The following is a 57,671-nucleotide window of genomic DNA, read 5'->3' on the forward strand; positions in this document are numbered from 1 at the left end:
GATAATCAGCAACCCGTTAATCCACTTACTGCAAAACTGCCTCGTTCGGGCGGATTAAGTGGTAAAGAACGTGCGGAATATATTGCGATGGTTAAAGAGGTTAAACCGAAACTGTCGTTGAATTGAAAAGTTCAGGTTACTAACACATAAAGCGGATGATTGGTATCATCCGCTTTATGTTATTTTTGCTGAAAAAGAACATACTTGAGAACGAATATATTAGGAAAAAATACATTGAAAGCGGGTATTGGAAGTCTATGTTGGAACCATCAGAGTTAGCTCATGAATAAAGAGAAAGATACAGATAGTAAATTGGGTTACATCCCAACGTTTCATTTATCTTATTTGCATCCTCGTTATTGGGGGCTTTGGGCTGGTGTAGGGATATTAGCGGGGTTGGCTTATATCCCGGTTAAATGGCGTGATCCCTTTCTGGCCAGAATGGGTATCTGGGCAGGAAGAAAGGCAAGAAATGCCCGGCGAAGAGCGAAAATTAATCTCCTGTATTGTTTTCCTGAACTGTCGGAACGGCAGCGAGAAATATTAATCGATAAGATGTTTGCTACCGCACCACAATCTTTTGTCATGCTGGCAGAACTTTATTTGAGAGGTGCAGTGCCTACGCTTAAGCGAACTCAGTGGCATGGTGAGGAGATCATTCACGCGTTAAAAGAGCAGGGTAAAAATGTGATTTTTATGGTTCCACATGGTTGGGCGGTGGATATTCCTGCTATGTTATTGGCCGCTCGTGGTCAGACAGTATCAGCAATGTTTCATCATCAGAGCAATTCGGTAGCAGATTATCTGTGGAACAAGGCTCGCTACCATTTTGGAGGACGTCTTCATTCTCGTGATGCGGGAATAAAGCCCTTTATTGCATCAGTACGTCAAGGATTCTGGGGGTATTATCTGCCTGACCAAGATCATGGCGAAGAACACAGTGAGTTCGTTGATTTTTTCGCGACTTATAAAGCAACGTTGCCTGCTGTCGGTCGTTTGATGAAAGTTTGTAAGGCTGCCATTGTTCCTCTGTTTCCGGTTTATAATTGTGAAACTCACCAGTTGGATATTTATATTCGCCCACCTATGGATGATATCGCAGAACAGGATGATGCTTATATTGCCCGTCGCATGAATCAGGAGTTGGAAGAGTTGGTAAAGCCTAACCCTGAACAATATACCTGGATATTGAAACTACTCAAGACACGGAAAGAAGGGGATATCGAGCCTTATAAAAGGAATGATCTCTGATCTGGTCATTGAAAGGGGCAGTATATTGCCCCTGAATTTTTACATCTTCTTCAAGTACATGCACTTTTTAGTTTATTCCCGCATAGCGTAGTAGTGCCGTTATGAGCGCGGCTGCCAGAATCACTACAATCAGTGGTACTTTTCTCCAGGCAAGAAATACGGCAATAGCAACACCTAATACGCGTGCCATACCAGCAAAATATTCACCTTCGTAGAAAGTGGCAGCAAGTGCTACAGAGAACAACAACGTGGTTGCAGCATCGGAAAGAAGGGCCTGAGAACGTTCAGATAATGCAAGTCTGTTCCCCAATTTTGCTCCACCGAAGCGCATTAAATAAGTGCCTAGCGACAAAATCGCAATGCCAATAATAATCAGGGTATAGTTTGCCATTATTTTTTCCTCGTCAGTAAGCCCAGTAGTGACAGTAATATCGGTAAGCCCACTGGTGCAAAAGGTATGGCAGAGAGCGAAATTGCCGCGCCGCTAGAAGCGCGAATAAGCGAGGTTTTATTTTTGAATGAAGGGATTACCATTGCTAGCAAAATTGTCGGAAAAACAGCGTCCAGGCCGATAGTTTCTGGCGCAGGAATAAATTTGCCAACCGTACTGCCAATTAGAGTACCGAGTGGCCAGAATATGGCGACACCGATACCACATAGCCAATATGCGGCCTTACGTTGTTCGGGAGTTGCTTGTGACATTCCAAATACCACGCTTTCATCGTTCATAATATGGCAGCCTAAGAACTTTGCCATGCGATTTCCGACTAATTCGCGCACAGCCACCCCAAAGGGTAAATGGCGGGCATTCACCAGTAAACCCGCTGCTGCCGCTGCGAGTGGATTACCACCGCTGGCAACAATACCAATAAACATAAATTCGGATGCTCCTGCCAACACTAATATAGATAAGGCAATAGGAACCCATAACGGAAAACCATAAGCAGTAGCCAGTGAACCGTAAGAAACACCAACCACACCTACCGCCAAGCAAACTAGAAATATCGCTTTTTTAATGTCTCCTTTCAGACAGGAGAAGAAATGGTGAGTAAACATCTATTTTTCCCATATCGAACTAAATTTCATTATAATGAACAAAATGAAAATGCAAATCAAGACGAACATTTTGTTCGTTTTAATGAACATTGGAGCCATAATATGACACAGCCAATCAGCATAATAGCGAAGAGTTTAGCTCGAGAGCGTGCACGCATTGGCCTTTCTCTGGCAGAGGTTGCCCGGCGTGCAGATATTGCAAAATCTACGTTGTCACAATTGGAAGCGGGTAACGGGAACCCCAGTCTTGAAACACTCTGGGCATTGTGTGTAGCGTTGAATATTCCTTTTGCCCGTTTGCTGGAGCCACAAAGTAACAAAACGCAGGTGATTAGACGTGGTGAGGGCACTAAAATAACAGCAGAGCAGGCAAACTATCAGGTAGTTTTACTGGCAACTTGTCCACCGGGCGCACGTCGTGACATTTATCTGTTGATGACTCAACCGGGAGCAGATCGTATTTCTAAACCACATCCACCGGGTTCGGTGGAGCATATTATCATTACTAAAGGCCGGGCATTCGTCGGGCCAACAGCAGCACCAGAAGAATTAAATGAAGGTGATTACATCTGCTATCCAGCAGATCAAGAACATGTGTTCGAAGCGTTGGAGCCAGATACACAGGCGATTCTGGTAGCTGAACAAAATTAATACATTCTGCGCGCTACTTTTAGAAGCGCGCAGAATAATTTTCTTAACTATTTAATTCACTTTTTTATTCTACTTCAAGCACCCGGCAGGTATTGGTACTGCCAATAGTACCCATTTGATCCCCTTGAGTAACCAGCACCAAATCTCCGGAAGTTAAATAACCTCTATCACGCAGGCGGCTGACAGCTTCACTTGCTGCGGCGATACCATCAATGTGGTCGCTACAATAAACCGGAGTAACACCACGGTATAATGCAGTGCGATTCAGGGTGGATTCATGGCGTGACATGGAGAAAATAGGTAAGCCGGAACTGATACGAGACATCATGCGTGCTGTACGGCCTGATTCGGTCATGGCGATAATCGCTTTGACGCCTTTTAGATGATTAGCTGCATACATGGCAGACATCGAAATAGCTTCTTCAATGCTGTCGAATGTGATATCTATACGGTGTTTGGATACATTGATACCTGGCATTTTTTCTGCTCCCAGGCAGACTTGAGCCATTGCTGCGACAGTCTCAGCCGGATATTGACCTGAAGCAGTTTCCGCAGACAGCATCACCGCATCAGTACCATCAAGTACAGCGTTGGCGACGTCCATAACTTCTGCGCGGGTTGGCATCGGGTTGGTGATCAGATTCCATCATCTGGGTCGCTGTGATTACGACACGATTCAGTTGACGGGCACGACGAATCAGCTTCTTCTGAACACCGACCAATTCAGGATCACCAATTTCAACACCTAAATCGCCACGAGCTACCATGACAACATCTGATGCCAGAATGATTTCGTCAATAATTTCATCGTTGCTGACAGCTTCAGCGCGCTCAACTTTGGCAACAATTTGTGTTTCGCAACCGGCATCACGTGCCAGACGTCGGGCATAATTCAGATCTTCAGCAGAACGAGGGAAAGAAACAGCAAGATAATCAACCCCAATTTTCGCGGCAGTGATGATATCTGCTTTGTCTTTTTCTGTCAGTGCTTCGGCGGATAAACCACCACCCTGTTTATTGATGCCTTTGTTATTGGAAAGAGGGCCACCCACAGTAACTTCTGTAAAGACTTTCATGCCCTGAACATTCAGGACTTTTAACTGAACCCGGCCATCATCCAGTAACAGGATATTACCGGGCGTCACATCGGATGGTAATCCTTTATAATCAATTCCGACTTTTTCTTTATCGCCTTCGCCTTTGCTTAAATTAGCATCAAGCAGGAACTTATCTCCGACATTCAGAAATATTTTTCCTTCTTTAAAGGTAGAAATACGTATTTTGGGACCCTGGAGATCACCAAGGATAGCTACGTGGCAACCCAAACGAGCTGCAATTTCCCGCACTCTATTTGCGCGCTGGATATGATCTTCTGCTGTGCCATGAGAAAAATTAAGGCGGACAACATTGGCTCCCGCATTGATCACTTTCTCTAAGTTGTTGTCACGATCTGTAGCAGGGCCAAGTGTAGTAACGATTTTAGTTCTTCTGAGCCGTCTGGACATGTATTAACTCCGTTGACCTGTGAAGTATGGATTTTTGGTTACCGTAAGATAACCATGCAACTTTTTTGATCATCAACCCCACAATATAAATGATACTGACGGGGATAAACTTTCCATTATGCTATCAGGCTGGAGAGTTGATAAATAGTGAACAAAAACACAGTCTATTTTTCTGCCTTAGTCATGCTTATCAAATCGCGAATCTCGTAATGCTTCTTTGACTTTCTTCAAATTATCTCGGAATTTTGAGCCCCGGCGTAATGTAAAACCCGTTGCCAGCACATCAATGATGGTAAGTTGAGCAATTCGGGAAACCATGGGCATATAAATATCAGTATCTTCGGGAACATCTAACAGAATAGAGAGGCTGGCTTCTTGTGCCAGCAGTGAGCCTGTTGAAGTGATGGCGATGACAGTTGCGTCATTATTACGAGCCAGTCTGGCAAGGTCTACCAAATTTTTAGTACGGCCTGTATGGGAAATCAGTACAACAACGTCACCTTCAGTACTGTTGATACAGCTCATCCGCTGCATAACGATATCATCAAAATAGCTGACGGGGATGTTAAAGCGAAAAAATTTGTTCATGGCGTCATGTGCTACGGCAGCAGATGCCCCTAAACCAAAAAAAGAGAGTTTCCTTGCCTGTGTCAGTAAATCAACGGCTCGGTTAATGGTTGTGATATCTAGATTACTTTTAACTGTTTCCAGATTAGCCATTACCGATTCAAAAATTTTATTGGTATAAGATGTGACGCTGTCACTTTCTTCTACATTGCGATTTACATAAGGCGTGCCATTCGCCAGACTTTGTGCCAGATGTAATTTGAAATCAGGAAAGCCTTTGGTATTCAGGCGATGACAAAAGCGATTAACTGTAGGTTCACTGACATTCGCTATTTTTGCCAGAGTGGCAATGCTTGAGTGGATGGCAGTATGTGGTGAATCAAGAATGACCTGCGCAACCTTTTTTTCAGACTTACTCAAAATATCAAGACTATTTTGGAGCTGTTCTAGTGTATTCATAAGACGCAGTTCAACCTCGGTTTTAACGATTTCATTAACAGGAGAAATCTATGTAATTTTCGTGAAAATATACTACTTGTTACTGAAAGCTGGCAGAGGGAAAAATGAATAACTTGATATTTTTCATGAAAATATGACAAACATCTAACTTTCAACTTGGTAAGATTACTTCTTATGCGTTGTAAATTTTCAATTAATTGCCGCTTTCCGATACAAATATCATTCATAATACAATATGAAATATAAAAATTTTTGCACAGAAAGTAGGGAAATGAGATCTATGCAAGCCAGCATAATCGAAGAATGAGGTGTTTACTGCATATAATCAAAAGAGTACATTACCTGCGAGTTTTGTAAAAAAATTACAATATCCCGTAATTGAGGAGATGCAACATGGCGGTGACGTCTACAGCTCAGGCTTGTGATTTGGTGATTTTTGGGGCGAAAGGAGACTTAGCACGCCGGAAATTGATGCCTTCCCTTTACCAGTTGGAAAAAGCGGGTTATATCCATCCGGATACCCGAATTATCGGGGTCGGTCGCGCTGACTGGGATAAAAAAGCTTATATAAAGGTAGTTGAGGAAGCATTAACAACATTTATGTCTGAAAAAATGGATGCGGAATTGTGGAAGAAACTCAGTTCACGTCTGGAATTTTGCAATTTGGATGTTAATGAAACAGAACATTTCACCCGGCTGGCGAAAATTCTCAATCAGGATAAATTGCCAGCTATTCATTACTTTGCTATGCCGCCCAGTACATTTGGTGCAGTATGTCATGGATTGGGGGTTGCGGGATTGAATCAAGAACCCAATCGTGTTGTGATGGAAAAACCACTGGGTACAGATCTCGCCTCTTCCTGTGCCATTAATGATGAAGTAGCAAAGTATTTTAATGAAAATCAGATCTACCGGATTGACCACTACTTGGGTAAAGAAACGGTATTGAACTTGCTGGCGTTACGTTTTGCCAATTCTCTGTTTGTTAATAATTGGGATCATCGCACGATAGACCATGTGCAAATCACCGTTGCCGAAGAGGTAGGTATCGAAGGACGCTGGGGTTATTTTGATCAGGCCGGTCAGATGCGCGACATGATCCAGAATCATTTGCTGCAAATCTTAACTATGATTGCTATGTCACCTCCGTCTGATTTGTCCGCAGATCGTATTCGTGATGAAAAAGTTAAGGTACTGCGTTCATTACGCCGGATTGATCAAACCAACGTGCGGGAAAAAACCGTTCGCGGGCAATATACCGCTGGTTTCGTGCATGGCAAGAAAGTGCCGGGTTATTTGGAAGAAGAGGGCGCCAATAAGGCCAGTAAAACAGAAACATTTGTCTCAGTTCGTGTTGATATTGATGACTGGCGTTGGTCAGGGGTTCCTTTCTATCTGAGAACAGGTAAGCGTTTACCGGCAAAATGCTCTGAAGTTGTGGTTTATTTCAAAGAGCCGCCATTGAATCTGTTTGCTGAATCCTACCAACAATTACCGCAGAATAAACTAACGATCCGTTTGCAGCCAGATGAAGGTATTGATATTGAAGTACTGAATAAAGCGCCTGGGCTGGAGCACAAACATCGTTTGCAGACAACAAAACTTGATTTGAGTTTCTCTGAAACATTCAATCAAACCCATCTTGCCGATGCTTATGAACGCTTGCTATTGGAAGCAATGCGCGGTATTCAGGCGCTATTCGTCCGTAGGGATGAAGTGGAAGAAGCCTGGAAATGGGTTGATTCCATCATGGATGCTTGGGCAGCGGATAATGAACCACCAAAACCTTATCAAGCAGGAACCTGGGGACCAGTTGCTTCAATTGCCATGATCACGCGCGATGGGCGTTCATGGAACGAATTTGAATAATACATTGTGTTTTTACTATCTATATTATCTGACCGTATTCACGGTCAGATCCTATCTTGGTCTACTCTTCTTCAATCTCTCGAAACTAATTATTTTAAAATAATAATATAATGTTATTAATTGCTTGATTATTAGCTGAAGAGATTTTTTTCACTGAGGGTGTATTAACCAAGTGGAATAATCGGAGTGGGCATTATCGTCCAAGAAAGTCTCCTGTATTAGAGTTTTGTGCTATAGATCATATCTTGCCTCGCAAACTGTTTCAGCCAACTGAAACGGGTTAGCTGTTAGCTTAAAAAAACTTGCCTGCCAATTGCGTTTATTGTTTGAATATGTTAGATATATAGGACAACTAATTACACCAACATTATGAGGGTTCGTAGTATATCACACAGTGATTATCGTGTGATGAAAGAATAAAATATCATGAATAACGCCAAAAGCGTCAAAATTCAACGTAGCACTAAAATCCAAAGTAATACTCACGTCTTATTTCTCTCTGCAATCTTATCCAGTGAACACTATTGGTGCGGCGCACTTTAGGGTGTTTCTCCTGCTATCCGGTTTCCTCCGGAAAATTCTAATTTCTGACTATATATCAGTTAACTATTAGTCAATTAATTTCTTGCCAAGACATCAAACTATCAAGCGCTGTTTGATATCGCGTTCTTAGATGATTTTATTGGCATTAATGGTTTGATGTCTTGGCATACTTATATAAGGTATGTTCAGGAGAAAAAATGATTTATTGGATATTTCTTGCATTGGCGATTGTGACAGAAGTCATTGGTACGTTGTCCATGAAGCAAGCCAGTGTTTCGGGTGGTTTTACCGGTATGATCGTGATGTACACCATGATCACAACGTCTTATATTCTATTGGCAATTGCGGTTAAAAAGGTCGCTTTAGGTGTGGCTTATGCCTTATGGGAAGGGATCGGTATTCTTTTCATTACGGCCTTTAGTGTAATGTGGTTCGACGAATCACTCTCCCCCATGAAAGTGGGAGGATTATCGCTATTGATAGTCGGAATAGCACTGATTAAAGCCGGGGCTAAAAAGGCACCAAAACCACAAATGAAAGAAAAGGAGGCATAATATGTCGGCACATTTTGAATGGTGGCATGCTGCTTTCTTAATCTTGGCTGTTTTTCTGGAAATTGTGGCAAATATTTTATTGAAACTTTCCAATGGCTTTCAACGCTTCTGGATTGGGGTTTTATCGCTGGTGGCAGTTTTAGGCGCATTTAGTGCATTGGCACAAGCAGTAAAAGGTATTGAACTTTCCATCGCGTATGCACTTTGGGGAGCATTCGGAATTATTGCCACAGTTGCAGCAGGCTGGATCATGTTTAATCAACGTCTGAATTTTAAAGGTTGGGGAGGAATTGTATTACTGTTGATCGGTATGATTATGATCAAAATGGCATAAATTCAATCCATCAAATCTACAAAATGGCATTGAATAAGCAGATCTTTTTCAATGCCATGAATCAAATATGGCGGCTTAAAGGGCTGCGATGATTTTGATTTCCACTTTGTATTTTGGATTCATTAGTTCAGCCTGAACAGTACAGCGTACAGGGGCACTTCCTGCAACAACCCAGGCATCCCAGGCTGCATTCATGCCATTAAAATCGGCTTTATCTGCCAGAAAAATCGTCGCATCAATGATTTTACTCTTATCAGAACCCAGCCGCTGCAACATCATATCAATTGCAGCGAGTGTGTCGGCAGTTTGCTCAATAATATCTCCATCCAGATTTTCTGGCACACTGGTATAATAAATGGTGTCATTGTGGATAACAGCTTCTGACCAGCGGGTATCCGGATCTATGCGTTCGATAGTCATTAAATCTCCTGTTAATTTATACAGTTTTAATGCTGAATTGGCTGGTTATTGCTATTCAGTCTTGGCATAATTCTGCCTTATTTTATTGAAAGAGACGATTTGTGTCAGACGATTTTGCGAAAAATGGCGTACTTGCTAAAGCCATACAAGGCTTCAAACCCCGTGATGCCCAGCGGAAAATGTCTTCTGCCATTACAGCAGCAATTCAAAAGCAACAGCAATTAGTGGTAGAAGCGGGTACTGGAACGGGAAAAACTTTTGCTTATCTGGTGCCTGCATTGCGTTCGGGCAAGAAAGTGATTATTTCCACAGGCTCCAAGGCATTACAGGATCAGCTCTATAATCGTGATTTACCCACTATCGTTGATGCGTTGAAATTTTCTGGTCGTTCGGCGTTATTAAAAGGACGTTCGAATTACTTATGTCTTGAGCGTCTTGAACAACAGTCAATTGGTGGATCTCAGCTTGAGCCTGAAATGCTATCAGAAGTGATTAAGCTGAAAAGCTGGTCATCTCAAACTGAAGATGGAGATACCAGCAGTTGTCATCAGATTGCCGAAGACAGCGCTGTCTGGGCGTTGGTAACAAGTACTAACGACAATTGTCTTGGCCGGGATTGTCCGAGTTATCAGGCGTGTTTCGTTCTGAAAGCCCGCCGCAGAGCGATGGAGGCAGATATTGTTATCGTCAACCACCATCTGTTTATGGCGGATGTGGTCGTCAAAGATACCGGGTTTGGTGAGTTAATTCCACGGGCAGAAGTGATGATTTTTGATGAAGCTCATCAAGTCCCTGATATTGCCAGTCAATACTTTGGTCAGCAACTGAGTAGTCGCCAATTGCTGGACTTATCACGGGATATCATTATAGCTTACCGTACTGAAGTCAGGGATCAGGCCCAATTACAAAAAAGTGCGGATCGCCTAAGTCAAAGTACGCAGGATTTTCGTTTATCACTTGGAGAAAATAGTTATCGGGGTAATTTCCGTGAAGCGTTGCAACAACAGAATATAAAGCGTGCATTGGTGCGATTGGATGATGCACTGGAGCTCTGTTATGACGTAATGAAACTCTCTTTGGGACGTTCAACGATGCTGGATGCCGCCTTTGAACGGGCAACAATCTACCGTAATCGTTTCAAAAGGCTGGTTAATGTTGATGAACCCAATTATAGTTATTGGTTTGAAAGCTATGGCCGGCATTTTTTATTAGCATTAACGCCTTTGTCTGTATCCGACAAATTCAATGAAATGATCCGTGAACAATCTGGTTGTTGGGTTTTCACATCGGCAACGTTATCAGTTAATGAGCAGCTTGAACACTTTATCTCACGTTTGGGACTAGAACAGGCTCAGACATTACTCCTGCCCAGTCCGTTTGATTATCAACGCCAAATGTTATTATGCGTTCCTCGCTATTTGCCACCACCTAATCAGCATGGCGGAGCAAAATTGTTGGCTCGTATGTTAAAGCCGTTAATCGAAAGCAATAAAGGACGTTGTTTTTTCCTGTGCACTTCCCACCAAATGATGCGTTGCCTGGCAGAAGAATTTCGGGCAAACATGACCTTACCAGTATTAGTACAAGGTGAAACCAGTAAGGGGCAATTATTATCTCAGTTTCTTGCTGCGGGTAATGCTTTGCTCGTGGCAACCGGCAGTTTCTGGGAGGGGGTAGATGTGCGGGGTGATGCTTTATCTTGTGTCATTATCGATAAATTACCCTTTACAGCACCGGATGATCCACTCCTTAAAGCGCGGATTGAAGATTGTCAACTTAAGGGCGGTGATGCTTTTAATGAAATTCAGATCCCTGATGCAGTACTCAGCCTGAAGCAGGGTGTTGGTCGTTTGATCCGTGATATTGATGATTATGGTGTGGTGATCATTTGCGATAACCGATTGGTAATGCGCCCGTATGGTGAAGTTTTTCTCAACAGTCTGCCTTTATCTCCCCGTACACGAGATTTGTCGAAAGCCGTGGCATTTCTTAAGTCCCGCCAATCAGAGTCAGAGTAAAATCTTTGGGGGTGTGATAGTATAACCCCTTATCTCGAATTCTATTCTTGCCGGAGTTAAGGCATGTCCATACGGATTTTAGCTATTGATACAGCAACTGAAGCTTGTTCTGTTGCACTTTGGAATGATGGCCGCATTGAGGCACAGTTTGAAATTTCTCCACGGGAACACACTCAACGTATTCTGCCTATGGTAGAGGCAATATTGTCCAAGAACGATATAAAATTACAACAACTGGATGCTCTGGCATTTGGTCAGGGGCCGGGGAGTTTTACTGGTGTACGCATTGGTGTCGGGATTGCTCAGGGCCTGGCATTAGGAGCTGACTTACCAATGATCGGTATTTCTTCTCTGAAAACGATGGCTCAGGGGGCATTTCGTCTGAAAAATGCAACAAATGTTTTGGTTGCTATTGACGCTCGTATGGGAGAAGTTTACTGGGCACAATATACCCGTAATGAACAAGGCGAATGGTTGGGGAATGAAACAGAGGCAATTTTGAAGCCTGAGCAGGTGCAGTTCATTATGAACTCTTTAACAGGAGAGTGGGCAATAGCAGGAACGGGCTGGGAGGCTCATCCACAATTATTGGATAGTCACTTAACCCTGGTATCAAGTGGCATAACCTTACCTCATGCAGAAGATATGCTGCCGTTGGCGGTTCAGATGTGGGAGGCGGAGGAAACGATAGCCGTTGAGTTGGCAGAACCTGTTTATTTGCGTAATGAGGTAACGTGGAAAAAATTACCAGGTCGTTAACTTTTTCAAATAATACATTTTTAAGTAATTTGAGAAAGACGATATTGTGAAAGTTACAAAAGTTAATGCAACTTGTGGTAAAAAATGATGTCCATGAAATATTGATGTCCATAAGATGAAGATATAAAACAGGCTGATTGTCTGTATTGGAGGGGTTTATGCTCAATGGAACACACTACCGATTAATACTGCGATTAATTGCATTTATAGGAGCAGTGATTCTTACAGGTTGTGTATCAGTTCCTGACTCAATAAAAGGAACGACTAAAAATCCTGTAGAAAACTTACTTGATGTCAAAAAAATGCCGGATTCATACATAGGGCATGAAGGACGATTTGGTGGGAAAGTATTGAGCGTCTTAAATGAGAAGGGACGCACACGATTGGAAATCTCTACACTGCCATTGGCAAGTGATGCATCTCCACGTATTGATAACCCTTCTCTTGGGCGGCTTTATGCTTACGTGAATTCTTTTTTAGAACCGAGTGATTTTCAGGATCATTATGTTACAGTTGTGGGATTGATTACGGGGCTGGAAAAAGGAAAAGTCGGGGATAGCCCGTATGACTATGTTTTGATGAATGTTAATGGGTTTAAACTTTGGAATGAGGTTCAGCGTATTTCTTTGGCTCCCTCCACAGGTAATATCTGGGGTTATTATGGTAACCCCTATTTTATGGGTTGGGGTGGAAATACTCCAATTTTGCCATCTCATATGAAAGATTTTGACTGAATAATATCTTAAATTGAGTCATTGAAGAAAAAATGGTCTCGTGCCTGAAAGTGGCATGAGACCATTTTTGTAATATACTTAAAGAGTAACTTATTCTCGCTGGAGAGCGAATACTAAGGAAAGATATATTGTAAATAATAATATGGTAAAAATCATGAAAATATCAATTAGCTGAAGGAATGATGTAATATGAAATAAATCAAAGAACATCATAATTTTTTCTAGTATAACCAGAAACTTATCAATGTAAGGTAAATAAAACTGAATAAATTTTTAATAAAGCAAGTTTAATGAAAATAGTCGATAATTTGAAATAAAATCTGGTGTGATTTTTGCGTATTGAATAATCTCCAAATTAATATAATTTACCAATAATTAATATAATTCACCAATTGAATTAAGTTACATGGCTCATAACACCTGTCTCTTGTAATAAAAGTTGTCATATTTTAATTGATTAGATAATGCTCTTCTTTGTAACTCGGTGTAATCATTTTTGATCATGAAAACATGATATCAATTTGTCGTATTGTGCAAATATTCTTCGTAGTATGTAAATACCCCTTAATAGTTATCATTCATTGGATTATTTTTATTATAACTATTTGGAATAATGAAATGAGTTTTAGTCAAAAATGGCTAAATCAGTGTATAATTAAAGGGTTAGACATCTAAATATTAATTTTATTAGTAACTCATTGATAAATAATAAAAATATATGGCGGCATGGGCTGCCTTATTTTTTAGCAGCGACAAAGAAGTATTAAATTAGTGATGTGCATCGCCAACCTGAACAATGTTCCTTTTCAAACTGGTAAGCTGAGTTAATAATTTGTTAAATATACAAGTCTGGTTTTTGTTTCATGGTCAATGGTTGCACAGCAATTAGATTTCAGGAGTATTCAACTTGGAAAAAGTCTGGCTAAAACATTATCCGGCAGATGTTCCGGCAGAAATCGATCCCGATCGTTATTCATCATTGGTTGAAATGTTTGAAAATGCCGTGGCACGCTATGCCGATCAGGTCGCATTTATTAATATGGGCGAAGTAGTCACTTTTCGTAAACTGGAAGAACGTAGCCGCGCGTTTGCTGCTTACTTGCAGAATGGATTGGGATTGAAAAAAGGGGATCGTGTGGCCTTAATGATGCCAAACTTGCTTCAATATCCCATCGCTCTTTTTGGTGTCTTACGTGCCGGAATGGTGGTTGTTAATGTTAACCCTCTATATACCCCGCGTGAATTGGAACATCAGCTCACTGATAGTGGTACATCCGCTATAGTTCTTGTCTCTAATTTTGCACATACCTTAGAAAAGATAGTTTTCAATACTCCGGTTAAGCATGTCATTTTGACACGCATGGGAGACCAATTATCTCGTCCAAAAGGGACTCTTGTAGATTTCGTCGTAAAATATATTAAGCGGCTGGTTCCGAAGTATCATTTACCGGATGCCATTTCATTTCGCAGCGTCATCCACAAGGGTTATCGCATGCAGTATGTTAAGCCGGATTTAACCAACGAAGATTTGGCATTTCTGCAATATACTGGTGGTACAACAGGCGTGGCAAAAGGTGCCATGTTGACCCACCGCAATATGCTGGCGAACCTTGAACAGATAAAAGCGAATTTTGCCCCTTTATTACGCCCCAGACAGGAGTTAGTCGTTACGGCATTACCGCTGTACCATATCTTTGCACTTACGATAAATTGTCTGTTATTTATTGAGCTAGGCGGACAAAACTTGCTGATTACCAATCCACGAGATGTGAATGGAACGATCAAAGAGTTATCACGCTATAAATTTACAGCATTATCTGGTGTTAACACGCTATTTAATGCATGGCTCAATAATCCTGAATTCCAAAAAATAGACTTTTCTGCATTACGTATGGCTGTGGGTGGTGGTATGGCTGTGCAGAGTGCCGTCGCTGATAAATGGGAAAAGCTGACAGGTTGCCATCTGCTTGAAGGTTATGGCCTGACTGAATGTGCACCTGTGGTTGCAAGTAATCCTTATAATTTGATTCACTATAGTGGCAGTATTGGTTTCCCTATTCCTTCGACGGAAATTAAGCTGGTGGATGATGAAGGGAATGAAGTCTTTCAGGGAGAGTCGGGGGAGATGTGGGTGCGTGGGCCACAGGTGATGAAAGGTTACTGGAATCGTCTTGATGCAACAGATGAGGTGTTAAAAGACGGCTGGCTGGCAACAGGGGATATTGCCAATATTGATGAAAAAGGTTTTTTACATATTGTTGATCGGAAAAAAGATATGATCCTGGTTTCAGGTTTTAATGTCTATCCGAATGAAGTGGAAGATATTGTTTCTTCCCATCCTAAAGTGTTAGAGTCGGCAGCAATAGGTGTTCCAAGTGAAAACTCAGGTGAATCTGTCAAGGTATTCGTAGTGCGTAAGGATCCCAGTTTGACTGAGGATGAACTTAAGACATATTGCCGTCGTTATCTGACCGGATATAAAGTACCAAAAATTGTCGAATTCCGCGATGAGTTGCCGAAGTCGAATGTTGGTAAGATCCTTCGTAAAGAATTGCGCGACGAAGAATTAAGAAAAGCAAGCAACGCAAAGTGAATAGCTTGAAGAGTGATTTTTAAAAGGTAAATATTTTAAATTGCCTGTCACATCAACAACGCCGGTTCTTGCCGGCGTTGTTGTGCATATACTATGAATGGCTAAGAGAATGATGTTTTGAATTATCAGTTGATTACCTCCGATGCTCAGTTGCAGTCCATCTGTAATCGGGCAAAACAACATGCAAGAATTGCACTGGACACAGAATTTGTACGCACAAGGACGTATTATCCCCACTTAGGTTTAATACAACTGTTTGATGGTGAACAACTTTCTCTGATTGATCCCCTTGGTATTTCTCAATGGCAACCTTTGCGAGAATTATTGACTGATCCGGATGTATTAAAATTTATTCATGCTGGCAGTGAAGACTTAGAGGCTTTCTGGAATAGTTTCCAATGTATGCCTGCACCTATTATTGATACTCAGGTATTGGCAGCGTTTATTGGTCATCCATTATCGTGTGGGTTTGCAACACTGGTTGCAGAATATCTGAATGTGGAATTGGATAAAAGTGAATCCCGTACTGATTGGTTGGCTCGTCCGTTGAGTAAAAAACAGTGTGAATATGCGGCAGCAGATGTTTACTACTTATTACCGCTGGCTGATATTTTGATGGCGAAAACAGAACAGCTAGGATATTTGGGGGCGGCAAAAGATGAAAGTGCTCTGATTGCCCAACGTCGTAAAGAAGTATTAATGCCAGAATATGCTTACAAAGATATCAGTAACGCATGGCAATTGCGTCCAAGACAGTTGGCTTGCTTAAAAAAATTGGCTGCATGGCGTTTGAATCAGGCTCGTGAACGGGATTTGGCTGTAAATTTTGTTATTCGTGAAGAAAATTTATGGCAGGTCGCCCGTTATATGCCGACTTCACTAGGAGAGCTGGATGCCTTAGGTTTAAGCGGGCAAGAAATCCGTTGTCATGGGCGTCGGTTACTGGCTATGGTCGCAGAAAGCAGAGATCTTCCAGAAGAAAAATGTCCGGCTCAAATGATGAATTTGGTAGATTATCCGGGTTATCGCAAAGCGTTTAAAGAAATTAAGTCATTGATTGCTCAGGTGAGTGAATCTCATTCTTTTAATGCTGAATTGTTAGCTTCTCGTCGGCAAATTAATCAACTGCTCTGTTGGCACTGGAAATTGAAATCAACGGAGCAGCAACCTGAATTAATTAGGGGCTGGCGTGGTAAATGGCTGGCTGAGCCTATTGCTGGAATATTGGAAAATTATTCAGCGTCATAGCTTATGAGAGATATATCTTTTAAGAGGTAAAGGCGCTAATCCCCTGCCTGATAAACAGGCAGGGGAAGTAAACTTATTACTGTACTATTTTTATTGGGCTGTTATTTCCGCAACAATGTCGTTTTCATCTTCACTGATAGTAAATAATATGAAAAAGAGAAGACAATAAGCAGGGTAATAAGAGAAAAATTGGATAGGAAGATTTTGGTAGGATGTTTAATGTATTTAAATCGGGATGAGACGACATCCCGATTTTTTGTATATAGAAAACCCCCAGCTAGGCGTAATACCGCTCGCTTAAGCAAATCGAGCGGTATTACGGCTATGCCGGGGGATACTTTTTACTTCCATACAGGGATAGGTAAAATCAAGTTTAATCAGCAAATTCACCTCCTTAATCCCACCCTCTGTGTTATTATCCCCGCTTCGTACTTGATATCACTTGGTAGGAATCATTAGATAGATGGTGCTCTTGTTTCCCACCCAACAAAACAGGTAAAAAAACAATGGCTGAAGCCGCCAGTGAAATGACAAAACGCTATGATCTGCATAGCCATACGACTGCTTCAGATGGCGTTTTATCACCTGAACAGCTCGTGGACAGAGCGATTTCCATGGGTATTGATGTATTGGCAATCACTGATCATGATACGACGGAAGGTATTTCACCTGCCTTAAACTACATCCAGCAAAATAATTTGTCATTGATGTTAATATCCGGCGTTGAAATTTCGACGTTATGGCAAAATCTGGAAATTCATATTGTTGGTTTAGGCATTGATATCAACTCTGTTTCCTTAAGAAAATTTCTGGTTAATCAGGTTGGTTTAAGGAAACAGCGTGGTATTGAAATCGGGCGTCGGTTAGCTAAAGCGGGTATTCCCGATGCCTGGAATGGCGCATCCCGATTAGCCAATGGCGGGCAGGTCACTCGCGGGCATTTTGCCCGTTATCTGATTGAGGCAGGAGTTGAACCGACGATCCAAAGAGTTTTCAAAAAATATCTGGCAAAGGGAAAAATCGGTTATGTTCCGCCTCAATGGCATTCAATCGAGCGGGCTATTGAAATTATTCACCAGGCAGGAGGACAGGCTGTCATTGCTCATCCCGGCAGATATGGTTTGTCAATGAAATGGTTAAAACGCTTAATAGCCTGGTTTCAACAACATGGCGGTGATGCAATGGAAGTTGCACAATGTCAGCAAGCACCTAATGAAAGACAACAACTTGGTCAACTGGCGAGAGAATATGGACTGAAAGTATCATTAGGATCGGATTTTCACCAACCTTGTTCATGGATAGAACTCGGTCGTAATTTGTGGTTACCCGGTGATGTTGTACCGATATGGCACGACTGGTCACAGCTTGGGGCTGCATAGAACTTAAAGCTGCTAGAACTTAAAGCTGCATAGAAGTAGAGGTTATCATTATGAGCCAGTTTTTTTATATCCACCCTGATAATCCACAAGCCCGTCTTATTGAGCAAAGTGTAGAGGTGCTGAAAAAGGGTGGAGTTATTATTTATCCTACTGATTCAGGCTATGCCATTGGTTGCTGCCTTGAAAATAAGGATGCCATGACCCGTATATGCCGTATCCGCCAATTGGATGGACGGCACAACTTTACATTGATGTGTCGTGATCTGTCAGAGATCTCAACGTATGCCCATGTGGACAATCAGGCGTTCCGGTTAATCAAGAATAATACTCCCGGTAATTACACCTTTATTTTACAAGCAACAAAAGAAGTCCCTCGTCGTTTAATGAACGAGAAACGTAAAACTATCGGTTTGCGCGTCCCGTCCAATCCTATTGCTCTGGCGTTATTGGAAGCAATGCGTGAGCCTTTGATGTCATGCAGCCTGATTTTACCGGGCAATGACTTTGCCGAGTCTGATCCGGAAGAGATAAAAGATACTTTGAGTAAACAAGTTGATTTAATCATTCACGGTGGCTATCTTGGACAGCAACCGACAACGGTAGTGGATTTAACCGGGGATTCACCAGTGGTTCTTCGTGAAGGCGAAGGTGATGTGACACCTTTTTTATAAGATGAAGTTCCCATTTTTTTATCATACGACGCCTGTGAAGGCGACAGCAGAGGTTGCTCAATGAGCGATAAAACAGAAAAGTTACAAAAAATTCTTGCGCGTGCTGGTCATGGTTCACGCCGTGAAATTGAAGGATATATTCAACAGGGGCGCATTAGTGTTGACGGTAAGATCGCAACGTTGGGTGATCGAATCGAAGTTAAACCTTCCACCAAAATCCGCTTTGACGGGCGGATCTTAAATATCAAAGAGCCGCAAAAAACAGTTTGTCGTGTCTTGGCTTATTATAAACCAGAAGGTGAATTGTGCACCCGACATGATCCTGAAGGGCGTCCGACGGTGTTTGGCCGCCTGCCGAAAATGCAGGGAGCTCGCTGGATTGCTGTAGGACGTCTGGATATCAATACCTGTGGCCTGTTGTTGTTTACGACAGATGGTGAACTGGCAAACCGCCTGATGCATCCGAGCCGTGAAGTTGAACGTGAATATGCTGTTCGCGTTTTTGGCGAAGTGGACGACGCTAAATTGCGTCAGTTGAAACAAGGCGTACAACTGGAAGATGGCCCGGCTTCATTCAAAACCATCTCGTTTAAAGGTGGAGAAGGTATTAACCAATGGTATAACGTCACATTGACAGAAGGACGCAACCGTGAAGTCAGACGCTTGTGGGAAGCAGTTGGAGTGCAGGTCAGCCGTCTGATCCGTGTCCGTTACGGTGATATTAACCTGCCGAAAGGTTTACCGCGTGGCGGTTGGACTGAATTAGGACTGGAGCAGACTAACTATTTACGTGAGTTGGTTGGTCTAAATGAAGAAACCGTATCTAAAGTTGCGGTTGAGCGTGAACAGCGTCGTATCAAAGCCAATCAGATCCGTCGTGCGGTAAGGCGGCATGTGCAGGTGACTTCCCGCCCAGCCGGAAAACGCCCAACAAGCAGCTCTCGCCAAAATACGGGAAGAAAAATGACGCTTAAAGACCGTTAATTTTCTCAGGCCGCTATTTCAGTTGAATAATGCAGTTGAGTTAACGCTATATTGGGTAAACATTTTTTCTCTGAACATTATTTACTGGATATTATTTACTGGACAATGTTTATTGAATATTGAGTAACTGATCTTTGAAATAGCGGCTTTCATTAGTTTATTTTTTAATCAATGTATTGCTAATCAATACATTACCAATCAATGCCTTTTTGCGCTTTAATACCGCTCTCAAATGCATGTTTGATCGGTCGCATCTCTGTCACTGTATCCGCAAATTCACGCAGCTCACGATGACAACCCCGCCCGGTAATAATAACAGACTGATTGGCGGGGCGCTGTTTAAGGGCTGTGAGAACATCGGTAAGTTCCAGATAACCGTAGTTGACCATATACGTCAGTTCATCAAGCACAACAAGCTGGATTGAAGGATCAGATAACAGCGTCAGGGCATGTTGCCACACAATCTGGCAAGCCGCGATGTCAGCGTCACGATTTTGTGTTTCCCATGTAAACCCGGTTCCCATAACATGAAATTCAACACCGTGCTGCGTCAATAGATTCTTTTCTCCGTTTTCCCATGTTCCTTTGATGAATTGGATCACGCCAGCACGTTGCCCATGACCAATGGCGCGGGTAACAGTGCCAAATGCAGCAGTTGTTTTCCCTTTGCCATTTCCGGTGAAGATCATGACAATACCTCGTTCTTGTTGCGCTGCTTCAATGCGGGCATCAACTTTCTCTTTCAGACGTCGTTGTCTCTTTTGGTACTGGCTGTTATCTCTTGTCATTATTTGGCTGGCCCTGCCTTACGGCCCGGTTGAGCATCAAAACTAATGCCTGAATCATGCAAACTGTCCTCTCCCATCAGGTAAAGATATGTTGGCATAATATCGGCTGGTGTCTTTAACTTCGCCACATTTTCATCAGGAAATGCACTGGCACGCATAGCGGTTCGCGTTCCACCTGGATTAATACAGTTGACCCGCAGAGGTGTATCCTGATATTCCTCTGCCAGAACCTGCATTAAACCTTCTGTAGCAAATTTGGAAACAGAATAAGCGCCCCAGCCACTTCTTCCTTCACGCCCGACACTAGAACTGGTAAATACCAAAGAACTATTGGGGGAATTCAGTAACAATGGGATCAAAACCTGAGTCAGCATGAAAGTGGCATTCACATTCACTTGCATAACATCATGCCAAAGTTGAACGGGTTGGTCTGTGATGGGAGCGACAACACCCAACAAACCAGCGTTATGCAGCACGCCATCCAGACGGGGATAACGTTGTGCCAGTTCATCGGCAAAAGTCTGGTACTCTTCAGCAGTCACAGTTAAAAGATCCATTGTATAAACGGCAGCAGGTAAACCGCCTTCATATTCGATCTGCTGTTTAACGGCTTCCAGTTTTGCAGTTGTGCGCCCAAGCAAAATAAGCTGTGCGCCGTAGCGGGCATAAGTTAATGCCGCTTCACGACCAATACCATCACCAGCACCAGTAACTAAAATGATTTTTTGTTGCAGCAGGTCATTATTGGGTTGGTAATCTAACATCTGACTATTTTCCATAAACTGTTTTAAATCTGAAGGTGCATAAACAATTTATTATCAGAACAAAACTTAATGCTTTCGTCAAATTGACAAAAGAATGTATGCCTTTTATCTGTATGTGCTTTTATGAGCGATGCTAATGAATGGTTTTGATGGAATAACTTTGATAGAACGGAATAGTTTTAATGAAAAATAGTTTTGATGAAAAATAGATTTGATGAAATCGAGAAAAGTAAACTGTTAGAGCGCTATCTCAGGTTTTTAGTTAAAATGAAGCGTATTGTTCATCATAAATAATGAAGAAAGGTGGATCTGTGGAGTATTTTTCTCTATACGGACTGTTCTTGGCCAAAGTAGTGACTATAGTCTTGGCAGTCGTCATTTTGGCAGTATTTTGTATTGGAGTCAGTGTGCGTAAGACGATGCAAAAAGGAGAATTACGGCTGACCAATCTTGGTGAGTCATATAAGGAAAAGCAGCGTCAGATGCAGCAGGCTCGAATGAGTGAAGCAGAACAAAAAATCTGGCAAAAGGAATTGAAAAAACAGCAGAAAGATGAGGCTAAACAGAAAAAGGCTGCGGCTAAAGCTGGTCAGAAAGGCTCACTGAAACCTAGCTTTTATGTTGTTGATTTCAAGGGTAGTATGGATGCGCATGAGGTGGATTCTCTGCGTGAAGAGATTAGTGCTATCCTGGCTGTGGCTGACAGCAAAGATGAAGTTCTACTGCGTTTGGAAAGCCCTGGAGGAACGGTTCATGGTTATGGGCTTGCCGCATCTCAGTTAGCTCGCCTGAAACAAAAAGGTATACGTCTGACGATCGCGGTAGATAAGGTCGCAGCAAGTGGTGGCTATATGATGGCTTGTGTGGCTGATCGCATTATTGCCGCACCTTTTGCTATCATCGGCTCAATTGGCGTAGTGGCACAACTGCCAAATATCCATCGATTGCTCAAGAAAAATGATATTGACATCGAACTTCATACTGCCGGAGAGTACAAGCGCACTCTGACTCTATTAGGCGAAAATACAGAGCAAGGACGGCAGAAGTTTCAAGAAGATCTGAATGAAACTCATAAGTTATTTAAATCATTTATTCATCAACATCGTCCTGCTTTGGATGTAGAAAAAGTGGCAACTGGTGAATATTGGTATGGTACACAGGCAAAAGAGTATAGCCTGATTGATGAAATCGGTGTCAGCGATGATTTTCTGATTGCACAAATTGAACACTATGAAGTTATTGGTGTCAATTACTCTCGTCGTAAGCGTGTAGTTGAGCGCTTTATGGGAAGTGCGATGGAGAATGTTGATAAATTGTTTATGCGCTGGTGGCAAAGAGGCCAAAAACCGCTGCTTTGACAGTGAATTGACAGTAAAAAACTAAAACAGTAAAAACGCGCAGTAAGCGCCAGCAGATATGGCGGATAATATGATGGCTTATGCTTCTATTATCCGCATTATTTTTCATAAAATCAGTGCAAGGCTTTTTTGTACCACACTTACTTAGCCAGGATTGTTTCAGTTTGCATCTATTGTGCTTCTCAAAAAATAAGTTGTTGCGCATCGTTTTTTATCAGGTAGAGTGTGGGCTTTTCGTCATGCAGATGGAAGATTTTGTTTACAACGGTGAAACCATACAATGGTATGATATGCGTTTGTGTATAAAATATCCCATATATTTCAAGGGGTTTAGCGGTAAAATTAAAGCCAAAGATAAAAATTAGTTGATATCTTGCGAATCTATCGCAATATAAAAAGAGATCTATTTTATATACCGCAACGCAATATAACTCCGTAATTTTCGCCATCTGAAAAGAAGATAATTAGGTAAAGGTAACTATGGGTAAAGCTCTTGTTATAGTGGAGTCCCCGGCAAAAGCCAAAACAATCAATAAATATCTGGGGAATGACTACGTTGTGAAATCCAGTGTAGGCCATATCCGTGATTTGCCGACCAGTGGTTCGGCAAGTCAAAAGAGTTCGAACTCATCTACCGATAAGAATAAAAAGAAAACCAAAAAAGATGAGAAAACAGCACTGATTAGCCGAATGGGCGTCGATCCCTATCATGGTTGGGTAGCGAATTATCAAATTTTGCCCGGCAAAGAGAAAGTGGTGGCAGAGCTGAAAACGCTGGCTGAAAAAGCAGCGCATATCTATCTTGCAACGGACCTTGACCGCGAAGGAGAAGCTATTGCATGGCACTTGCGGGAAGTGATCGGTGGGGATGACTCGCGTTTTAGTCGCGTTGTATTTAATGAGATTACAAAGAATGCGATCACGCAGGCTTTCGATAAACCGGGTGAGTTGAACCTTGATCGTGTTAACGCACAACAGGCACGTCGTTTTATGGATCGTGTAGTTGGTTACATGGTTTCACCGCTACTATGGAAAAAAGTTGCCAGAGGGTTGTCTGCCGGGCGGGTTCAATCCGTAGCGGTCCGGCTTGTTGTTGAACGGGAACGTGAAATTAAAGTGTTTGTTCCTGAAGAATACTGGCAGATATATGCGGATTTAATGGCTAAAGGAGACGTTGAGCTCCATATGGAAGTTACCCATAAAGAGGGGAAACCATTCAAGCCAGTTAATGCAGAGCAGGCACAAGCTGCGGTATCTCTGCTTGAAAAAGCCAGATATAAAGTCATCGCTCGCGAAGACCGCCCAACCTCAAGTAAGCCGAGTGCGCCATTTATTACTTCTACCTTGCAGCAGGCTGCCAGCACCAGACTTGGTTTTGGTGTTAAGAAAACCATGACGATGGCGCAAAAATTATATGAAGCAGGTCATATTACTTATATGCGTACTGACTCAACTAATCTAAGTCAGGATGCTTTGGGTATGGCTCGCGGTTACATTCGTGACAACTTTGGTGACAAATACCTGCCGAAAGAGGCTAATGTCTATAGCAGCAAAGAGAATTCGCAAGAAGCTCATGAAGCTATCCGGCCTTCCAATGTTGATGTCATGGCTGAAGAACTAAAAGACATGGAAGCTGATGCCCAGAAATTGTATCAGCTTATCTGGCGTCAGTTTATTGCCTGTCAGATGACACCTGCGAAATACGATTCGACTACACTGACCGTTCAGGCCGGTGATTTCGAATTGCGGGCTAAAGGTCGCACTTTGCGTTTTGACGGCTGGACAAAAGTCATGCCAGCTTTACGTAAAGGGGACGATGATCGTACTTTGCCTGTTGTGGAAGCAGGCACTGATCTTGATTTACAAAAGTTGCTGCCCAGTCAACACTTCACTAAACCACCCGCGCGTTTCAGTGAGGCTTCTCTGGTCAAAGAGTTAGAAAAACGTGGTATTGGCCGCCCATCAACTTATGCATCAATTATTTCCACTATCCAGGATCGTGGTTATGTGCGGGTTGAAAACCGTCGCTTCTATGCGGAAAAAATGGGTGAAATTGTCAATGATCGTTTGGAAGAGAATTTCAACGAATTGATGAGCTATGATTTTACAGCAAGAATGGAAGATCAGCTTGACCACGTTGCGAATGATCAAGCGGATTGGAAAGGGGTGCTGGACGAGTTTTTCATTAATTTCAGTCTGCAATTAGACGTTGCCAACAAAGACCCAGAAGAGGGCGGAATGCGCCCGAATCCAATGGTTATCACCTCTATTGAGTGTCCGACCTGTAGCCGTCCAATGGGTATTCGCACGGCCACTACAGGCGTATTTCTTGGCTGTTCAGGTTACGCACTGCCACCAAAAGAGCGTTGCAAACAAACCATTAACTTGATCCCGGAAAATGAAATACTGAACATTCTTGAAGGGGATGATGCGGAAACTAATGCGCTACGTGCCCGTCGTCGCTGTAGCAAATGTGGCACGGCGATGGATAGCTATCTAATTGATATTCAGCGTAAATTACATGTTTGTGGTAATAACCCTGCGTGTGATGGCTATGAAGTAGAAAACGGAGAATTCCGTATCAAAGGTTATGATGGGCCTATTGTCGAATGTGATAAATGTGGCTCAGAAATGCACCTGAAAATGGGTCGTTTCGGTAAATATATGGGATGTACAAACGAAGAGTGTAAAAATACCCGTAAGATCCTTCGTAACGGGGAAGTTGCACCACCGAAAGAAGATCCCGTTTCTTTACCTGAATTGCCATGTGAAAAATCTGATGCCTATTTTGTCCTGCGTGACGGTGCCGCTGGTGTGTTTTTAGCTGCCAGTACATTCCCGAAATCACGTGAGACACGTGCACCTTTGGTTGAAGAGCTTGTGCGATTTAAAGAGCGTCTGCCGGAGAAACTGCGTTATCTGGCGGAAGCGCCTGTGACAGATCCTGAAGGCAATAAGACTGTTGTACGTTTTAGCCGTAAGACGAAACAACAATATGTTTCTTCAGAGAAGAATGGTAAAGTGACCGGATGGACAGCATTTTTTGTTGATGGTGCTTGGGTAATTAAAGAAAAATAATGATTATGCTATTGGATTTTCAGTCAGTCCATTGAAATATAATCAGATAGATATTTCTTTTTTTACTTAAAGCATAATTTTTATTTCTGAAAAGCCAGTTTTTGGGACTGGCTTTTTTTGTTTTTATCTAGAATAAAAGCATAATATTTCAGCAACATGTGCTCAATAATCGTTATTGACCCTAATTATTTGTTATATATATATACAGCAAGTGTTATAGTAGTTATATGCCTATAAGAATATATTCTATATGGTTATAAGTGAATAACTATTAGCAATATAGAGCTGATTTAAACTACAAAAACATTCGTACATAATGACTACTTAGGGACAGTGCTGATATGAAATTACAGCAATTACGTTACATTGTAGAAGTGGTTAACCACAACCTGAATGTATCTTCTACGGCGGAAGGATTGTATACCTCTCAACCAGGGATCAGCAAACAGGTAAGGATGCTTGAAGATGAGCTGGGTATCCAAATATTTGCGCGTAGTGGAAAACATTTGACACACGTTACGCCCGCTGGTGAAGAGATTGTCCGTATTTCCCGTGAAGTCCTGTCAAAAATTGACTCGATTCGCTCCGTCGCCAGTGAGCATACCTATCCGGATCGTGGTTCTCTGTATATTGCCACCACACATACACAAGCAAGGTATGCTTTACCTCCCATTATTAAAGGTTTTATTAAACGTTATCCTAATGTATCTCTTCATATGCATCAGGGTTCTCCAACCCAAATTGCAGAAGAAGTCTGTAAAGGCAATAGTGATTTTGCAATAGCAACGGAAGCGCTTCACCTTTATAGTGATCTTATCATGCTGCCTTGTTATCACTGGAATCGTTCTGTGGTAGTCACCAAAGATCATCCATTGGCAGAAAGGCAAAATGTAACTATTGAGGAGCTGGCAGAGTATCCAATTGTGACATATACCTTTGGTTTTACGGGGCGTTCCGAGTTGGATGTTGCTTTTGACCGTGCTGGCATTAAACCTAAAATCGTATTTACTGCGACAGATGCGGATGTTATTAAGACATATGTTCGTTTAGGATTGGGAGTCGGGGTTATTGCCAGTATGGCAGTAGAACCCATTCAGGATAGTGACTTGGTACGAATTGATATGCGTGATAAGTTCAGCTATAGCACAACTAAAATTGGTTTTCGTCGCAGCAGCTTCCTACGTAGTTACATGTATGACTTTATCTGGCGTTTTGCTCCACATTTAACCCGTGATGTTGTGGATAGGGCTATTGCATTGCGGTCTAATGAAGAAATTGAAGAAATGTTTAAGGATATTGAACTACCAATTGTATAAAAAAGTAAAAAGAGCTAATAAGAACCGAGGAAAATAGCAAGAGTTATTTTCCTCGGTTTTTGTCGTTCGTGATTCGTGAATAGTGTCTTTATTTTCTCGCGGACGAGGAAGAGGGCTGTGATTGTGAGAAAAGAAAAATGTTGTATGAAGATTTAAATTTTTCTAATGCTTCATGTTTATCAGAGCAATATGATAGATGAGGTACAATAGAAAACATGTATGTACTTAGATTTATATTGTAGGTATGACCACTCCACAAGATATACCTTCCAGGAATATCTTGTGTGAACCCCATACTTGCCAATAGGCTATGTATCATGTCATCTGATATTTGTGGTTCTTTGGGGATACGTAATTGACTGAAATCATTATATATTATACGTAATGATGTTATTCCATCGGAGCTTCTTGTATATTCCTTAATAAGTCGGTTCTTACGTAACTGCTCGAAATATTTGGCCAAATAAATCATATATCTCTCCACAAAAATTAAAGACAATTACTATGATAAATAGTTATCCAACTATTATCACCAAATAACAAGCAAATTATGCTAATGTATACTTGTTGTTTAGTGTCATCTGACATGTTTTTCTCATTCTGAAATATTATTATGGAGAGATATTTTCTAATAGGTAATAATAATTTAATTTATTCAAAATGATACGAAAAGTGGTTTATGACTCTCCTGTGCCGATACAACGTACTTTCATATAATTAGCGAGTTTTTTGTTATCTTCTGTTTTACTTGCTTGCAAGGCAGTAAAAACACCTTTTTGATCGCCTTGATTTTTATGCTGTCCTAATTTCTCTTTAGCGTGTATTTCATTAATGATGATTTTGAATCCGATAATAGCCTGTTGTTGTTTACTAAGGTACTCTTCTGGCATTAATTCGGTATTTTTCATCAACCCAGGCTCATATTTGTTGACTAATTCTTCTAAAGCCAATTTGGTTTCTTCATAGTTTAAAAATTTTGTGACGCCGTAACAATGAACTGCCGTGTAATTCCAGGTTGGAACGGCATGAATGGATTCATACCACGTAGGAGATATATAAGCGTGTGGGCCAGTAAAAACAACTAAAACGTTCTGATTTTCCAACTCTTTCCAATGCGGGTTAGCTTTAGCAATATGGCCGTATAAAGCACCATTTTCTCCTTCATGAGGATTAAATACAAATGGAAGATGTGTTCCGGTTAAAGAGGGAGAAACTAATAACCCAAAACTATAAGTAGAAATAAATTTAGTGATATCTTCTTGATTTTTCATCTTCATTTTATCAGGTGTATACATGCTTGTGGCTCCGATATAGATTTGTTCAAGCGGCTTAAGAATAGCTGTGAAAAATTGGTACAGTAATTGCGTGGTTTATGTATTCAAGCTGAATTTAAAATTCTCCATTAAAAAAGTTATCTGATCTTTCTATTGATGACTGTTTATTTTTAAGGATAAATCGTTCAAAGGCTGTTTTAATTTCAGGATCTTCTAATGCTTGATAATCAAATAATGATACGCAGGAAGAATAGATAAATTCAACATTAATAGTTTCATTAGAAGCACAATTTGATGTGATCTCTGAATTATTTCTATCAAAATCCAGTTTATAGAGTTTCATTTTGGGAATATACATCACTTGCTCTTCATTCCCAACAGCTTCAATAACACTTGCTAATGTGAGAGTGGAATAATGGTCGCTATTTTTTTTCAATCCAAGTCTGATCGCATCTCCTTGTTTTTGCAGGAATTGAGAGAAGCTTTTCATACTTGGGGATTGTGTATTCACAACAATATCCATAATGAGTTGTAGTAAATTTGTTGCAATAGAGAAGCCTTTCATAACATGTTGGTATGTCTGTTCTTCAATATTTCGGATACTCACTAATGGTAGTTTGCCCATAACTTCACTCCAAAATTGCACATCTGTTCTGTATTGCCGTCCACGAGTGTTGGAATATTTGATGATATAATCAGTAGCAATAGAAGAAAGTGCTATCTGGATTTTCTTTATTTCATCCAGTTTCTTCATAACAGCATATTTATCAATGAGTTGTGAAGTAATGACAAACTGAATAAGGCCATCAGTATCACTGAATCGATGATCAGACAAGGTGAAATGGTCTTCAATATCATAAAAGAAAAATTGCTCGGCCTGTTTGATCTGATCTAAATATTCTTCACGTTTTGTGATAGTTTCTTTATTCATAATTTACCTCTAATCATTAATAAGTAGTAATTATTTGTAGAAAATATTCAGGGCACTGAATATCGGTTCCGCTCATCAATAAAACACATCCATTTTGTGGCTGTCATGACTAAAATTTATCAATAAATGAGGATTTACAGAGTGTTAGTGAAATTTGTGATAGCTGGACAACAATTATTCCCGAATATGTTATGTTTAATGGTGTAACTGATCATAAATATAAGAATGGAGGAGTTATGTCGTTTAAGTTGAAAACGGACTGTGCCTCAACACTTTCCATTAATAGTAAATCCCTTAGCAGTAAAACCTACCATTATTACAGTCTGTCTTTGTTATCCGAGCAATTAGGTGAAATATCCCGTCTTCCGAAATCGCTGAAAGTCCTACTCGAAAACCTCCTGCGTAACATTGATGGTGATTCTGTTGTTGAAGATGATCTAAAAGCACTGGTGGCATGGCAACGAAGCGGCCATGCAGAGCGGGAGATTGCCTATCGTCCGGCTCGTGTATTGATGCAGGATTTTACCGGAGTACCTGCTGTAGTCGATCTTGCAGCTATGAGAGAAGCTGTTTTACGGCTTGGTGGAAATGTTGAACAAGTGAATCCTTTATCTCCCGTTGATCTGGTGATTGACCATTCCGTTATGGTGGATAAATTTGGCACTGAACAGGCATTTACAGAGAATGTTAAGATTGAAATGGAACGTAACTATGAACGCTATTTATTTTTGCGTTGGGGGCAGAAAGCGTTCAATCGTTTCCGTGTTGTGCCGCCCGGAACGGGGATCTGTCATCAGGTTAATCTTGAGTATTTGGGTAAGGCAGTTTGGTATGAAAATCATAACGGAAAAGATTTTGTCTATCCCGATACATTGGTTGGCACAGATTCTCATACTACGATGATTAACGGGCTTGGTGTGCTCGGTTGGGGTGTTGGCGGAATTGAAGCCGAAGCTGCGATGTTAGGGCAACCTATTTCCATGTTGATACCTGACGTGGTTGGTTTCAGATTGACAGGTAAGTTAGGTGAAGGGATCACTGCGACGGATCTGGTTCTGACTGTAACACAAATGCTACGTAAGCATGGTGTGGTCGGTAAGTTTGTAGAATTCTATGGCGATGGTCTGGCTGATTTACCATTGGCTGATAGAGCAACTATCGCCAATATGTCGCCGGAATATGGGGCGACTTGTGGTTTCTTCCCTGTTGATGAAATTACGTTAGATTACATGCGATTAACCGGGCGCAGTGAAGATGAAATTGCATTGGTTGAAACCTATTGCAAACAGCAGGGGTTATGGCGCAATGCAGGTGATGAACCTGTCTTCACCAGTAGTCTGGAGTTAGATATGTCTACGGTGGAAGCAAGCCTGGCCGGGCCAAAACGACCTCAGGATAGGGTTGCATTGAGCGATGTTCCAAAGGCTTTCCAATCCGCTATGGATCTGGATATACAGAAAAAACAAGGGGATCAGGCAACTGTACCTGTGACTTTTGATAACCATACTTTTTCATTACAAGAAGGTGCTGTTGTTATTGCGGCCATCACGTCTTGTACAAACACCTCGAATCCCAGTGTCTTGATGACCGCAGGTTTACTTGCCAAGAAAGCAGTTGAAAAAGGTTTACAACGGCAACCGTGGGTTAAAACTTCATTGGCGCCGGGATCAAAAGTCGTAACAGAATACCTGAAACTGGCAGGGTTTATGCCTTATCTTGAAAAGCTAGGTTTTAATCTCGTGGGATATGGCTGTACCACCTGTATTGGTAACTCTGGGCCATTGCCAGATCCAATTGAGGCGGCGATTAAACAGGCTGATCTGACCGTTGGTGCGGTACTTTCCGGTAACCGGAACTTTGAAGGGCGCATTCATCCTTTGGTCAAAACCAACTGGTTGGCTTCTCCACCACTTGTCGTTGCTTATGCCCTTTCTGGCAGCATGAAGAAGGATCTGACCAGAGAACCAATAGGGCAAGACCGACAGGGCCATGATGTTTATCTGAAAGATATTTGGCCGAATAGCAGAGAAGTGGCTGAGGCAGTCGAAAAAGTCAGAACAGAGCTGTTCCATAAAGAATATAATGCTGTTTTTGACGGTGATGAAGATTGGCAGGCATTAGAGGTTGAAAGTTCAGCCACTTATTCCTGGCAGCAAGATTCAACTTATATTCGTCTTCCGCCTTTCTTCAATAATATGACACCGGAACCTGAGCCGATGACTGATATCCATCAGGCTAATATTCTGGCAATTTTGGAGGATTCGGTAACCACGGATCATATTTCTCCGGCAGGAAATATCAAAGCTGATAGTCCGGCCGGAAGATATTTACAGGAACATGGTGTGGCTCCGAAAGATTTCAACTCTTACGGCTCAAGGCGTGGAAATCATGAAGTTATGATGCGTGGAACTTTTGCTAATATTCGCATCCGCAATGAAATGGTGCCCGGTATTGAAGGTGGATATACACGCCATATTCCATCACAAACTCAGATGGCCATTTATGATGCAGCCATGCGTTATCAGGAAGAAAAGAAAGCGCTGGCTGTTATTGCTGGTAAAGAGTATGGCTCTGGCTCCAGCCGTGACTGGGCGGCAAAAGGAACCCGGCTATTGGGAGTAAGGGTAGTCATTGCGGAATCGTTTGAACGCATTCACCGTTCTAACCTGATTGGTATGGGGGTATTACCATTAGAATTTCCGCAGGGTGTCAGTCGCAAAACACTTAAGCTGACGGGAGATGAGCGTATTGATATCACCGGACTAAGTGACATCAAACCCGGACAGGTTATTGTGGTAAAAATCACTTATGCCAGTGGGGAGGAAATACGGATTAATACCCGTTGTCGTATTGATACCAACACTGAACTGGCATATTTCTACAATGGTGGCATATTGCATTATGTGATCCGTAATATGTTGAAATAGAAAACATTAAATAGCGAAAACAATATCCAATGATATAGCAATAAAAGCCACAGAGCTCAAATCTACAGAAATAAAAACTGCGCCCACACCGACGCAGTTTTTATTCACCGTTTTTATTTCTTTCAGAAAGGACATTAACTGGATTTGGACAATAAATGTCCCATTAAACGAGCTTTTGTATCCAAGTAATAAGCGTTATTGGGGTTACGCCCGACAACCAGTGGCACTCGTTCGACAATGTTAATGCCTGCTCTTAACATAATCTCAATTTTTTGCGGATTGTTTGTCAGAAGACGAATAGCACGAACATCCAGTAACTTATACATGTCTGAACACAGAGTGAAATCCCGCTCATCAGCGGCAAAACCTAACTGATGGTTGGCTTCAACAGTATCAACGCCTTGATCTTGTAATGCATAGGCGCGAATTTTATTCAGCAGGCCAATATTACGACCTTCCTGACGGTGATACAGCAGAACACCCCGACCTTCCTTGCTGATTTGTGACAGAGCAGCCTCTAACTGAAAACCACAGTCGCATCTTAAGCTAAATAAAGCATCTCCTGTCAGGCATTCTGAATGGATGCGGGATAAAACGGGATCATCACCTGAAATGTCACCATACACGAGAGCAACATGGTCACGGCCTGTTTCTATTTCTTCAAATCCAATCATCATAAATTCGCCCCAGGGAGTGGGCAACTTAGCTTCAGCTACTCGTTTTAGCTGCATTTTTGTATTCATATGTTGATTTAGCTCGTTATATACCCGTCGTTTTTCAAGCCACAGTTTGTTGACGATATTCGTTCACCTAGTCACACAGCCATCTATTATATAGCTATCTATGCTCCCGGAGATCTGTTCCTTTACCGTCACGCTGCATCTTGAATTCCGTAGGGTATAAATATTGTGATACTCAGAACAATACCAGTTTGGAAATCAGCTAAAACTGCGCAAAATTTTCTCTGATTACAGCGCATGTACGCGCTCGGATTATAACAGAAATTATGTTTTTGTCCGTAAAGAAAGATGGTTGCAGAGAACACATGAGAGAAATTAATTACAGTAATTTAGCATGCTAAACTATAAACGTATTTTGGGAGAAAGGTTAGATGTTCTCATGCCAATATAATGACGGAATTGCGAAGGAGTGAAGTAGGATATTGTCATAAAAAAGGAGAAATATTGGTTTGGTGCGATAAAGTGCTTCCTTTGCGTAGACGAGAAATGCTAATTTAGCAAGCCATTATGTCTGTTATTTGGCATATTAATCAGCAACAATCGATAACAGGAAACAATGTGAAATATTTTCTGATCTTATTACTGGCACTGGTTGTTTTTGTTATCTCAGTCACACTGGGAACGAATAATAATCAAGTAGTAACATTTAATTATCTGATTGCCAAAGGCGATTATTCGATATCTACGCTGTTGGCGGTATTGTTTGCCATTGGTTTTGCTCTTGGATGGGGAATTTGTGGGGGATTTTATCTGCGTACCAGTATGTCACTAAGACGCGCCAAACGTAAAATTAAGCGTCTGGAGACTCAGTTGGAACAACCAGTTGAGCTATCAGCCAAAGAGCAAGCCGCTAAAACTACCTCTCCAGTAGTTTTTAACAAGGAATAATTCTCTATGTTAGAGCTGGTGTTTCTGTTGCTTCCTATTGCTGCAGCTTATGGTTGGTATATGGGACGCAGAAGTGCTCAACAAGATAAGCAGCAATCTGCAAATCGCTTGTCGCGTGAATATGTTGATGGTGTTAATTTTTTACTCTCCAATCAGCAAGACAAGGCGGTTGATCTATTTCTTGATATGCTAAAGGAAGATAGTTCAGCGTTTGAAGCACATTTAACGCTGGGAAATCTATTCCGTTCTCGTGGTGAAGTTGAAAGAGCCATCCGAATTCACCAATCCCTTATGGAAAGTGCCTCCCTGACATTTGAACAACGCTTGCTTGCTATTCAGCAGCTTGGCAGAGACTATACAGTGGCCGGGCTATATGACCGTGCAGAAAATATGTTTGTTCAGTTAGTCAATGAAAAGGATTTTCGTGAAAATGCATTTAACTCCTTGCTAACTATTTATCAATCAACCAGCGACTGGAACAAAGCTATTGATGTCGCTGAAAAATTGGTCAAATTGGGTAAGCAGCAGTTTCGGGAAGAGATTGCCCATTTTTATTGTGAATTAGCTCTGCAAGGTATGGGAGAAGAGGATTTCAGTAATGCCATTGGGTATTTGAACAAAGCCGCTCAGGCAGATAAGAATTGTGCCCGTGTTTCTATCATGCTCGGTCGTATTTATATGGCACAAAAAGAATATCTCAAAGCGATTGAGGTACTTAAACGCATTCTTGAACAGGATAAACAGTTAGTCAGCGAATCCCTGCCAATGTTGCAGGAGTGTTATCAGAATCTTGCTCAACCAGAAGAGTGGGAAACTTTTGTTCGACGCTGTGTAGAAGAAGATTGCGGTGCAATTGCAGAACTTCATTTGGCTGATATTGTTGAGAAAAAAGAGGGGCGTGATATCGCCCAACATTACATTAACCGTCAATTGGAAAGCCACCCGACAATGCGTCTATTTTATCGCCTGATGGATTACCATTTGGCAGACGCAGAAGATGGCCGGGCTAAAGAAAGTTTGATCCTTCTGCGTAATATGGTGGGTGAGCAGATCCGCACTAAACCAGATTATCGATGCTATAAATGTGGCTTTACTTCTCGCTCACTTTATTGGCATTGCCCTTCATGTCGTTCATGGGACACCATCAAACCCATTCGTGGTTTAGATGGTCAGTGACAGTGTTATTATTAGTGGCACTTTTCGACATGTTTTTTCATTTATGAAGTTTTCATTCACGAAATAAAGTTTATTAGTTAATTAAAGGCCGAAGAATGACATCTTATACAGCTCAAGCTTTAGGTAAACAGATGGAATCCCCCGTTGTTGTTGCATTGGATTATGATAATCAGGATGCAGCACTGGCATTCGTCGATAAGATTGATCCACAGTATTGTCGTCTGAAAGTGGGTAAGGAGATGTTTACATTAAATGGCCCACAATTTATTCAGGTATTACATCAACGTGGTTTTGACGTGTTTTTGGATCTCAAGTTTCATGATATTCCTAACACAACTGCAAGAGCTGTGGCGGCGGCGGCAGAATTGGGAGTTTGGATGGTCAATGTTCACGCCAGTGGCGGGGAGAGAATGATGACCGCAGCCAAAGAAGCTTTATTGCCTTATGGTAAAGATGCTCCGTTGTTAATTGCCGTAACTGTTTTGACCAGCATGGAACAATCTGATCTAGATGGTGTCGTTTGTTCAGCCCATGAAGCTCAGCAATTGAAAGCGGTATGTGGTCAGAAATTCAAACTGATTACACCGGGTATTCGCCCTGAAGGTTCAGATGCCGGAGACCAACGCCGTATTATGACGCCACCACAAGCTGTTCAGGCTGGTGTGGATTACATGGTCATCGGTCGTCCGATTACTCGTGCTGAAAATCCCGCACTGGCATTACAGCAAATTAATCAGTCTATTGGGATTGTTCATGGATAATAATTCTCGCCTGGTGTATTCGACAGATTTTGGTCGTATTCAAGAAGAAAAAGTGACACCTGCTCGTCCTAAAGGTGATGGCATCGTGCGTATTCAACGCCAAACCAGTGGGCGTAAGGGGAAAGGGGTTTGTGTGATCACAGGTATTGATGCTGATGACCAAACGCTTGTCAAGCTGGCAGCAGAATTGAAGAAAAAATGTGGCTGTGGTGGTTCCGTTAAAGATGGTGAAATTGAAATCCAGGGTGATAAACGTGATTTACTGAAGCAATTGTTGGAAGCGAAAGGAATGAAAGTGAAATTAGCGGGTGGCTGATTTAGTTTCTCATCCTTACCTCATGCTCATTTCATCAATCTTCACAAGCTATGCAGTAAATGAATTGTGTAGCTTGTAATAGCGGCCTATTGATTCAATCAAAATTCAATACGTTTCATATCTCAAAGTTAAATGTTAATAATTCAATTAGATTATCTATTATGAGAAGATTTTAACATTTAAAAATTCATACTATTTAGCACGCCACTGACATTCAGTTAGTTTAAAAGGTTACTATATATGATAGAAATACGTGAAATTGATAGAGATAATTTGTTTGATGTATGCGAATTAACATCAAATAAAGATGGTATTGGAACTGTGATGGAAGAATATATTTGTTGCAATGCTATTTCAATTGCTGAAGCAAAATTTTTTCCTGAATTTAAACCAAAGGCATTATATCATAATGGAATATTGATTGGTTTCTTTATGTATAAACATATAGAACAGAAACCACAGGAAGTGGAAATTTGTCGATATATGCTTGATTACAAATTCTTAGGAAAGGGGCTAGGAAGAATGACATTTGAAGCGATGTTATCTTACTTTAAAGAAATAGGAGTTAAAACTGTAATCTTGATGATAGATGATGATAATCTAATTGCTAAAAAACTTTATACTTCTTTTGGTTTTGTTTTCACGGGAAAAGTTTTAAAAGAAGAGTATTATTACAGTTTAGATATATAAAAATTTTTCGGATTTAGGGTTACATGTGGCTAATATAGGGAATGAGGCGCAGGCGCCTCATCCTATTTGATCTCGATAACTTCTACATACTTCTTTCGAAGTTTCTCAAATAACGTCAGACATCAATCTTTTAAAATCAAAAGACGATAATTTGGATCTGAGACAATGTCTGATTCTTCAAATGGTAAATGTAACCATTGTTTAGCCTTATAGAAACGGGTGGAGTCACTATAATGTGGCGAAGCAGGATCATCTGATAATGAGGTTAATAATGCAGTATAAGCCTCTACTTTATTATTCGGAAAGCTAATAAGCTGTAAGTAACTGTTTCCAAAGATATCGAGATTTGTATCATCGATTTTTTTTACACAAGCGATAGTGAAATATCCGATTTCGTCACAGCCACCATATAAAGGAACCCGATTATTTCCTCGCGGTAAATATAAATAGTCACCTCGTTGTGCATTCAGTGATAATCCACGGTGATTTAAATCCAGTACGGTGGCTCCCAGTGCTTGCCGGAGTGTTTCTGTTATATCAGCATGGAGCTTACGTGGTGTATTTAATGGATCATTTTTGTTAAACGGAATGGCAAATAAAATATGATCCGGTAAATCCAGCAAACGGTCCCAAACACCATCCCAAATATGTGCTCCTTGTGCGGTGATATTACCACTATTATCCCAAGTTTTTAGAATGTGGCAGGCTGAGGTTATATTAACGCGTTGCGGAGAGGAGTAGGTTATGCCATTCAGAGGGTCATGTTGTATATCGACCAGCGGTGAGTGACAGGCTTTTTCTAACAGTTGGGATTTGAATAATTCAGCAGTCAAAACGCGACTGTTTAAAACCATTTTCTGGAGTACTTCATTATTGATGAATTTCCCCGGATACTGATCATGACCTTTCAAACGTTCTTGTACCATGATATGGCCTAAGCGTGTACGCATACTGACAGGTTTATTACCATCGGGGCCAAAGATGACAGGATAACCCGTTAAAGGTGCTTGGGGATTGGTAAGCCAATAACTGTCGTTCATATTGGCGACATAATCAGTACGCAGCAAATTAGGCATTCGCGCTGGTCCTACAGCACCTGCTTGAACTGAATCAGGGTCACTCTGCCAATCACAGAAACTGTGTGAACCGTCAAAAAATGGGATCCCCGGAGCTAATCGGGCAGCCAAGATTTGGCGGGATTTGGTGGTACAAATTTTCATTTGCTCTGGGGAAACATTAGGGACGACCCCCATATCCGCATACCAGGCCTGATCACTGCCACGACCAACGGCGACGGTATTCACCCAAGGCATAGCCGCTTCTTGCTGTTGGATAGCAATAAATTCGTCAAGAGAACGGGATTGACCCCAGCGTAACCAGTTTCGCCATAAGCGGAAATTGTCTTGATTGATATCGCGAACTGCAAATGCTTTTTCTGTGTCCCAACGTAGTGGGGAAAGATTCACCAGTGGCCCATATTCTGACTTATACAATGTGCGAGTAACGGGAATCAAAGCGCCAGAATCTTGTTTAACTTGAACGGTAATGGTGTTGGCTTGCATTTTTATTTTTTTACCATCACGGAGGTAACTTAATGGATCATCAGGTGCCAGACTGAGTTCATAAAACCCCATGCGAGCCGTTACCGAATTAGTGTGACTCCATGCAATATCATTGTTAAAGCCAATTTGGATAATGGGAATCCCTAAGAATGACGCCCCACTGACATTGATTTCACCAGGGATTGTAAATTGAGCTTGGTAGAAACGGTCTGGGCCAAACCAAAACCAATGCGGATTGCCAAATAATAGAGGGGAGTCTGAATGAGTGGCTTGTGTTCCAAATCCATAAACATTACTGCCAATGCCTCTATTTACCAATCTGTTCAAACGAAATGAAGCTATCGACATCGGTAATTCTGAGGTTGAAATATCCGTAGTTGATAAAGTAGTGGGAGGTTGGGCACTGACAATGTTAGTTAACATAAGGCTATACCCTTCTGCAAATAACACAGCATTCATACGTCGATAAATATCTTGTTCACTGATTGGCTGGACCCAGGCCTTATTGCGACAAGCCTGATGAGCAGTGTTATGAAGGGGTAATTCGTGCAGGTATCGGTTATAACCAGCCGTAAAGCCGGAAACAAGTTGTTTGACTTTTTCAGGTTGGGCTTGAACCATACGCTCCAGCATATCTTCTGAGAGAATATGGCGGTGATAAAAATCAGAATCCAGATTTTTCACTTTATTTGTAATCCCTTCATAAACCAGTGTGGCTTTTCCGCCAAAATATCGGGATCGTTCGCCACGATAAGTCAGAAAGGAATCTGCCAGAGTGCAAAGGTTATCCTGGGCCTGAACATAACCATAGCCATAACCTAATCCAACCCAATTTTTGGCTTTAATATGTGGAATGCCTAAACTGGTGCGACGTATTTCTGCATATTTATCCAAATGACTATTAGCTTGTGTCGTAGGAGCGTGATGAAGACAGCCCCCCAGTAAGCTTGAGCTAAAAATGAAGGTAATCATTTTAAGGCAGGATTTTATTTTTATCGTTTCAAATATCATGTTTCTTTTTCCTAGCAATGTTCTGCTGAGCAAAAGCCAGTAGGGTATTGTAGTCATATTTATCTGTAATCCTTTGTAATTCCTCATCCACATGAGGGGAAATATCTATCTCTTCTGTTAGTAAGTCATACAAAGTATTTTTTGCATTAAAGAGTAATCCAGCCTGTTTCTCTTCCTGAGTGAATGTATCTTGATAACGGGCAACCGAATCAATTAATCCTATGAAATTGACAGTTTCTCCCTCAGCTATCAATTGGTTGGCTATTTCATATGCAAGAGTTCCGCCGATTGACCATCCAGCAATCGTATAAGGTCCCGATATTTGGGCTTGACGAATAGAGGTAATATACTCTTTAGCCATTTCGCTAAACGTTAATTGAAGATTTTCATCTCCGAATCTATCACTGGCGGTAATTCCATAAATTGTCATGTCTTGATCATGAATATGAGTGGCAAGATCATAAGCATAGTGGATGCTACCTCCTGCTGGATGGACAAGAAGCAGTGACGATTCACCTTTGCCTTGGCGGATAGTGACTATATTTTTTTGTTGTTCCTGATGGTTACCGGATAAAAGCTGTTGCAGGTAACAGGCAAGCTTACTGATTGTTGGGTGAAGGAATAGATCTCGTATTGCTATATTGATGTTTAAAGCCAGATTAGTGTTTAAAGCTCGACGTAAGCGTGCAACAATTTGTAATGTTAATAGAGAGTGCCCACCGAGTTCGAAGAAATGATCGTGCCGTCCGATACGGTCTAATCTGAGGTTTTCTTGCCAAATTCCAGCAATGATATTCTCTATTTCACCGATAGGTGCTTCATAATCTTGAGTAATCACAGCAAACGAATCTGGTGATGGTAAAGATTGGCGATCCAGCTTACCATTTGGCGTTAGTGGAAATGACTCTAATGTTACAAAAGCATTGGGGATCATATAGTGGGGCAAACTGGTATGTAAAGTTTCCCGTAATTGTTCCAAATTCAGGGTAATCTCTGGTTGTAAAACCAGATAAGCTACCAGACGCTTATCATGAGTGATATCTTCACGTACCATCACAATCGCTTCTTGGATCCCAGGATAGGCTAGTAATTTGGCTTCAATTTCACCCAGTTCAATTCGAAAACCACGGATCTTGACTTGAAAATCATTACGTCCGAGATAATCGATAGTCCCGTCAGGAAGCCAACGTCCTAAATCTCCTGTCTTATACATTCGCGCATCAACTTGCTCACTGAACGGATTGTGAACAAAGCGTTCATTGGTAAGTTCTGGACGATTCAAATAACCGCGAGCCACTCCGATACCTCCGATGTGAATTTCACCAATTACTCCAATGGGGACAGGTTGGTTGTGTTTATCAAGTAAATAAATTTGCGTATTGGCTATTGGACGACCAATCGTTATTTGAGATTTCGTGTGATGGTTGATTTGCTCGATCAAAATATTAGTGGATGCTGTTGACCAGATAGTTGTTTCCGTTGGTCCATACAGATTCCATAAGCTACTAACTTTTTGTTTTAAACGTTGTGCCAGTTCGTGAGATAGCGCTTCACCACCGCTTAATGCCTTGATGTCTGCACCTATCCATCCAGAATCAAGTAACATTCTCCAGGCGGTAGGTGTAGCCTGTACAATTTTGATGTGATGTAATGCAATTAATGTTGCCAATTGTTCGGGATCTTTGGCTATTCGTGATGGCGCTAAGACAATACGGCTGCCGCTGAATAAGGGTAAATAAAGCTCCAGCCCGGCTATATCAAAGCCAATGGTAGTGGAGAAGAGCATTGTGTCGTCAGTAGTAATTTGCAATATCTCTTGCATTGAGAGTAGCAGGTTAACCACACTAATATGTTCTATCATTACCCCTTTGGGTAGCCCTGTTGAGCCGGAGGTATACAGTACATACGCTAAATGACGTGATGTAACGCCTAAATCAGAGGCTGACAAATTACAATCTGGCTGATTTTTGATTTTTGCCTGGTACTCACTATCATCCAGTACCAATAAGGGAATTTCTGTATCGGAGAAACGAACTTGCAGGGCATATTGGGTCAGTAATACTACAGGCTGGCTGTCTGACAGCATATAGGACAATCGTTCAGTAGGATAATCTGGATCAAGAGGAACATAACCAGCGCCTGCTTTCAATATGCCTAATAAGCCGATGACCATATCCAGACTGCGCTCAACACAAATTGCCACCCGATCATCTGGGCGTATACCAAGTGCAATTAAATAGTGTGCTAACTGATTAGCTTTTCGGTTCAGTTCGTCGTAACACAATTGTTGATCGCCGTAAATTAAGGCGATAGCTGTAGGAGAATATTCCACTTGTTGCTCAAAGCGTTGGTGGATTAAATCATCCTGCGAATATTCAATATGAGTATTGTTGAATGTTTGCAAGAGTTGGATACGTTCTGCCTGTGGCAAGATGTTCAATTGTCGGCAGGTATGTTCTGGTGAGTTTTGCAACATCTCGACTAAGTCACATAGCACAGTGTGCATGAAGGCGTTAATCCGTTTGGGATCAAGGAATGATACACACTGCATGGTCAGTGTGAATCCCTGTCCAGTATCATCAACTGCCAAACTTAGTGGGTAGTTGGTACGTTCATTAGAACTTAACAGTTCGATACCTTCCTCGGCAGAGCGCGTATTCTGATCATTATCATTATTTGGGCTGTGGCGATAATTCAACAGACTGTTAAACAGAGGTAAAGGTGCCTTGACGCCACTGCATTGTTGTGCCAATGAAAGCGGAGCTTGTTCATGTTCCAATAATTCACTCAATACCTGGTAAGTCTGCTGGACAACTTGCTGCACAGTAAAACCACCTAATTTAATGCGGATGGGAAGGGTATTCATAAACATACCGAGAGTTTTGTCTGAATTGACTACTCCCTGTAAACGTCCCAACAGCACAGTGCCAAAAACAACATCATCTCGTCCGCTGCATTGTGCCAGTACTTGTGCCCAGCCGACGTGGAACAATACTGCTGAACTGACTCCTTGTTGGTGAGCACAATTTCGCAATGCTTGTGCCAGTGATGTCTCTAATTCGAATTCAGCTTCTGCGAAATGGTCACTGTTTTCGCCATGAACTTCCAACAAACCAAAAGGCAAAGTCGGTTCATCGACATCAGCTAAAAGCTGGCGGAAGTAAGCTTGATGTTGTTCAAGAGGCACCATGCGGAGTTGGGCGATAAAGTTACGGTAAGGCAGAGGAGGGGGAAGTTGATTGCCTTGCCCCAAGAGTATTGTCTGAATTTCATTGAATATGATTTCCAGTGAGTGATGATCACAAACCAGATGGTGATGTAGCAAGGCCAGCAGCCATTTTCCACTATGGGGATCTTTGGCAATGGTGGCTGACAATAATGGAGCCTGTGTGATATTCAGACGTATCAAATGTGGATCAGTATGATAGAGTAATTGCTGCTCAGCCTCACTTTCGGGTGATAATGTCAGTTCGGTAATGGGAAGCTGTGCTTGACGATAAATAACTTGCACGGGTTCAGGAAGATCATTCCAATGAACTGCGCTACGTAAGATATCGTGACGGTTGATTATCTGCTGTAGTGCTTGCAAAAATGTTTCCAGCCTTGCACGACAGTCAAAGGCTATCATCATATTGTCCAGATAAATGTCACCTTTTGTTTCCAGTAAATGGTGAAACAGAATCCCTTCTTGTAATGGCCCCAGTGGGTAAATATCTTGAATATTGCTAACACCCCCAACCACGTTGGCAACGATTTGATCAATTTGTTCTTGTGTTAGCAATACCAATGGCAACATATCAGGTGTGATAAACTGACTGTCATTTGTGATCAAATTAGGTGGAATAATTTGGGCTGTAGAATCGTCAGCAGTCTTATTAATTAGATGGCTTGCCATATCTGCTAAGACAGGAAATGAAAATACGGTACTGACTTGCAATATAAAGCCGCATTGGCGCAGTTGTTCTATTAGGCTAATGACCAGTAAAGAATGTCCTCCCAATTCAAAAAAGTTATCATGACGTCCTACTTGCTTCAGTTGTAGCAGATTTTGCCAGATAGTGGCTAATTGCTGTTCAGTTGCGTTGACAGGAGCTTGATATTCACGACTGATGACATCTGTCTGTTTAGGTGTTGGCAATGCCTTGCGATCTACTTTTCCATTTGGGGTAAGTGGGAAAGCATCCAGTGTCACAAAGATACTGGGCAGCATATATTCCATTAAACGTGTACCTAATTGCTCACGTAACTGAATGATATCCAACGTGGCATCTGATCGTGGGATAATATAGGCTACCAGATTGGTATTACCGTCCTTTTCTTCACGCGCGATGACTACCGCATCTTTAACACCGGGGCAGGCAACCAACTGAGCTTCAATTTCTCCCAACTCAATACGGAACCCCCGAATTTTGACCTGAAAATCATTGCGTCCCCAGTAACTGATATTGCCATCTGGCAACCATTGACCGAGATCCCCTGTCCGGTACATCCGGGCATTTGACGCTGTTGAGAATGGATCTGGAATAAAGCACTTCGCAGTCAGTTCAGGGCGATTCAGATAACCACGCGCAACTCCTGTGCCACCAATGTAAATTTCACCCGTGACACCTGTAGGGACGGGACGGCCTTGTGTATCCAGAATATATAGTTTGCTATTGGTGAGAGGGCGCCCAATCGGAAGGTTGTCCATCACTGGATGCATGGCGTTATCCACTACCAAGGCAGTGGCAGTGACTGTCGTTTCGGTTGGACCATAGGCATTAAGCCAACGACAGTGTTGGGTTTCTGGTAATGATAGCCAATCCTGTAAATAGCGAGATTGTGCTTTTTCTCCTCCCACCGTCACCGTATGTAAATAAGGGCTAAATTGACAACGGGCTGCAACAAGTTCCTGTACCCACAAATGCCAGAAAGCGGTTGGAACATCAAGAGTCGTGATTCTCTGCTCTTGTAGAAAAGCGTTAAATTCAGCGTCGGGGATTTGCAGATGGTTTGGTCGTAGAATTAATGCAGCTCCAGCAGCAAAGGTTGGAAAGATTTCCGATACAGCGGTATCAAATGCAACAGAAGTAAATTGTAAAACACGATCGGTTGCTTTAAGTTCGTTTACCTGCAATTGTGCATCAACGAAGCTCATCACATTGTGATGTTCTATCATCACTCCTTTCGGTAAACCTGTGGAGCCGGAAGTATAAATCACATAGGCCAGATGATGAGGCTGTAATCCTAGTCGATATGGTTCAGGATTTTCGGCAGAGTGTTTCGCCACAGTTTCATGATGACTAACACAATCCAGTGACCATGTAGGTATTTCAGTGTCAGACAGATGAGGCTGTAAGTGTTTTTGAGTGAGCAATAATACGGCAGCACTGTCTGACAAGATATAAGATAGCCGTTCGCGGGGATATTCCGTTGCTAGCGGAACATAACCTGCCCCCGCTTTTAGTATGCCCAATAAACCAATGATGAGTTCTAAACTACGTTCGGCGTAAATTGCCACGCGATCATCTGGTTGTATACCAGATGCAATCAGATAATGAGCTAGTTGATTTGCTCGTCGGTTGAGTTCCCCGTAACTGAGTTGAGTTTCTGCCCAGATTAAAGCGATAGCATCCGGCGTGCGTTCTGCCTGCTGTTCGAAAGATTGGTGAAGCAGGATATTTTGTGAATCAGTTACCGAAACAGGATTAAAGTCCACCAGTAATTGAGTTCGTTCATTTTCAGGCAATATACTGAGAGACTGGACAGCTTGTTCAGAGGAGTGTTGCAGTGCTGTCACCAGTCCATTTAATGCTGAATTAATATAATTATTAATCCGTTCAGGATTAATTTGCTGAGGGCACTGAATTGTTAAAGCAAACTCATCATCAAAAGCATCCACATCCAGCGATAAAGAATAGTGACTGTCCAGCGATAAAGGGGAGTTACTTCGTTCTTTATCGGAGAGTATCTGAACTCCATCCCAAGCCGGTAAGGTGGTTTGTTGAGTTTCACTCTGGCTATGGCGGAAATTCAGTAAGCTATTAAACAGTGGTAGCGGTGCTTGAACACCACTACAACGCTGGGCAATGGCGAGTGGCGTTTGCTCATGCTCTAATAATGCACTGAGCTGCTGATGAGTTTCTTGTACCGTTTGTTGAACCGTACGATCTTGTAGCAAAATACGCACAGGCAGGGTATTAATGAACATTCCGAGTATTTGAGAAGTGCCTGAACCTCCTTGCAAACGCCCCAGTAGCACAGTGCCAAAAACAACATCGTCACGTCCACTGCACAAGGCCAGAACTTGTGCCCAGGCGACATGGAACAATACAGCTACACTAACCCCCTGTTGGCGAGCACAATCTTTTATCTTTCTGCTAAGTTCTTTATCCAGTGTAACAATTGATTCTGTTACCTCAGTATGGTTGTTTTGTACACCTGTTAATCCGAATGGCAAGGTAGGCTCATCCACATCTCCCAACAACTGACGGAAGTAAGGTTGATGATTCTCGACAGGCACGGAACGAATTTGGGCAATAAAGTTACGGTAAGGCAGTGGAGGCGGTAATTGGTCGCCTTGTCCTGATAGTAGCTTCTGGATCTCATTAAAAATGATTTCCAGTGACAAATGGTCACAAACCAGATGATGGTGCAACAAGGCTAGCAGCCATTTCTCGCTATGGGGGTCTTTCGCAAAACTGACTGATAATAATGGTGCCTGCATAATGTCTAAGCGTATTAGACGGGGATCAGTCCGGCGGCGTAATTGTTGTTCAGCATCTTCTTCTAATGACAGGACTAATTCGGTGATAGGCAGTGAGGCCTGGCGATAAACAACCTGCACTGGTCCTGGCAACCCTTGCCAGTGGACAGCACTGCGTAAAATGTCATGACGGTCGATCACCTGTTGCAGTATCCGTAAGAACATATCCAGTCGCTGGCGATTATCAAAGCTGATAAGCTGACTGTTCAGATAAGTGTCACCTTGGGTTTCCAGCAAATGATGAAAAAAAATCCCTTCCTGCAAGGGCCCCAGTGGATAAATATCCTGAACATTGCTCACACCACCGGCTACACTGGCAACAATTTGGTTAATTTGTTCTTGGGTCAATGACACCAATGGCAGCATATCAGGAGTAATAACGCGGCAATCTTTTATGATCAAATTTGGCGGAATGGCCTGTGCTATGGAGCTACCAGCAGTCTCATTAACCAAATGGTTTGCCATATTAGCTAGAGTAGGGGATGAAAAAACATCACTGACTTTCAGAGTCAGCTTTTGCTGACGCAATTGCTCAATCAGATTAACAATTAGTAACGAATGCCCGCCCAGTTCAAAGAAATTGTCATACCGCCCCACCTGTTCCAGATTCAACAGATTCTGCCAAATAGCAGCCAGTTGCTGTTCAAAATCCCCCTGTGGCGCCGCATATTCACGGCTGGCACTAGCTGTGCGATCTGGTGCAGGTAGAGCAGATCGGTCTATCTTGCCATTTTGATTTAACGGAAAGGCTTCCAGTGTGACAAATGCACTGGGGATCATATAACTTGCCAAACTGCTTTGGAGCTGTTCACGCAAGTTATCAACATTCAGGGTCATATTGGGGTGAGGGATTAAATAAGCGACCAGCCGCTTATCTCCACCATTGTCTTCTCTTGCGATAACAATGGCATCCTTAACCCCTGTGCATCCAGCCAACTGAGTTTCTATCTCACCCAATTCAATGCGGAATCCCCTGATTTTGACCTGGAAGTCATTACGGCCTAAGTATTCGATATTGCCGTCTGGCAGCCAGCGACCGAGATCGCCCGTTTTATACATACGGGCATTTTGCTCAGAGGAGAACGGGTCAATAATAAAACGCTCGGCAGTCAGTTCTAGGCGATTAAGGTAGCCTTGGGTAACACCGGCACCAGCAATATGGATTTCTCCCGTTACACCGATCGGAACAGGCTGATCGTGAATATCGAGGATATAAATTTGGGTATTGGCAATAGGGTGACCAATTGGCACATTATTAACAAAACGGCTCAAACAATGACGGCGCTGGTGACTACTGTCAAATACAACACAACCAACAGTAGTTTCTGTTGGTCCATACTCGTTAATAATTCGTGATTCTGGCGATAATTCGTGCCAGAGTGCTGCTGTTGTACTGGGAAGAACCTCTCCTCCCACGACAAAGCAATGTGCAGGGCATTTTTGTCCCATCAATTGCAATTCTTGGCCTATCGCCGAGAGATGACGGGGAGTAATTTTCACTAACGTATACTGTTCACTCGACAACAATGCCGGAAGTAATTCAGTCAGTTCCTGTCTGTCATGAAGCAAACGGATCTTGCCGCCACAGAGTAAAGGTAAATAGAGGCTGGTAACTGTGGCATCAAAAGCTAATGGAGATGAAATAAGGCTATCCAGTTGCCCGTCTGCCAAATAATAACTTTGAGCCCATTGTAAGTAGTTGCTGACATTAGCATGCTCTACCATAACCCCCTTGGGTTGACCTGTGGAACCGGAAGTATAGATAACATAGGCCAAGTGATGCGAAGTCAGACCTAACACCTGAGGATCAGCATCCTGTATTGATACTGAAGCTACAATAGATTGCACTGAATCATTGAGAAACACGGTAGGCACAGAGCAATTTGGTATATCAGGCAGATCGGTTTGAGAAATTAAAACAACGGGCGCGGCATCATTAAGCATATACGCTAATCGTTCAGTAGGATAAGTTGGGTCAAGTGGCACATATCCCCCTCCCGCTTTCAAAATGGCAAGTACACCGATCACCATTTCTAAGCTACGCTCAGTATAAATTGCTACCAAAGAGCCAGGATGTACCCCCAACGCAATCAGGTAATGTGCCAAACGATTGGCGCGGAGATTCAATTCGTGGTAATTCAACGATTGGTCTGCAAAAACCACGGCAATGGCATCTGGAGTGCGTTGTACCTGTTGTTCAAACAGTTGATGGATGAAAATATCTTGCTGGTAGTTTTTCGCTGTGTCGTTAAAATTGCTCAATAATTTAGTCCGTTGCGATGATGTCAGTAACGGGAGAAGCGCGACTCGCTGACTATCATCGGTTACCATTGCCTCCAATACATTAGTGAAATAGCCGCTAATGTGTTCAACCGTCGCCCGCTCGAACAGGTCTGTCGCATATTCCAGAGATCCTGTGATACTTTCTTCAGTTTCGTTAAGCGACAACGTCAGATCAAATTGGGTATTTTTCCTAGATAATGACACCTCCGTAAGTGTCAAACCGGTTAATTCGAACTTTTGTTTCCTAGTATTATCCAAAGCAAACATCACTTGGAAGATTGGGCTATGGCTTAGACTCCGTGGTGGTTGCAATGCTTCAACCAATTGTTCAAACGGCAAATCTTGGTGGGCATAAGCCTCCAAGGCAAGGGTTTTTACCCTAGCCAATAGTGCCCTGATAGTTAGATCATCGTCCAATTTGACTCTCAACGCCAGCGTGTTGACAAAGAAGCCCATTAAAGGCTCTAAGTCACTGTGTTGTCGGTTTGCCATGGGAGTGCCAATCACTATATCCTGCTGTCCACTTAACCGTGACAATAAAGCTCCCCAACCTGCCAACAATGTCATAAATAAGGTAGTGCCATGCCGCTGGCTTAAGGTTTTTAATCCAGAAGTGAGTTGCGGGGATAAGGTGAACATGACCTGATCGCCGCGGTAACTTTGTGCTAAGGGACGCGTATGATCGGTAGGCAGTTCCAACAATGCAGGAATACCTTGTAATTCATGACGCCAATAGTTTATTTGTTTTTCCAGAAATTCACCTTGTAACCATTGCCGCTGCCAAAGTGCATAATCAGCATACTGGAGTGTCAACGGTGGTAGAGGATCGGGTGATCCCTGAGTGAAAGCCTGATAAAGGATAGAAAGCTCATTCATCAGAATATTGAGAGACCAGCCGTCCGTAATAATGTGGTGCTGAGTTAACAACAAGATATGCTGTTTTTCGGCGAGCTTGAGCAATTGGGCACGGATCAATGGCCCTTCACCAAAGTCAAAGGGATGAGTGGCTTCAAATTTCGCGGACTCTTCAATAGCAACTTGCTGGTCTGTAATCGGTAATAAACTGAAATCGTGTACCGTAAGAGAGAAACCGCTATCTGGGCTACCAATGATTTGCCGAGCCTGCCCTTCGACCATTTTGAAGGTGGTTCGCAAGATTTCATGACGTGCAACAATGCGATCTAAGGCAGCTTTTAGGGCAGGCAGATTCAATAATCCGTGCAGATATAAGCCATCTGACACGTGATAAGCGGTTTGGGCTGCAGGATCGAGTTTAGCTAAGAACCACAAACGCTGTTGTGACCAAGAGAGTGGCAACTCCTGTTTAGGATCGGTTCTGCTAACTGGCTGATATCTTTCTTCAATCTGGTTATTTGGGATCCGCCCTTTCAATTTTTTCTGAAGTACTGCCTGCTTTAACTGATTTAGTCTTTGTTCGTTATTATTCATTTTGTTCTTTTGTCCATTTTGTTCACTATTAATCTTCACGTAACATGGCAAGCAACTCATCTTCAGACAGATCATCCAGTTCTTGTTGTATGGAACTGATATCTTGTTGTATTGATGAAATAAGTTCAGCAAGTTGAGAGAGAGTTGAATGACGGAAGATATCTGCAACCGATATATCAAGATGAAATGAGTTACGCAGGCGTCTGGATAGTTGCATGATAGAAAGCGAGTTTCCTCCTAATACAAAGAAATCATCATGGCGTCCGGCTTGGTCTAACCTTAATAAGTCCTGCCAAATTGTGGCAATTTGTTGCTCATTTTCGCCTTGAGGAATTTCATATGCATGAACAGCAATAGAGGAGCGATCTGGCGCAGGCAGTGCTCGACGGTCCAGCTTTCCATTTGCGGTGAGCGGCAAAGTGTCCAATATCATATAAGCTTGAGGAAGCATGTACTCCATCAAGTGACGGCTGAGTTGTTCACGCAGTTCATTGGGATCTAAAGAAATATTGGCTTGTGGTACCAGATAAGCAACTAGATATTGATCATCTGTTGTATTTTCACGTGCAATCACTACCGCCTCTTTAACTCCAGGGCAGGCGGCCAGCCGCGTTTCGATTTCCCCCAGTTCAATGCGGAATCCGCGGATCTTCACCTGAAAATCATTGCGCCCCAGATAGTGGATATGGCCGTCCGGCCGCCAGTGCCCCAGATCCCCGGTGCGGTACATGCGAGCTCCCGGCTGGGCACTGAACGGATCACGGATAAATCGTTCGGCAGTCAGATCAGGGCGGTTCAGATAACCGCGGGCGACCCCCGCGCCCCCCACATAAAGTTCCCCCGTGACACCGACAGGCACTGGCTGGCCGTGCGCATCCAGGATATAGATTTTGCTGTTGGACAGGGGACGGCCAATCGGAACGGCAGCCGTGTGTGGCCACATCTGCGGGTCTTGCCCGGCCTTATCCCCTTCCCAGATGGTGGCCGTGACGGTGGTTTCTGTGGGCCCATAGGCATTAAGCCAGCGGCACGGCTGTGTCTCAGGTAAAGCCTGCCAGGTCTGTAAGTGGCGGGCTTCCACTTTTTCGCCGCCCACCGTCACCGTGTGTAAAGCAGGGCTGAACGGGCAACGGCCGGCGGCCAGCTCTTGTACCCACAAGTGCCAGAACGCGGCCGGTACATCCAGGACGGTGATTTTCTGCGCGTGCAAAAATGCGCTGAATGTGCTGTCAGGAACTTGCAGGGCGTCGGGCCGCAGAACTAAGGTGGCTCCGGCGGCGAAGGTCGGGAAGATTTCCGACACCGCAGTATCAAATGCCACTGCGGTAAATTGCAATACCCGGTCGGTGGCGGTGAGGGGGTTGGCCTGCAACTGCGCCGCGACAAAACTTGTCACATTACGGTGTTCAATCATCACCCCTTTTGGTAACCCGGTCGAGCCGGAGGTGTAAATCACGTACGCCAGATGATGCGGTTGCAATCCCAGCCGGGCGGGTTGCGGGTTGTCAGTCGCATATGTCTCCAGGATGGCCTGCTGGCGGGTATCCTCCAGGCACCAGATGGGAACTGGAGTGTCAGGCAGGTGCGGCTGTAAATGGGTTTGCGTCAGCAGCAAGACTGGTGCACTGTCTGACAATAGATACGTCAGGCGTTCGCGCGGGTGGTCGGTAGCCAGCGGTACATAACCGGCCCCCGCTTTAAGGATCCCCAGTAAGCCGATAATCAGGGCGGCACTGCGCTCGGCGTAAATCGCCACCCGGTCATCGGGCCGCACGCCGGCGGCTATCAGGGCATGGGCTAGCTGATTGGCGCGCCGGTTAAGGGCTGCGTAACTGAATGACGTGTCGCCCCAGATGAGGGCAGTGGCTGCTGGCGTGCGGGCCGCCTGCTGTTCAACAGCCTGATGAAGCAGGCTGGCCGGCGGGGCGGTGACCGTTGCCGGATTAAAGGCCACCAGTAACTGGTGGCGTTCCTCATCCGGTAAGATAGCCGGAGATCGGATAGCGCGGGCCGGGGCCGTGTGCAGGGCGCTCACCAGTTGGCTTAACGCCGACATCATATACTGGTTAATGCGGGCCGGATTCAGGGGCTGCGGGCACTGGGCAGTTAACGCAAACCCGTCCTCAAAGGCATCTACGTCCAGCGATAACGGGTAGTTGCTGTATTCTTCACCGTCGAGGATCTGGATCCCGGCCCAGGCCGGTGAGGCCGCTGACTCAGGGGTCCGCTGGCTGTGGCGGAAATTGAGTAAGCTGCTGAAAAGGGGCAGGGGGGCCGGAATGCCGCTGCACCGTTGCGCCAGGGCCAGTGGCGTTTGTTCGTGCTCCAGCAGGGCACTGAGCTGTTGGTGGGTGGCCTGCACCGCCTGTTGTACCGTGTCATCCTGTAGCCGAATACGGACTGGCAGGGTATTGATCAGCATACCGAATACCTGGGCTGTCCCGGCCCCGCCCTGCAGGCGCCCGAGTAACACCGTGCCGAACACGATATCATCCTGTCCGCTGCACAGGGCCAGCACCTGGGCCCAGGCGACATGGAACAGGACCGCAGCGCTGACTCCTTGCTGGCGGGCACACGTGGTTATCTGCTGGCTGAGCGCGTTATCCAGCGGCATAACGGCTTCGACGATATCGGCCGGGCGGTGTTGGATATCGGTCAGGCCGAACGGCAGGGTGGGCGCTGTCACATCCCCCAACAGTTGTTGGAAGTAAGCCTGGTGGGTTTCAGCCGGCACCGCCCGGATTTGGGCAATAAAGTGCCGGTAAGGCAGTGACGGGGGCAGCGTGTCACCCTGGCCGGCGAGCAGGGCCTGCATCTCATTGAAGATAATTTCCAGGGACAGGTGATCACACACCAGGTGATGGTGTTGCAGGGCCAGAAGCCAGTGTGCACTGCCGGGCTCTTGCGCGAAGGTGGCGGACAGTAACGGGGCCCGGGTGATATCCAGACGGGTGTCAGTCAGGCGGCGTAACTGGTGTTCAGCCGCTTCCCCGGTCGCCAGCACCGCTTCGGTCTGGGGCAGGGCGGCCTGGCGGCATACCACTTGCACAGGTTCGGGCAAGCCCTGCCAGTGGACCGCACTGCGCAAAATGTCATGGCGGTCAATTACCTGTTGCAGGGCCTGTAAGAACTGCGACAGCCGGGCCCGGCTGTCAAAGCGGATAAACTGGCGGTCCAGGTAGGTGTCGCCGTCGGTGTCCAGCAAATAATGGAATAAAATCCCTTCCTGCAGGGGACCGAGGGGATATATATCTTGCACATTGCGCGCGCCGCCAGCGACCTGGGCGACCACCGCGTCAATCTGAGCCGGGGTCAGTGATACCAGCGGTAACATCGCCGGGGTGATAGCCGGGCAGTCCGGCGGGATCAGGTTGGCGGGCGGGCCGGGTATGGGGCTGTCCGCCGGGGCTTGGGTCAGTTGCCGGGCCATGGCGGCCAGAGTTGGGGCGGCGAACACAGCGCTGACCGGCAGGGTCCAGTGATGCTGGCGCAGTTGCTCTATCAGCGTGACCACCAGCAACGAATGCCCGCCCAGTTCAAAGAAATTATCGTGGCGGCTGACCTGGGCCAACTGGAGCAGGGCTTGCCAAACTGAGGCCAGTTGCTGCTCGGCCTCGCCCTGCGGAGCGGCATAGGCCCGGCTGATACGGGTGGCCCGGTCCGGGGCCGGTAACGCCTGGCGGTCGATTTTGCCGCTCGGGTTAAGCGGGAAGGCGGCCAGGGTCACAAAGGCACCGGGGATCATATAGCTGGCGAGGTTATTGCTGAGCTGGTCACGCAGACGGGCCACATCCAGCGGGCCGGGGGCATCGGGGACTAAATACGCAACCAGCCGTTTATCCCCGTGCTCGTCTTCCCGCACGATAACCAGGGCGTCCTTCACTCCGGGACACGCCACCAGGTGCGTTTCAATTTCCCCCAGTTCAATGCGGAATCCGCGGAGTTTGACCTGAAAATCATTGCGCCCCAGATAATGGACCGTGCCCTCCGGCCGCCAGTGGCCCAAATCCCCGGTGCGGTACATGCGGGCCCCCGGCACCGGGCGGAAGGGATCGGGGAGAAAGCGTTCAGCGGTCAGGTCAGGGCGGTTTAGGTAGCCGCGAGCCACCCCCTCGCCGCCGATATAGAGCTCGCCGGTGACGCCGACAGGCACGGGTTGCCCCTGGGGGTCGAGGATATAGACGGTAGTATTGGCCATCGGCTGGCCGATGGGAATATCGTCCGCGGGCAGGGGCTGGCCGGGCTCATACGGGCAGGCGGTGGCATTGACGGTGGTTTCGGTCGGGCCGTAAATATTAATCCAGCGGCAGGCTTGGGTCGCCGGGCTGGTTAACCAGGCGTGCAGGTGGCGCACTTCCGCTTTTTCGCCGCTGGCCGCCACGGAACGCAGGGCGGGCGGCGGCTCGCTGCGCCCTGCCCGGACTTCCTGGGCCCAGAGATGCCAGAACGCGGTGGGCAAATCGACCACCGTGATATGATGGGCGTGCAGAAAGGCGATAAAGTCGGTATCCGGCACTTTAAGGCGGGCTGGGCGTAAGACCAGAGTGGCACCCACCGTCAGGGTGGGGAAGATTTCTGCCACGGAATTATCAAACCCGAAGGAAGCGAACTGCAGCACCCGGTCATGCGGGGTCAGGGCGGTGAGCTGGATTTGCGCTTGAATAAAATTCACCACCTGCCGGTGTTCAACCATCACCCCTTTCGGCTGGCCGGTGGAGCCGGAGGTATACAGCACATACGCCAGATTGGCGGGCGTAAGGCCGGATCCTGTGAGGGAAAGGTTGGTTTGCGGTTGGCGGGCGATATGAGTGTGGTGATCTGCACTGTCCAGTGCCCAAATGGGCAGGCCAGTACTGGCCAGGCGCGTGCTCAGGTGACGTTGGGTCAGGATCAGGAGCGGCTGGCTGTCTGTCAGCATATAGATTAGCCGGTCAGTGGGGTAGTCGGGATCGAGCGGCACGTAACTGGCACCGGCCTTTAAGATAGCCAGCATCCCGATGATCATCTCCAGGCTGCGTTCGACACACAGGGCAATGCGGTCATCCGGGCGGACGCCCTCGGCCCGGATGGCATGGGCCAGTTGATTGGCGTGTTGGTTTAAGTCGGCATAACTGAGCTGGCCTGCTTCGCTCACCAGGGCCGGAGCTGCGGGAGTGGCAGCAGCCTGCTGTTCAATCAACTGGTGGATAAGCGTTTCCCGCGGATAAGCCCGAGCGGTGGCGTTAAATTGGACCAGTAATTGGCGGCGCTGTACCGGGGTCAGCAGCGGGAGGGCGCCCACGGGTTGGCTGTCATCGGCGGCCATTGCCGTTAATACCTGGGTCAGATAGCCGCTGAGGCGGGCAATGGTGGCCCGCTCGAACAGGTCGGTGGCGTATTCCAGATCCCCTGAGATCCCCTCGGCGGTTTCGTTCAGGGATAACGTCAGGTCAAACTGGGCCTGGTTGCGGGCGGCGGGCACCTTGGTCAGGGTTAAGCCGGGTAAGTCGAACCGCTGATGTTTGGGGGTGTTATCCAGGGCAAACATCACCTGAAAAATCGGGCTGTGGCTCAGGCTGCGCGGGGGTTGTAAGGCTTCGACCAGTTGTTCAAACGGCAGATCTTGATGGGCATATGCTGCTATCGTATGGGCTTTTACCTGGGCCAGTAAGGCCTGCACACTGGGGTTATCGTCCATCGTGACCCTTAAGGCCAGGGTATTGACAAAGAAACCGATTAACGGCTCTAACGCACTGTGCTGCCGGTTTGCCACGGGCGTGCCAATCACAATATCTGGCTGGCCGCTTAACCGGGCCAGTAAAATCCCCCAGCCAGTCAGTAGGGTCATAAACAGGGTTGTGCCGTGTCGCTGGCTTAAGGCTTTTAAGGCGGCCACGAGGTGCGGGGATAAAGTAAAGGGGATCTGATCGCCCTGGTAGCTTTGCACGGCGGGCCGGGCGTGATCCGTGGGTAAGGCCAGTAACGCCGGAGTACCGTGTAACGCCTGACGCCAAAAGGTCAGTTGCGTTTCCAGTACCGCCCCCTGTAACCATTGCCGCTGCCACAGCGCATAATCGGCATACTGCACGGGCAGCGGCGGCAGTGGATCGGGCTGCCCCCGCGTAAAGGCTTGGTAAAGCGTGGCCAGTTCATGCAGCAGAATATTCAGGGACCAGCCGTCCGTAATAATATGGTGCTGGGTTAACAGCAGGCGGTGCTGATGATCGGAGAGTTTCAGTAATTGCGCACGTATCAGGGGGCCGTGACTAAAATCGAAAGGGTGGGTGGCTTCCCAGTCAGCGGTGGCCTCGACAGCCGCGTGCCGGTCGGTGGCTGGTAACTGGCTGAAATCGTGTACCGTCAGGGCAAACCCGCTGTCCGGGTGACCGATAATTTGCCGGGTCTGCCCGTCGACCAGCCGGAAAGTAGTGCGCAGGATTTCGTGCCGGGCAACCATGCGGTCTAATGCTGCTTTGAGGGCGGGTAGATCCAAGACGCCATGCAGATGTAAACCTCCTGATACGTGATAGGCGGTTTGGGCCGCGGGGTCGAGTTGCGCTAAAAACCATAAGCGCTGCTGCGCCCAGGAGAGTGGTAATGGCTCTTGGCGGCTGACAGGTACGATATCGGGTTGAATTGACCGAGTTTCTATGACCAAAGTTTGTGCTAAGTCGGCTAATGTTGGTTGAAGAAATAGATCTTGTAGCGTGACATTAATATTCAGAGTCTGACGTAAGCGAGATGCTACCTGTACCGTCAATAAAGAATGCCCACCTAACTCAAAAAAATTGTCATGGCGTCCGACTTGCTCTAGGCCCAATAAGTTTTGCCAAATTTCTGCCAGTTGTTGTTCAATTTCTCCCTGTGGTGCGGCGTATTCATGATTAACACTGGCAGAGCGATCAGGGGTGGGCAGGGCTGCCCGGTCTACTTTACCGCTCTGATTTAGTGGGAAGGCTTCCAGTGTAACGAATGCACTGGGGATCATATAGCTGGCGAGGTTATTGCTGAGTTGTTCACGTAGATTGGCAACATTGAGAATAGCATTGGGTTGGGGGATTAAATAAGCAACTAACCGTTTATCCCCATTATCATCCTCCCTTGCGATAACGATGGCATCTTTAACTCCCATGCAAGCAGCTAATTGAGTTTCAATTTCACCCAGTTCAATACGGAATCCCCGGATTTTGACCTGAAAGTCATTACGCCCCAGATAATGGATATTACCATCCGGCAGCCAACGGCCTAAGTCACCTGTGCGATACATGCGTGCTTCCGGCCTATTGCTGAATGGATCGTAAAGAAACCGCTCAGATGTCAGATCAGGCCGATTCAGATAGCCACGAGCAACACCATCCCCACCGATATATATTTCTCCGGTGACACCGACAGGAACGGGTTGACCCTGTTTATCCAGAATATAGATGCGGGTATTGGTAATGGGGCGGCCAATGGGGATATCTTCAAAAGGACAGGGGTTATCTATATCAAACACACTTGAGGTTGCGTTGACGGTGGTTTCTGTCGGGCCATAGGTATTAATCCAACGGCACCTTTGTGTCCCTGGACTGGATAACCAGGCTTTCAGATGACGAGATTCTGCCTTTTCGCCTCCGGCGGCGACAGAACGTAATTGTTTGGGAGGACAACTATAACCGTTGCTGATTTCTTGAGCCCATAAATGCCAGAAGGCAGTGGGTAAATCGACAACGGTGATATTATTTTCTTGCAGAAAGGAGATAAATTCTGCATCCGGCACTTTGATGTGAGCCGGACGTAAGATCAATGTAGCGCCAACGGCAAGGGTTGGAAATATTTCCGCGACTGAATTATCAAACCCAAATGAAGCAAATTGCAGTACACGGTCATATTGCGTCAATTTTGTCATTTGTATATGAGCATGAATTAAGTGTACTACGTTTCGGTGCTCAATCATGACTCCCTTAGGTAATCCTGTGGAGCCGGAAGTATACAGTACATACGCCAGATTCGAGGGTGTGAGCCCTGACTGAGTGATTGAAATATTGTCTTGGGGTTGGC

General features: G+C 44.2%; 35 protein-coding genes and 1 pseudogene (2 of these 36 cut by a window edge). 23 read left to right on the forward strand and 13 right to left on the reverse strand.

Annotated features, from left to right (window positions below):
- Together mepM and lpxM are read left to right on the forward strand one after the other, a co-directional pair.
- Nucleotides 1-126 carry the final stretch of a murein DD-endopeptidase MepM gene (gene mepM / locus AAC852_RS03700; protein WP_340619868.1) on the forward strand. Its footprint begins 1,212 nt before the window's first position, so the window shows 126 of its 1,338 coding nt (coding positions 1,213-1,338); its start codon lies off the left edge, out of view; it ends in the stop codon at nucleotides 124-126.
- 156 nt (nucleotides 127-282) lie between these two features.
- Entirely contained in the window at nucleotides 283-1,251 is a 969-nt protein-coding gene (gene lpxM, locus AAC852_RS03705; RefSeq protein WP_340619869.1) for a lauroyl-Kdo(2)-lipid IV(A) myristoyltransferase, read from the forward strand.
- A gap of 67 nt (nucleotides 1,252-1,318) precedes the next feature.
- Here the strand turns inward: lpxM and AAC852_RS03710 are convergent, their stop codons facing one another.
- Both AAC852_RS03710 and AAC852_RS03715 read right to left on the reverse strand, forming a co-directional pair.
- Entirely contained in the window at nucleotides 1,319-1,642 is a 324-nt protein-coding gene (locus AAC852_RS03710; protein ID WP_340619870.1) for an AzlD domain-containing protein, read from the reverse strand.
- Nucleotides 1,642-2,307, reverse strand: a complete 666-nt coding sequence (locus AAC852_RS03715) for an AzlC family ABC transporter permease (RefSeq protein ID WP_340619871.1) — start codon at nucleotides 2,305-2,307, stop codon at nucleotides 1,642-1,644. Before AAC852_RS03715 ends, AAC852_RS03710 begins: the two co-directional genes overlap by 1 nt.
- Nucleotides 2,308-2,409: 102 nt before the next feature.
- Between AAC852_RS03715 and AAC852_RS03720 the strand changes: the two genes are divergently transcribed.
- Nucleotides 2,410-2,958, forward strand: a complete 549-nt coding sequence (locus AAC852_RS03720; protein WP_340619909.1) for a helix-turn-helix domain-containing protein — start codon at nucleotides 2,410-2,412, stop codon at nucleotides 2,956-2,958.
- A 64-nt stretch (nucleotides 2,959-3,022) separates the two neighbouring features.
- On the opposite strand, the pseudogene pyk reads toward AAC852_RS03720, so the two are convergent.
- Both pyk and AAC852_RS03730 read right to left on the reverse strand, forming a co-directional pair.
- Nucleotides 3,023-4,463, reverse strand: a pseudogene (gene pyk, locus AAC852_RS03725) (pyruvate kinase).
- 177 nt (nucleotides 4,464-4,640) lie between these two features.
- Nucleotides 4,641-5,489 (reverse strand): MurR/RpiR family transcriptional regulator, encoded by an 849-nt coding sequence (locus tag AAC852_RS03730; protein WP_340619872.1) that lies wholly within the window; start codon nucleotides 5,487-5,489, stop codon nucleotides 4,641-4,643.
- Between the two features lie 393 nt (nucleotides 5,490-5,882).
- Between AAC852_RS03730 and zwf the strand changes: the two genes are divergently transcribed.
- From zwf to mdtI, 3 genes are all read left to right on the forward strand, one after another.
- Complete coding sequence (zwf, locus tag AAC852_RS03735; protein WP_340619873.1) at nucleotides 5,883-7,358, forward strand: glucose-6-phosphate dehydrogenase; 1,476 nt, start codon at nucleotides 5,883-5,885, stop codon at nucleotides 7,356-7,358.
- A 740-nt stretch (nucleotides 7,359-8,098) separates the two neighbouring features.
- Nucleotides 8,099-8,455, forward strand: a complete 357-nt coding sequence (mdtJ, locus tag AAC852_RS03740; protein WP_340619874.1) for a multidrug/spermidine efflux SMR transporter subunit MdtJ — start codon at nucleotides 8,099-8,101, stop codon at nucleotides 8,453-8,455.
- A 1-nt stretch (nucleotide 8,456) separates the two neighbouring features.
- The gene (mdtI, locus tag AAC852_RS03745; protein ID WP_047682140.1) at nucleotides 8,457-8,789 is read left to right on the forward strand and encodes a multidrug/spermidine efflux SMR transporter subunit MdtI; all 333 of its coding nucleotides are present in this window, start codon (nucleotides 8,457-8,459) and stop codon (nucleotides 8,787-8,789) included.
- Nucleotides 8,790-8,864: 75 nt separating this feature from the next.
- Here the strand turns inward: mdtI and AAC852_RS03750 are convergent, their stop codons facing one another.
- On the reverse strand, nucleotides 8,865-9,209 hold the full coding sequence (locus tag AAC852_RS03750; protein ID WP_340619875.1) for a RidA family protein: 345 nt from the start codon (nucleotides 9,207-9,209) through the stop codon (nucleotides 8,865-8,867).
- 101 nt (nucleotides 9,210-9,310) lie between these two features.
- Here AAC852_RS03750 and AAC852_RS03755 point away from each other — a divergent pair, with 101 nt between their 5' ends.
- From AAC852_RS03755 to rluB, 8 genes are all read left to right on the forward strand, one after another.
- Nucleotides 9,311-11,227: a DNA repair helicase YoaA gene (locus AAC852_RS03755; RefSeq protein WP_340619876.1), complete on the forward strand. Its 1,917-nt coding sequence runs from the start codon at nucleotides 9,311-9,313 to the stop codon at nucleotides 11,225-11,227.
- A gap of 63 nt (nucleotides 11,228-11,290) precedes the next feature.
- Nucleotides 11,291-11,986, forward strand: a complete 696-nt coding sequence (gene tsaB, locus AAC852_RS03760) for a tRNA (adenosine(37)-N6)-threonylcarbamoyltransferase complex dimerization subunit type 1 TsaB (protein WP_340619878.1) — start codon at nucleotides 11,291-11,293, stop codon at nucleotides 11,984-11,986.
- Between the two features lie 158 nt (nucleotides 11,987-12,144).
- The gene (locus tag AAC852_RS03765; protein WP_340619879.1) at nucleotides 12,145-12,720 is read left to right on the forward strand and encodes a Slp family lipoprotein; all 576 of its coding nucleotides are present in this window, start codon (nucleotides 12,145-12,147) and stop codon (nucleotides 12,718-12,720) included.
- 907 nt (nucleotides 12,721-13,627) lie between these two features.
- Nucleotides 13,628-15,313, forward strand: a complete 1,686-nt coding sequence (gene fadD, locus AAC852_RS03770) for a long-chain-fatty-acid--CoA ligase FadD (RefSeq protein WP_340619880.1) — start codon at nucleotides 13,628-13,630, stop codon at nucleotides 15,311-15,313.
- A 117-nt stretch (nucleotides 15,314-15,430) separates the two neighbouring features.
- The gene (rnd, locus tag AAC852_RS03775) at nucleotides 15,431-16,561 is read left to right on the forward strand and encodes a ribonuclease D (RefSeq protein WP_340619881.1); all 1,131 of its coding nucleotides are present in this window, start codon (nucleotides 15,431-15,433) and stop codon (nucleotides 16,559-16,561) included.
- A gap of 506 nt (nucleotides 16,562-17,067) precedes the next feature.
- On the forward strand, nucleotides 17,068-17,940 hold the full coding sequence (gene rnm, locus AAC852_RS03780) for an RNase RNM (protein ID WP_340619882.1): 873 nt from the start codon (nucleotides 17,068-17,070) through the stop codon (nucleotides 17,938-17,940).
- A 50-nt stretch (nucleotides 17,941-17,990) separates the two neighbouring features.
- Entirely contained in the window at nucleotides 17,991-18,611 is a 621-nt protein-coding gene (locus AAC852_RS03785) for an L-threonylcarbamoyladenylate synthase (protein WP_340619883.1), read from the forward strand.
- 60 nt (nucleotides 18,612-18,671) lie between these two features.
- On the forward strand, nucleotides 18,672-19,595 hold the full coding sequence (gene rluB, locus AAC852_RS03790) for a 23S rRNA pseudouridine(2605) synthase RluB (RefSeq protein WP_340619884.1): 924 nt from the start codon (nucleotides 18,672-18,674) through the stop codon (nucleotides 19,593-19,595).
- Between the two features lie 191 nt (nucleotides 19,596-19,786).
- Here rluB and cobO read toward each other — a convergent pair whose 3' ends face one another.
- Nucleotides 19,787-20,383, reverse strand: coding sequence for a cob(I)yrinic acid a,c-diamide adenosyltransferase (cobO, locus tag AAC852_RS03795; RefSeq protein ID WP_340619885.1), 597 nt, complete (start codon nucleotides 20,381-20,383; stop codon nucleotides 19,787-19,789).
- Nucleotides 20,383-21,147 carry a YciK family oxidoreductase gene (locus tag AAC852_RS03800; RefSeq protein WP_340619886.1) on the reverse strand — a complete coding sequence of 255 codons (765 nt, stop codon included), beginning with the start codon at nucleotides 21,145-21,147 and terminating at the stop codon, nucleotides 20,383-20,385. Before AAC852_RS03800 ends, cobO begins: the two co-directional genes overlap by 1 nt.
- 311 nt (nucleotides 21,148-21,458) lie before the next feature.
- Between AAC852_RS03800 and sohB the strand changes: the two genes are divergently transcribed.
- The 3 genes from sohB (at nucleotide 21,459) to cysB (ending at nucleotide 26,899) form a co-directional block, all read left to right on the forward strand.
- Nucleotides 21,459-22,505: a protease SohB gene (sohB, locus tag AAC852_RS03805; RefSeq protein WP_340619887.1), complete on the forward strand. Its 1,047-nt coding sequence runs from the start codon at nucleotides 21,459-21,461 to the stop codon at nucleotides 22,503-22,505.
- 480 nt (nucleotides 22,506-22,985) lie between these two features.
- Nucleotides 22,986-25,583: a type I DNA topoisomerase gene (gene topA / locus AAC852_RS03810; protein WP_340619888.1), complete on the forward strand. Its 2,598-nt coding sequence runs from the start codon at nucleotides 22,986-22,988 to the stop codon at nucleotides 25,581-25,583.
- A 341-nt stretch (nucleotides 25,584-25,924) separates the two neighbouring features.
- Nucleotides 25,925-26,899, forward strand: coding sequence for an HTH-type transcriptional regulator CysB (cysB, locus tag AAC852_RS03815; RefSeq protein WP_047678146.1), 975 nt, complete (start codon nucleotides 25,925-25,927; stop codon nucleotides 26,897-26,899).
- A 677-nt stretch (nucleotides 26,900-27,576) separates the two neighbouring features.
- Here cysB and AAC852_RS03820 read toward each other — a convergent pair.
- Both AAC852_RS03820 and AAC852_RS03825 read right to left on the reverse strand, forming a co-directional pair.
- On the reverse strand, nucleotides 27,577-28,194 hold the full coding sequence (locus tag AAC852_RS03820; protein ID WP_340619889.1) for an FMN-binding negative transcriptional regulator: 618 nt from the start codon (nucleotides 28,192-28,194) through the stop codon (nucleotides 27,577-27,579).
- A 94-nt stretch (nucleotides 28,195-28,288) separates the two neighbouring features.
- A complete protein-coding gene (locus tag AAC852_RS03825; RefSeq protein ID WP_340619890.1) occupies nucleotides 28,289-29,104 on the reverse strand; it encodes a hypothetical protein in 816 nt (271 codons plus the stop codon).
- A 236-nt stretch (nucleotides 29,105-29,340) separates the two neighbouring features.
- Between AAC852_RS03825 and acnA the strand changes: the two genes are divergently transcribed.
- Nucleotides 29,341-32,031 (forward strand): aconitate hydratase AcnA, encoded by a 2,691-nt coding sequence (gene acnA / locus AAC852_RS03830; RefSeq protein WP_340619891.1) that lies wholly within the window; start codon nucleotides 29,341-29,343, stop codon nucleotides 32,029-32,031.
- 134 nt (nucleotides 32,032-32,165) lie between these two features.
- Here acnA and ribA read toward each other — a convergent pair whose 3' ends face one another.
- A complete protein-coding gene (ribA, locus tag AAC852_RS03835) occupies nucleotides 32,166-32,762 on the reverse strand; it encodes a GTP cyclohydrolase II (RefSeq protein ID WP_340619892.1) in 597 nt (198 codons plus the stop codon).
- Nucleotides 32,763-33,329: 567 nt separating this feature from the next.
- On the opposite strand from ribA, the gene AAC852_RS03840 reads away from it, so the two are divergent.
- The 5 genes from AAC852_RS03840 (at nucleotide 33,330) to AAC852_RS03860 (ending at nucleotide 36,602) form a co-directional block, all read left to right on the forward strand.
- Nucleotides 33,330-33,659: a LapA family protein gene (locus AAC852_RS03840; protein WP_340619893.1), complete on the forward strand. Its 330-nt coding sequence runs from the start codon at nucleotides 33,330-33,332 to the stop codon at nucleotides 33,657-33,659.
- A 6-nt stretch (nucleotides 33,660-33,665) separates the two neighbouring features.
- Nucleotides 33,666-34,835, forward strand: a complete 1,170-nt coding sequence (gene lapB, locus AAC852_RS03845; protein ID WP_340619894.1) for a lipopolysaccharide assembly protein LapB — start codon at nucleotides 33,666-33,668, stop codon at nucleotides 34,833-34,835.
- 95 nt (nucleotides 34,836-34,930) lie between these two features.
- Nucleotides 34,931-35,596 carry an orotidine-5'-phosphate decarboxylase gene (gene pyrF, locus AAC852_RS03850; protein ID WP_340619895.1) on the forward strand — a complete coding sequence of 222 codons (666 nt, stop codon included), beginning with the start codon at nucleotides 34,931-34,933 and terminating at the stop codon, nucleotides 35,594-35,596.
- Nucleotides 35,589-35,912: a stress response translation initiation inhibitor YciH gene (gene yciH, locus AAC852_RS03855; protein WP_340619896.1), complete on the forward strand. Its 324-nt coding sequence runs from the start codon at nucleotides 35,589-35,591 to the stop codon at nucleotides 35,910-35,912. The genes pyrF and yciH overlap by 8 nt, the downstream gene beginning before the upstream one ends.
- Nucleotides 35,913-36,152: 240 nt before the next feature.
- Complete coding sequence (locus AAC852_RS03860; RefSeq protein ID WP_340619897.1) at nucleotides 36,153-36,602, forward strand: GNAT family N-acetyltransferase; 450 nt, start codon at nucleotides 36,153-36,155, stop codon at nucleotides 36,600-36,602.
- A gap of 122 nt (nucleotides 36,603-36,724) precedes the next feature.
- Here AAC852_RS03860 and AAC852_RS03865 read toward each other — a convergent pair whose 3' ends face one another.
- The 3 genes in view from AAC852_RS03865 to AAC852_RS03875 are tightly spaced (at most 28 nt apart) and all read right to left on the reverse strand, a layout consistent with a single transcriptional unit that may run on beyond the window.
- Nucleotides 36,725-39,175 carry a penicillin acylase family protein gene (locus tag AAC852_RS03865; protein WP_340619898.1) on the reverse strand — a complete coding sequence of 817 codons (2,451 nt, stop codon included), beginning with the start codon at nucleotides 39,173-39,175 and terminating at the stop codon, nucleotides 36,725-36,727.
- Nucleotides 39,165-49,652, reverse strand: a complete 10,488-nt coding sequence (locus AAC852_RS03870) for an amino acid adenylation domain-containing protein (protein ID WP_340619899.1) — start codon at nucleotides 49,650-49,652, stop codon at nucleotides 39,165-39,167. The genes AAC852_RS03865 and AAC852_RS03870 overlap by 11 nt, the downstream gene beginning before the upstream one ends.
- 28 nt (nucleotides 49,653-49,680) lie before the next feature.
- On the reverse strand, nucleotides 49,681-57,671 hold the 3' portion of the coding sequence (locus tag AAC852_RS03875; protein WP_340619900.1) for a non-ribosomal peptide synthetase. 1,912 nt of this gene lie beyond the right edge of the window; the window shows 7,991 of its 9,903 coding nt (coding positions 1,913-9,903); its start codon lies beyond the right edge, outside the window — the gene reads right to left on this strand; the stop codon is at nucleotides 49,681-49,683.

The organism is Xenorhabdus siamensis, from assembly GCF_037996745.1.
In the GTDB taxonomy this organism is placed as follows: domain Bacteria; phylum Pseudomonadota; class Gammaproteobacteria; order Enterobacterales; family Enterobacteriaceae; genus Xenorhabdus; species Xenorhabdus indica.

Coding starts and splice junctions, on each gene's coding strand:
- acnA (WP_340619891.1), top strand. CDS start 29,341: ATGTCGTTTAAGTTGAAAACGGACTGTGCCTCAACACTTTCCATTAAT.
- AAC852_RS03800 (WP_340619886.1), bottom strand. CDS start 21,147: ATGTTAGATTACCAACCCAATAATGACCTGCTGCAACAAAAAATCATT.
- zwf (WP_340619873.1), top strand. CDS start 5,883: ATGGCGGTGACGTCTACAGCTCAGGCTTGTGATTTGGTGATTTTTGGG.
- rnm (WP_340619882.1), top strand. CDS start 17,068: ATGGCTGAAGCCGCCAGTGAAATGACAAAACGCTATGATCTGCATAGC.
- ribA (WP_340619892.1), bottom strand. CDS start 32,762: ATGCAGCTAAAACGAGTAGCTGAAGCTAAGTTGCCCACTCCCTGGGGC.
- AAC852_RS03870 (WP_340619899.1), bottom strand. CDS start 49,652: ATGAATAATAACGAACAAAGACTAAATCAGTTAAAGCAGGCAGTACTT.
- AAC852_RS03820 (WP_340619889.1), bottom strand. CDS start 28,194: ATGTATACACCTGATAAAATGAAGATGAAAAATCAAGAAGATATCACT.
- mdtJ (WP_340619874.1), top strand. CDS start 8,099: ATGATTTATTGGATATTTCTTGCATTGGCGATTGTGACAGAAGTCATT.
- AAC852_RS03765 (WP_340619879.1), top strand. CDS start 12,145: ATGCTCAATGGAACACACTACCGATTAATACTGCGATTAATTGCATTT.
- AAC852_RS03785 (WP_340619883.1), top strand. CDS start 17,991: ATGAGCCAGTTTTTTTATATCCACCCTGATAATCCACAAGCCCGTCTT.
- AAC852_RS03860 (WP_340619897.1), top strand. CDS start 36,153: ATGATAGAAATACGTGAAATTGATAGAGATAATTTGTTTGATGTATGC.
- AAC852_RS03730 (WP_340619872.1), bottom strand. CDS start 5,489: ATGAATACACTAGAACAGCTCCAAAATAGTCTTGATATTTTGAGTAAG.
- tsaB (WP_340619878.1), top strand. CDS start 11,291: ATGTCCATACGGATTTTAGCTATTGATACAGCAACTGAAGCTTGTTCT.
- AAC852_RS03750 (WP_340619875.1), bottom strand. CDS start 9,209: ATGACTATCGAACGCATAGATCCGGATACCCGCTGGTCAGAAGCTGTT.
- topA (WP_340619888.1), top strand. CDS start 22,986: ATGGGTAAAGCTCTTGTTATAGTGGAGTCCCCGGCAAAAGCCAAAACA.
- AAC852_RS03715 (WP_340619871.1), bottom strand. CDS start 2,307: ATGTTTACTCACCATTTCTTCTCCTGTCTGAAAGGAGACATTAAAAAA.
- lapB (WP_340619894.1), top strand. CDS start 33,666: ATGTTAGAGCTGGTGTTTCTGTTGCTTCCTATTGCTGCAGCTTATGGT.
- cobO (WP_340619885.1), bottom strand. CDS start 20,383: ATGACAAGAGATAACAGCCAGTACCAAAAGAGACAACGACGTCTGAAA.
- pyrF (WP_340619895.1), top strand. CDS start 34,931: ATGACATCTTATACAGCTCAAGCTTTAGGTAAACAGATGGAATCCCCC.
- yciH (WP_340619896.1), top strand. CDS start 35,589: ATGGATAATAATTCTCGCCTGGTGTATTCGACAGATTTTGGTCGTATT.
- rluB (WP_340619884.1), top strand. CDS start 18,672: ATGAGCGATAAAACAGAAAAGTTACAAAAAATTCTTGCGCGTGCTGGT.
- mdtI (WP_047682140.1), top strand. CDS start 8,457: ATGTCGGCACATTTTGAATGGTGGCATGCTGCTTTCTTAATCTTGGCT.
- AAC852_RS03720 (WP_340619909.1), top strand. CDS start 2,410: ATGACACAGCCAATCAGCATAATAGCGAAGAGTTTAGCTCGAGAGCGT.
- lpxM (WP_340619869.1), top strand. CDS start 283: ATGAATAAAGAGAAAGATACAGATAGTAAATTGGGTTACATCCCAACG.
- AAC852_RS03865 (WP_340619898.1), bottom strand. CDS start 39,175: ATGATATTTGAAACGATAAAAATAAAATCCTGCCTTAAAATGATTACC.
- cysB (WP_047678146.1), top strand. CDS start 25,925: ATGAAATTACAGCAATTACGTTACATTGTAGAAGTGGTTAACCACAAC.
- AAC852_RS03710 (WP_340619870.1), bottom strand. CDS start 1,642: ATGGCAAACTATACCCTGATTATTATTGGCATTGCGATTTTGTCGCTA.
- AAC852_RS03825 (WP_340619890.1), bottom strand. CDS start 29,104: ATGAATAAAGAAACTATCACAAAACGTGAAGAATATTTAGATCAGATC.